Source organism: Rosenbergiella metrosideri (assembly GCF_022602565.1).
Lineage (GTDB): Bacteria > Pseudomonadota > Gammaproteobacteria > Enterobacterales > Enterobacteriaceae > Rosenbergiella > Rosenbergiella metrosideri.
In genome coordinates this window covers 58,944-116,614 of record NZ_JALBCV010000003.1, presented here as the reverse complement: position 1 = coordinate 116,614, position 57,671 = coordinate 58,944, and the positions used below count along the sequence as shown (strand labels likewise).

Below are 57,671 nucleotides of genomic sequence, written 5' to 3'. Positions count from 1 at the left end.
CTTGGCAGACAGCGGCCGTAAATAATAAATCGGTCGACGAGTTCAATGCCGTTTCTGCTGAGTCTTGTAGGACGCTAATCAAGAAACCAATAGCAACCACCTGCATGGCGACTTCATTGGGGATACCAAACATATTGCAGGCTACCGGGATCAGTAGCAATGATCCCCCCGCCACTCCCGAGGCCCCACATGCACAGAGTGACGCGACAAGACTGAGCATGATAGCGGTGGGAAGATCGATACTAATATTTAAGGTATTGACGGCTGCCAAGGTTAACACCGTGATAGTGATTGAGGCCCCAGCCATACTGATATTTGCCCCTAGCGGAATCGAAACTGAATAGGTGTCTTCATCAAGGCCTAATCGTTCTGCAATCGCCATGTTAACGGGAATGTTTGCTGCAGAACTGCGGGTGAAGAAGGCGGTGACGCCACTCTCTTTTAAACACAGGAAGACTAACGGGTAGGGGTTACGTCTTATTTTCCAGAAGACCAGTATTGGATTCACCACTAACGCCATCGTCAGCATACAGCCAATCAGCAGGAATAGTAGATTGAGGTAACTGGAGAGCGCGCTAAAGCCATTGGTCCCTAGTACTGAAGCAACTAAACCAAAAATACCGATAGGTGCTAAGCGGATCACCTTCGCGACTAGCCAAGTGATAGCCCCCGAAAAGTCGTTTAAAAGGTTACGTGTTGCGACAGAGCTATGCCTGAAGGCTAAGCCTAACGCGATTGCCCAGACTAATATACCAATATAGTTAGCATGCATCAGTGCATCGACAGGATTGACGACCATGCTAAGTAAAATACCTTGCGCAATTGCTAAGATACCTTTGGGGGCTTCACTCCCTGAGTGGGCATCGGTCAGTATCAGGGTTTGGGGGAAATGATAGCTGGCCACTACGGCGACCACGGCAGCAAAGAATGTACTCAGTAGATAGAGTGTCACAATCGGACGAATATTAACTTTTTGCCCTTGCTGATGGTTTGCAATAGAGGCCGTGACGAGTAACAGAACCAAAATCGGTGCAACGGCTTTTAGGGCATGGACAAACAATTCGCCAAGAAGCGAAACACTTTGCGCCGCAGGTTTAGAAATGAGCGCCAGTACAATCCCTGCAATCAGCGCAATAATTATTTGAGTGATTAGATTCCCCGAACGTATCCAGTTTACTAACCCAGTGGATTTTGAAGTCATCATTCTTTCTTGTTCATTGTTTTTAAAAAGGGCTTCGCACGATAACGCGTGAGTGAAGCGTGTTTGCTGCGGCAGTATAAGAAAACGAGAATTAAGTTAAAGGCGAATCTTATTAGGGATATTGTTTTAACTTAAATGATAATATCGAGAAATGGATTTTATATAGAAGATATGGCTACCACGGTGTGGTCGGGTGGATATACTGCAAGGTGGTTAACTTCCCTTGCAGTATTTTATCACGTTATAATTTTTTTCGTGTATTCAGCCAGTGGTTCAGTCCCAAAGTTACCATCAAGACGCAAGCGATCACACTTAACGAGATGGCCGTAGGAATGTGCCAGATATCGATTAGCAACATTTTTACCCCGATGAAGGTCAAAATGACGGCAAGTCCATACTGCAATAAGCTGAACTTTTCAGCGACGCCTGATAACAAGAAGTACATCGCTCGTAGACCTAAGATCGCAAATAAATTGGATGTTAGGACGATAAAGGGGTCGGTGGTTACGGCGAAAATAGCGGGAATACTGTCAACCGCAAAGATTACATCGCTTAACTCAACCATAATCAATACGAGTAGCAGTGGCGTGGCATAACGCACGCCTTGGCGGACCACGAAAAATTTATCGCCTTGCAGTTTGTCGGTCACTCGCATACGTTTTTTTAACCACTGTAGCAAGCGGCTCTCTTCCTGATGCCCATCGTCCGAGTTTGATAAAAACATCTTAATACCGGTGATGACCAAAAATGCACCGAAGATATAAAGGATCCAGCTAAATTCGTTAACGAGCCAACTGCCTGCGAAAATCATTAGGGTTCTTAGTACGATGGCCCCGAGCACGCCATAGACGAGAACGCGTTGTTGTAGCGTGGGGGGAACCGCGAAAGCGCTAAATAACATTAACCAAACAAATACGTTATCGACCGCCAAAGCTTTCTCTAACAAATAGCCAGTCAGGAAGTTTAGGGTTTGTTCCGAGGCGACCGCATTGCCTGAGAGATGCTGTAAGTAGAACCAGAGACCTGCGGCAAAGCCGAGCGAGACGCCGACCCAAACCAGTGACCATAGGGCAGCGTGTTTCACACTCATGCTGCCTGAACGTCCAGAGCTTTGTAGCCGTAGATCGATGATAAGCATAATGATAACGATAACGGAGAAGATGCCCCACATCAGTGGAGTGCCGACAGTCTGCATAAGACAATTCCTCATTAATAAAAAAACAAAAAGGGTGGTGTCGGCAGTCAAAGCGGAACTATTGCAAACCTCACCTAGTGGCAAGGTCTCACTTACAATACTTATCGTACTGCCTGACAGCCGGTGTTTTCACACGTAATGACGATCTGCCAGCGTTGAAGTTACTCCCCTTTGCTGACATCAGCATAGGAAATTTGTAGGGGAGAAACAATCATTGTTTGTAATATTTTTAAATACTTTACTTTCTCTAATGTTAAGGAAAGCTGAGGCAATATTAATTGTTGTACAGCGCGACAGCCTTTACACTGCCTATAGAAGCGGGGGAGGGTGCGTGAAAATACAAAACAGTTCGCTAAGTTGGCATGGATTATTTTTAGCAATTCCTGTAGGGATTGTAGGCGCCTGCGTCACACTTCTTTTTCGTACGGTGATTACACTGTTTAACCTTGCCGTTTTTGGGCGCAGCGATGATATCACTCAGGCAATGCAAGTATGGCCGTGGGTTTACTGGCCGTTGATCGTTGGGATAGGCGGGGCTATTGCGGGGGGATTATTGCATTTTGCCGTAAAGCTCGAGAAACAAACGGCGATCAAATCCGATTATCTTGATGTCATCAATGCACGGCTTAATGCCGTCCCAACGGGTTCTTCTGTCCTTCGGGCGTGCTCCTCAGTGATGAGTATCAGTAGTGGGGCATCGATCGGTAAAGAAGGGCCTATGGTACAACTTGCCGCACTCTGTGGTAGCTGGTTAGCCCGTTTCGTACCTAAAAGATTTGCCTTAGCGAATACCGATATGGTGGCGATGGCCGCCGCTGCAGGGTTAGCGTCTGTCTATCATGCTCCGTTGGCGTCGACGATTTTTGTGGCAGAGATCGCCTTTGGGATTTCAGCTTTACAACGAACCATGCCCATTATGTTGTCGGCCGTGACAGCGGTTCTCACGATGTACTTTTTGGGCTTTCGTTCGCCATTATATCCTTTGATGGATTTGCCCTTCTCAATTCAAACCGGGTCGTTACTGATTACCGTTATTCTGGCGCTAATCAGTGGAATGATTGGGTTTGGGTTTATTATCCTGACGCAGAAAACCCGCCAGTGGTTCAACCATATTCCTTCGCTCCCGCTTCGACTGGCGTGTGGGGGCGCCGCCGTAGGCAGTTTAGCGATTATCTCTCCAGCTATACTGGGCAATGGCTATGAGGTTATTGTCAACCTGTTCGCTGGTCACTATCTCATGCCCATGCTGTTCACCTTACTGCTACTGAAAATCATCGCGACAAGCTGTTCAGTGGGCTCTGGGGCGGTTGGCGGAATGTTTACCCCAGCATTAATGATCGGTGCTACGCTAGGGGGGATCTGTGGCCTAGTGAGCCAACAACTGGGTATTACGCAGCTTAGTCCGTGGTTATTTGCGGCGATTGGTATGGCCGCCGTGCTCTCGGCAATTTCGCAGGCCCCCTTGATGGCGATCTTAATGGTGATGGAGATGACACTGAACAGTAGTCTGTTATTTCCATTAATGATTGCTTGTGTCGTGGCGACCATGGTGACTTATCAGTGCCACTCACCGACCACTTATCCGTTAATTGGCACGCATTTATCTCGGGCGAACGCAAAATTTACTTTCGACCAAACCCGTATTAGCGAAGTGATTATTCCTGGAGCCTGTCTTTCCCCTCAAGACTCGGTGCAACAAGCACTTAATGCCAGTGGGTATAAACGCGAGCGCTACGTTTATATCATCGACGCAGAGCAGCGGTTTTTGGGTGTGGTCTCTATTCATAAAATCGTTGAACAGGTATTAGCCGAGGACATCACGTTAAATTCTCCGATCGAACAGGTGATGGAAACGGATTTCCCCTATGTATTTCAAGATCAAACCTTAAAACAGGGGTGGGAAGCTTTCAGCCGAGTGACTCTCGAAAGATTGCCAGTGTTAAATAACCCTCAGCAGCGACAATTCGTTGGAGCCTTAACGAAAACGAGTTTGATCCAGCAGGCAGAAAGTTTCTTATAGGGCCAAATACTGAGCATTGTTGGGTTTAACACAGAAACTGCGTATACTTCGCCACGTTAATGATTATCCGACCAGACAGAGAAAACCTCGATGAATGAACTGCAAGTAAGTGGGCAATCGCTTACCCTTAACCGATTCCCAACCAATGCGGCAGATCCCAACTTACAAGCGTGGGATTCCGCAGATGAATATTTACTCCAGCAGCCATTACCAGACGGCCCTGTCCTCGTCTTTAATGATAATTTTGGGGCGCTAACCTGCGGGCTTCAACCTCGCGAAGTTTGGCAAGTTAGCGATTCGTTTATCAGCCAGCAAGCCACCTTGCACAATCTTGCGATCAATGAATTGTCTGTGAATAACGTCAGGTTTTTAGATAGCCTTGCCGCGTTACCCGAAGGCATGGCTGCAGTAGTGATAAAAATCCCGAAAACTTTAGCGTTACTTGAGCATCAACTGCAAACATTACGTCAAGTCATAACGACCGAGACGGTGATCATTGCAGCAGCTAAAGCAAAAGATATTCATCGTTCCACCCTTGAGCTGTTTGAAAAATGGTTAGGTGAGACACACACTTCCTTGGCTTGGAAAAAATCGCGTCTCGTTTTTGCCAAACTGACCGTTGCACAACCCGCTGCCAATAATGGAATATTGAGTTGGCCGTTAGAGGGGACGCCTTACACATTGCATAACCATGCCAATGTTTTTGCGCGGCAATCCTTGGATATCGGCGCGCGACTGTTCTTACAACACTTACCCTCGCAACTCGAAGGTACTATCGTTGACTTGGGGTGTGGCAATGGAGTCGTTGGATTACTGGCGTTAGAACAAAATCCGGAAGCCAAGGTGCATTTTGTTGACGAATCGTGGATGGCCGTTGCATCAAGTCAGCTTAATGTTGAGAAAAACTTACCAGACGATCGCTCCCGGTGTGAGTTCACCGTCAATAATAGTTTGAGTGGCTTTACCGGTGGCAGTGTGCAAGCCGTATTGTGCAACCCGCCGTTCCATCAGCAAAGCGCGATCACCGATCATATTGCCTGGCAAATGTTTAGAGATGCCAAAAGATGCCTGGGCTATGGCGGTGAGTTACGTGTTATAGGAAACCGTCATCTCGATTATCACCGAAAATTAAAAAAATTATTTGGTAATTGCCAATTAATTGCTTCCGATGCACGCTTTGTTGTTTTACGCTCAGTGAAACTCTAATTTTCCTCATGATAACTGGGTAATTGCTATGATGAATGCGGTTAAATTCATGTCTTGCGTCACGCTAATTAGTGCGCTCTGTGCCTGTACCTCACAGGAAAAACTCGCAGATCAACGTTTGGCCGATCAATCCACCATGGCAGTAAACTGGATGCAGCAATCGGGCGAATACCAAGCGATTGCGCTTCAGACCTTTAGATTCGCGACGTTAGCTTTCCAACAAGCCGCCGCTAGGGGCATACATTCCCCAGCGGTGATTGTCGATCTTGATGAAACGATGATTGACAACAGTGCGTACCAAGCGTGGGCGGCACAACAGCAGGTGCCTTTTACGGATGCCACGTGGTCTCAGTGGACGCATGCCAAGCAAGCCTTAGCCATTCCGGGGGCCGTCGATTTTGCTCGCTATATTGATAGCCATGGCGGGACCATTTTCTATGTCTCCAACCGTGCTGAACAAGATCGCCAAGCAACCGCAGATAACCTTCGTGCACTCGGTTTCCCTGGTATCTCGTCAGAAACCTTATTATTGAATACATCCAGCAGTAATAAACAAGCGCGATTTGATAGCATTAAGAATCAAGGTTACCAGGTAGTGGTCTATGTTGGGGATAACCTCAACGATTTTGGCCAAGCCACTTGGCATAAAAATAATGTTCAGCGTCGTCGTTTTGTTAGAGAGAATCATGATAAATTTGGGACCGAATTCTTCTTACTTCCTAATCCAAGCTATGGCGACTGGGAGTCAGGATTAAGCTCAAATTACGCCAAAATGAGTCCTTCAGCTAAGCTCCAAGTTAGAGAGCAAGCGTTACGTGTTTGGAAAAAAACACCTTAACGCCACTGTATTAGGCACGGTTTGTTGTAACCTATTCACGAAATTTATGGTTAAATGACAGCCAATCGGGTTAGGGAGTACCGCTAGCCCGACCTAATCCGCTTAAAAAGGACATGCATTGCGCATCGGCTCATATGGAAAAGATCGCCCTTCTGGAAAGACTTCGTGGTATTACTGATACCATTGCCCTGTTTTTGCTCACCTTCTTTCTTTGCTATGTCAGCAGTCATCTCCGCTTACCCCTTGTGCTATCGATGTTCTGGATAGTAAATGCCGTGGTGTCGGGTATTTTTGTTCGCTATCCATCGACCCATCGTCCTATCAATTATTTGGCCTGTGCATTGGCAATGTTCCTTAATGATTATCTGTTTTCTGGATGGTTATCCTCGGCAATCTTAATCAATATGGCAAACATTATCTTTATTGCGGTGATGGCGATAGGGCTTAGAGGCCAGTGGAAAAGCCCTACTGATCAGCTCACGCCCAGACAAGTGCTGATCTTGTTTCCAGTCTGTCTCGCGGCATCCTTACTTTCCGGGATGTGGGGGGGGATCGTCAGCATGGAGGGGAAAACCCTTACCGATACTCTATTGAATGTTGCCCTGTGGGTAAGTGAACAGTTCTCGACGGGATTAATGATCCTGCCACTCATCCTCAGTTTTAAAGGTTGCCAAAAATTTGTCTGGCAGCGAACATCGGTGTTAGCAGTATTATCGGTGCCTCTTCTGTTTCTGGGGGCAGCACTGGTTAGCGGGCCAGGTAGTATTGCCTTTCCGCTGCCAGTGTTGATCTGGTGTGCATTGGTCCTACCCGTGTTTGTTTCCGCTCTGGTGACGTTCTTGGTCGGCATTCTCGAAATCATGATGGTTTATGAGAAGTTAATTGGTGAGCACTTTGTCAACAGTCCGTCCGAAATTATGACTCTTGTCTCAATTCGACTGGGCGTTGCCGCTATGGTACTGACACCTTTTATGGTGTCAGTCACAATTGATGCGGTAAAGACATTAAATAAGCGCTTAGAAATCCGAGCCAATACTGATTTTTTAACTCAACTGTTGTCTCGCGCTGGGCTTTTCGACAAGCTCAGTGATATCCCGTTACCGTCTGGACGATCGGTTGGGATGATTCTATTTGATATCGACTATTTTAAAGCGATTAACGATAATTTCGGACATCAGGCGGGAGACTCAGTACTCAGTGAATTGGGCTACATTCTGCGACGTGAGTGCAAAGAGCAATTTTATATCTCCCGTTTTGGCGGAGAAGAGTTTGCGTTGGTTGGACTCGATATTTCCCGCGAGCAGCTCTATCAACAGGCTGAAACGCTACGTTTACGGGTTGCACGACATTATTTTTCATTAAGCGATCGTTCGCTTTCAATTACGATAAGCTTAGGGTTAGAGGTGGCGACTGCTGATCACGATGAAGAGTGGGCGCAGATAATTACGCGGTTGGTCACTAAAGCCGATTCACGGCTCTATCTTTCTAAAGCCAAAGGCCGAAATCTGACTACCCCCGATTGGTCCGAGGGTAGTCCAGCGCTTAGTGATCGAACGCCGCCATGATTTTATTTTGTTGCTGATGGCGCTCGACCGCCAGCTGGAGCAATTTAGTGATCAGATCTTGGTAGCTTAAGCCGCTCGCTTGCCATAATTTCGGATACATGCTGATATTGGTGAAGCCAGGCAGTGTATTGATCTCATTGATAATCACTTCATTGCTTGGAGTAAGGAATACATCAACCCGCGCAAGACCAAAGCATTCGACAGCTTGGTAAGCCTTAAGCGCTATCTCTCTGATGTTATTCTCTATGGCTACATCGATATCGGCAGGGACCTTCACTTGGGCTCCTTGCTCATTAATGTACTTGGTCTCGTAAGAATAAAATTGATCCGAGAGGACGATCTCTCCGCAGCGACTCGCTTGCGGATGCTCGTTACCCAATACCGCACATTCGACTTCACGACCAATAATTGCCGTCTCAACCAAGACTTTGCGATCAAAACGAAAAGCTTCTTCAATGGCTGGACCTAACTGAGCTGAGGTCTCCACTTTACTGACGCCGACTGACGAGCCTTGGTTAGCAGGCTTAACGAATAATGGTAAGCCTAATTGAGACACGACGTCATCAAGATTGATGTTCTCAATATTGCTTGGCGTTAGAGTAACGAACGGCGCGATATTTAAGCCCGCATCACGTAACAGACGCTTGGTGACATCTTTATCCATGCTAATTGCTGAGCCCAGTACGTCTGAGCCGACAAAAGGTAAATTCAGGATACGTAATAGGCCTTGTAGCGTACCATCTTCGCCTAACGTACCGTGAACGATAGGGAAAATGATATCGAGCTGAGAAAGGTCGATCGCCGAAGACGAGCTAATCGCTTGCGGTTGGCCGGGTTGCAAGTGTAGCTTCCCATCAGCTTCTGCCAGTTCAATGCGTTTAGGGTCGGTCGAATTCTCAAGGAAATGTTCAACACGATAGCTGCACCATTGTCCTTGTTTCGTTATCCCCAACAGAACAACTTCAAATTTTGTTTTATCAATCGCTTCTAAAATATTTCGTGCTGATTGTAACGAAACCTGATGTTCTGCTGACTTCCCACCAAAAATGATACCGACCCGCTGTTTCATAAACTCTTTATCCGTAACTTAACTGTATGATGACAACATAACAGGTCGTGATGGGAGTGACAATGCTCGGCAGTAGCGATAAGAAGGGTTAATGTCTAACGCCTAAATTTCGCTCCATTCGCGTAACAAATTGTGGTACAGGTTTAATAAATTCATACGTGTTTCGTTAGCGCTTTCGAGTGCTGCCAGCTGTTGAATATCGCTGTCGAGTTGGCCAAGCATTGCGCGTTTTTTCTCGTCACGCACCATCGATTGGATCCACATAAATGATGCGATGCGATGGCCAGCAACAACCGGTGTCACACAATGCAAACTACTGGAAGGGTAGATCACCATATCGCCCGCAGGCAGTTTAACCTTATGTTGTCCAAAGGTGTCTTGAATGACGAGCTCGCCACCGTCATAACTTTCCGGTTCATTTAGAAAAAGCGTGGCAGAGATATCGGTACGTAACCAGAGGTTTTCTTCACGTCGAACTGCACCGTCGACATGAAAGCCATAGGCCCCGCCTCCTTGGTAGCGATTAAATAGAGGTGAGGAGATATTAACGGGGAGTGTGGTGCTAAAAAATTGTGGATGTTGATTAATTGCCTGCAGAACGAACTGTTGTAGCTCAGTATACAGCGCGGTGTGGGTATTCACTTGCTCATTACTTTTGACCGCCGCCCCTTGTTGGCCGGTTGTCACTCTGCCATCGACCCATTCCGCTTGCGCAAGGTGCTCAGTGAGGGTGGATAGCTGCTCGGCATTTAGTACGCCTTTAATGTGATGCATCATAGTCTGCGAACTCACTAACAACATGCTGTGGCAAAGTGCCACAGCATTGGCTGAAAATTAAAAGTGTACGTTCGCCGTTAGCACCCAGCTGCGCTCTGCGCCAGGGTGGTAGCGATAGCCACTTTTGTTGATAGATTGCACATAGTGCTTATTAAACAGATTATATATATTCAACTGAAGGTCGAGGTTACGATTCACTTGGTAGCCTGTCATCGCATCGGCAACCCAGTAGTTATTGATGGTATTTGGCGTACCTACCGCGCCATCAGTGCCGCGATGCATACTGCCGACATAACGGGCACCCGCTCCGGCTACCCAATCAGGTGTGATTTGGTAGGTTGTCCAAGCAGTGAATGCATGGCGAGGCGTATAACTGAGGTATTTAGAACCATCATTATTCACCGCTTTCCCTTCAGATACTTTCGCATTCTGTAAGGTATAGCCCGCTAATGCATGCCAGTTATCCGTGATATCGCCACTGATCGTCAGCTCGTAGCCTTCAACACGTTTGCGACCGACTTGTGAATAGTCTTTAGTGCTGGCATCTTGCTCAACTTCATTCTTGATATCCGTGCGGAAGAGGGCAGCGGTCAGGAGTAAGCGGCTATTCATTAAGTTCCATTTCGTGCCGACTTCGGCTGTCGCCGCTTTTTGCGGCTGGAAGTCTGTGCTGTTAGCATTTTTAGACGTGGTGGAGCTAGCCGTTAATTGAAAATCATTTCCGCCCGGCGGTTGCTGTGAAACACCATAGTTAACATAGACGTTACCTTGCTCGGTCAGGTGGTACAAGGCTCCCGCTTTCCAGTTAAACAGATTTCCACTCTTACTGGTGTCGACGGTTTTGACCGGCGTACCTTTCGCCACCCCAGCGCTACAGGTAACGGCACCCCTGCCCGAGCCACCGCAAGCGGTTGCTGATTTATAATTGGTTTGGTAGCTATCTAAACGGGCGCCACCGTTAATTTCGAACTTTTCGGTCAGTTGTAGGGTATCGAATGCGTAGAGGCCAAAAGTATCAGTGGTGCCATGGGCATCTGCACCATTGCGAGACAGGCCACCCACCGAGATCGAACTATCTGGATGATAGATATTGACGGCAGGGGGGGAAATTGCATTTAGCCCGCGGATGGTTTGGCTCTCATGAGTGAATTCAACCCCAGTACTTACGTCGTGCTTAACGCTTCCTGTACTGAACTTAGTGGTTAAATTTGTTTGGTTGGTCAGGATTTTATTCACTGAGTCACGGGTATTTGCTAAACGACTCCAGGTCCAGTCATTGACATTACGGGAATTATAGGTTTGGATATTCGACGCGCCGCCCATGACAGCAGTCATAAGATATTTTTGGCTAGTTTGCGACCAGCGAGTGGTATTTCTTATGGTCGTTACATCGGAGAAGTCATGTTCGAAGCGCATTGTTGCGCTGTCTGTGCTGGACTTATCGTAATCCGAGTCGGTACCGTAGAAGTTATGGCGATTAACTCTTCCGGCACTGTTCAGCGCTGAATAGCCTTTTGGCGCGCTGTAGCCCGGTAGCCCTATGGTTGGAATACCGCCATCAGGGGTATTGTTCTGATGAACATGGACATAATCGAGGAATAGGCGGGTGTCAGTCTCTAAACCAAAAGCGATAGACGGTGCAAACCCATATTTTTCGTGGCTGACTTTATCACGGGTCTTATCGTGACCATTGTCGCCCATCACATTGATTCTAAAAGCGGCATTATCGTTGATCATCTGATTGTAATCGACGGTTGCACGGCGAGTCGAGGCGCTACCGTAACTTAACGATCCATCGACGTTGGTCGATAACTCGGGCTTTTTAGTGATCATGTTGATCGAGCCTGACGGGGCGCTGCGGCCATAGTCTGAACCGGAAGGCCCTTTAAGGACTTCAACGCTACTAATATTAAATGTGTCACGGCTAACTGCAGCAATATCGCGAATACCATCTACGTAGATGCTATTTGAGGTATCGACGCCACGCATATAAATCGCATCGCCAGTCGTCGAACTACCATTCTCTCCAGCAAAAAATGCCCCCGCACCGGCGACGTTTTTCATTGCATCGGTAAGAGTGGTTGCGTGTTGTTCTTGAATAACTTTTTCAGGCACCACTGTTACGGTACGTGTGGTGTCCGCGAGAGGACGCGTAAACTTAGGGTCCGACAAGGTTTTCGGGACATATAGCGAAGGGAGCGTCGCCTTGATGATGAGGGTGTCATCACTTTTTGGGTTCTCACTCAATTTGTTAGTGTGTGTAGAGGGATTATTTGCTGTGACAGCGATGGCCGGCGGTGTTAACCCGACACATAATCCTGCAAAGACGCCTAATTTTGATAATTCAATGAATGAAGGCGCGATATTTTTATTTTTTTTCACGAGGTTACCTTGTAAATACCAATGAGAATGGTTATCAGGAGCGTTCGCATTATTAATATTTTTTAGTAAAAGGTAAAGAGTTGTAAGCAATTCCTAAGGTTATTTTCAGATTTTAATAAGGAGTTATTTCAGATTATGAATTTATCTGATGGTATTGCTGGGGGAAGGGGAAGAGATATTTTAAGTAAAAAAAAGGGCGATACATTATGTATCGCCCTTGAACTGAGTCAGCCCGTTAGGCTGGCTTTCTCATCGGTTCTTTGCGAGCGGGTGCATCACCTGCCACATAGTAACTGGCGGTACTGCGTGGGAGAGCAGCTTTGCCACGGATCATATCCGCGATTTTTTCACCAATCATGATGGTAGTGGCGTTCAAGTTGCCGGTAATGATCTCTGGCATGATTGAGGCATCTACTACGCGCAGTCCTTGCATACCGTGTACACGACCTTCATTATCGACCACAGCCATTGGATCGGTACCCATTTTACAGGTGCCGCATGGGTGATAAGCGGTCTCGCCATGGTTACGAACGAACTCATCCAGTTGCTCATCGGTTTGGCAGTCCAGACCAGGGCTGATTTCGCGGCCACGGTATTTATCTAATGCAGGTTGATTGATAATTTCACGCGTGAGTCGAATACAATCACGGAATTCCTGCCAGTCTTGATCGTGAGACATGTAGTTGAACAGGATTGCCGGATGCTCGTAAGGGTCGTTAGATTTGATACGAACATGACCACGACTTGGCGAGCGCATCGACCCTACGTGGCATTGGAAGCCATGTTCGTTGACAGCATTCGTCCCGTTATAGTTAATGGCAACCGGTAAGAAGTGGTACTGAATATTTGGCCACTCAAACTCTTCACGGCTACGAATAAACCCACCCGCTTCGAACTGATTACTCGCACCAATCCCTTTGCCTTGGAATAGCCATTGGGCACCGATCTTAGGTTGATTGTGCATTTGCAGTGCTGGATACAGGGACACTGGCTCTTTACACTCATACTGTAAATACAGCTCTAAGTGGTCCATCAGGTTCTCGCCAACCCCTGGCAGATCGTGTACTACTGGAATATTGAATTTATTCAATAATTCAGCAGAGCCTACGCCAGAGCGTTGTAGGATCTGAGGCGAAGCAATTGCGCCAGCACAGAGTAAAACTTCACGACGCGCATCGGCGTGTTGTGACGTTTTACTGCCGCCCGTTAGGTAATCGACACCGCTCGCGCGCTTACCGTTAAAGACAATTTTATCAGTCGTTGCATGGGTAATAATCGTTAAGTTACTGCGGCTCTTCGCTTGGTCAAGATAGCCTCTAGCTGTGCTTGCCCGGCGTCCATTAGGCGTGACGGTGCGATCCATTGGGCCGAAGCCTTCTTGCTGATAACCGTTAAGGTCATCGGTACGCGGGTAGCCTGCTTGGACACCTGCCTCAATCATGGCTGCGAACAGCGGATTGTTACCGGTTTTTGGGGTGGCAACGCTCACCGGGCCTTCGCCACCGTGATAGTCGTTAGGACCAATATCGCGAGTTTCCGCTTTGCGGTAGTAAGGCAGGCAGTCTAAATAGCTCCAGTTCTCTAGGCCCGGGCGTTTCGCCCAACCGTCGAGGTCCATCGCATTACCACGGATGTAACACATACCATTGATAAGGGATGATCCCCCTAAGCCTTTACCGCGACCGCATTCCATGCGGCGGTTGTTCATGTAAGGCTCTGGCTCGGTTTCATAGGCCCAGTTGTAGCGGCGGCCTTGCAGAGGGTAGGCTAAGGCCGCAGGCATTTGAGTACGGAAATCCAAACGGTAATCGGGGCCTCCTGCTTCAAGCAGGAGAACCGTGGTGTCTTTATCTTCAGTGAGGCGCGTCGCCAGTACGTTACCGGCAGAACCTGCACCAATAATGATATAATCGTATTCCATTATTTATTCCTCAATTCTGTGGATTAAAATACTGACTGGAAGCGTTCCAGTTCAACTTGCACCGATTTGATTTGGGTATAGTGCTCCAAGGTTACTAACCCATTCTCACGGCCCACGCCAGAATGCTTATAACCCCCGACAGGCATTTCTGCCGCAGACTCACCCCAAGTATTAATCCAGCAAATCCCGGCTTCCAGTTGGTGAATAATGCGGTGTGCACGATTCAACTCTTGGGTAACAACCCCTGCTGCGAGGCCGAAATTGGTATCATTTGCGCGACGAACCACTTCTGCTTCGTCGTTGTAGCTCAGGATGGACATTACCGGTCCGAAAATCTCTTCTTTCACGATCTCCATATCATCACGGCAATCGGTAAAGACTGTCGGCTCGACCCAAGCACCGTTATCGAAAGCTTCACCTGTCATACGCTTGCCGCCAGCTAAGAGCGTTGCTCCGCCTTTGATACCTGATTCAATAAAACGCATAACGTTATCGCGGTGAGCAAAGCTCACAAGAGGACCGAAGTTAGTGTCAGCATTGTTAAGATCGCCGGCGCGGATATTTTTCACGCGGGCTAAGATTTTTTGTTCAAACTCAGCTTTATGCTGCGCCGGAATAAACACACGGGTACCGTTGGTACACACTTGGCCTGAACTATAGAAGTTAGCCATCATGGCAATATCGGCAGCGAGGTCGAGGTCGGCATCCTCACAGATAATCAGCGGTGATTTCCCCCCCAGTTCCATGGTGACATCTTTCAGCGTAGAGCCTGCTGCATTCGCCATCACTTTACGACCGCTGACCACACCACCGGTAAAGGAAACTTTATCGATACCTGGGTGTTCAGTTAGGGCTTGTCCGGTTTCAGCACCGAGGCCTGGTAAGACGTTAAACACACCGTTCGGCACACCGGCTTCAGTGTAGATTTCTGCCAGTTTCAGCGCGGTAAGTGGCGTCACTTCACTTGGTTTGAAAATCATCGCATTACCTGCTGCCAGCGCGGGTGCAGATTTCCATAGTGCGATTTGAATAGGGTAGTTCCACGCCCCAATCCCTGCGACGACGCCAAGCGGTTCGCGGCGTGTGTAGACAAAAGAGGTATCACGCAGTGGAATTTGTTGACCTTCAATAGCCGGTATTAATCCTGCATAGTATTCCAACACATCCGCGCCGGTGACGATATCAACCGCGGACGTCTCACTAAAAGGTTTACCTGTGTCAAGGGTTTCCAGCGCGGCCAGTTCGTCGTTACGTTCACGTAGAATATCAACAGCCTTACGTAAAATACGAGAGCGTTCCATTGCCGTCATGGCAGCCCAAATTTTTTGGCCTTTACGTGCAGCGGCTACCGCGTTGTCGACATCGGCTTTGCCCGCAGCGTGGACATTAGCTAACACCTGGCCGTTTGCAGGGTTAACTGTCTCAAACGTGGAACCGCTCTGTGCAGGGACGTAGGCACCATCGATATACAGTAACTGTTCAGCGAATTGGGACATCGTTGTTCTCCGTCTTTAAGAGTGAATACTCGTCAATTGTTGGCGAATAAATTGTCGAGTAATAGTTTTAATCATTTGCGGATCAAAGGGATCTCCGCTGAGCGCCGCACGTAACCAGAGGCCGTCAATGAGTGCGGCTAGCCCATAACCCGCGACGCGCGCGGGCGCTTTACCTAACTCTTTATGAAACTCAGCCGTAAGCGTAGAAAATAACCGGCGGCTGCTAATCTTTTGTAATCGGTGTAATCCAGGTTGGTGTAGGCTGCTGGCCCAAAAATCTAACCAAGCTTTCGCTACCGCAGGATGAACCTGCGTTTCATCGAAGTTCGCGTCAACGATAGCGCTCAGTCGCTCTTCCGCCGAGGCGCCCGCTAATGTTTTCAACCTTACCAAAATGGCTAGTTGAAGTTTAGACGTAATATCGCGCATCGTGGCTTCAAGTAGCCCATTTTTGTCACCAAAGTAGTGACTGATGATGCCCGTTGAGACGCCCGCCCGTTTTGCAATCTGTGAAATGGTGGCGTAATGCAGCCCCACTTCATTAATGGTTGCAAGGGTGGCATCAATCAATTGTCGCTGCCGAATGGGTTGCATACCTACTTTAGGCATCACCGTTACTCCTGAATTATCAAATCCCCTTTATTAAAACTTTTTTTGATTGATTGTTCAATATAAAAAAATAAATTGTTATGCTGGGGGAGATAAAAAAGGAGTGGGCCTTTCAAAAATGCTAATCGATGCAATACTTACTCGGTTAAGTATTGGCCTAATGATTTTACTTACCCTTGGAAAGAGGATTGAGGTAAAGAATGACAACACCACCTGCTACCGGAAATAATAAAATTAATCCGGTTGTTTTTTATACATCAGCCGGACTGATTTTATTATTTGCGTTGACCACTATTCTTTATAGTGATCTCTCCGCGGCTTGGATTTTGAAAACCGTAAACTGGGTATCAGCGACGTTTGGCTGGTATTACATGCTGGCGGCTGTGATCTACATGGTTTTTGTCGTGTATATTGCTGCCTCGCGTTACGGGTCTATAAAACTGGGGCCAGAACAATCGAAACCCGAATTTAGTCTCTCGAGTTGGGCTGCAATGCTCTTCGCAGCAGGGATCGGTATCGACTTAATGTTCTTCTCTGTGGCTGAGCCTGTGACGCAGTATATGCAGCCACCTCAAGGCGCTGGCGAAACCATTGAAGCCGCACGTCAATCGATGGTCTGGACGTTATTCCACTACGGGATTACCGGTTGGTCGATGTATGCCTTAATGGGGATCGCACTGGGGTACTTTAGTTACCGCTATAATTTACCGCTCACCATTCGTTCGGCGTTATACCCGATTTTCGGTAAACGCGTGAATGGGGCAATTGGCCATACCGTCGATATTGCGGCAGTCATCGGGACAATTTTTGGTATTGCCACCACCCTCGGCATAGGGGTAGTGCAGTTAAACTACGGTTTGAGTGTCCTCTTCCATATCCCAGACAGCTTAGCCGCTAAAGCAGCCCTGATCGTGCTATCTGTAGTGATTGCTACCATCTCTGTTACCTCTGGGGTGGATAAAGGGATTCGTTTACTTTCCGAGCTTAATGTCTTGCTCGCGCTGGGACTGATTATTTTTGTCTTATGTGTCGGCGATACCAGCTTCCTGCTTAACGCAATCGTGCTCAACATCGGTGACTATGTTAACCGTTTTATGGGTATGGCACTGGATACGTTCGCCTTTGACCGTCCGACACAATGGATGAATAACTGGACGCTCTTTTTCTGGGCATGGTGGGTTGCTTGGTCACCGTTCGTCGGACTGTTCTTGGCGCGCATTAGCCGCGGGCGGACGATCCGTGAATTCGTGTTGGGTACGTTAATTATTCCGTTTACCTTCACATTATTGTGGTTATCGGTATTTGGTAACGCCTCACTTTATGAAATTATCCATGGTGATCATGCCTTTGCTCAAGAGGTGCTAGCGCACCCAGAACGCGGTTTTTATAGTCTGTTAGCGCACTATCCAGGATTTACTTTCAGTGCGTCGGTCGCGACGATTACCGGTTTACTATTTTATGTAACGTCTGCCGATTCTGGTTCGTTAGTATTAGGTAACTTCACTACCCGTTTGAAGGATATCAACTCTGACTCTCCTAACTGGGTTCGTATCTTCTGGTCAGTAACGATTGGAGTGTTAACTTTAGGGATGTTGATGGCCAACGGTATTTCTGCGCTGCAAAATACGACGGTGATTATGGGATTACCCTTTAGTTTCGTAATCTTCTTCGTGATGGCCGGGTTATTCAAATCCTTACGGGTTGAAGACTTCCGCCGTGCTAGCGCAAATAGAGATACCGCGCCGTATCTGGTAAATGCGAATGATCGCCTCTCATGGAAGAAACGTCTGACACGATTAATGACCTACCCAGGCAGTCGTTATACAGAACAGATGATGGACACGATCTGTTATCCGGCGATGCAAGATGTTGCCAAAGAGCTTGAGGTGAGAGGAGCAAATGTTGAACTGCAACGTTTACCTCCTGAAGAGGAAGGCGGCTTGGGCCATCTGTCACTGATGGTGAATCTCGGTGACGAACAGAACTTCTTGTATGAGATTTGGCCACAGAAATATGCGATACCGGGCTTTACTTACCGCGCGCGAAGTGGTAAATCGACCTACTATCGTCTTGAAACCTTCTTGGTTGAAGGTAGCCAAGGTAATGATTTAATCGGCTACAGTAAGGAGCAGGTGATTATCGACATGCTGGACCAGTATGAGCGACACCTTAACTTTATCCACCTTCATCGCGAAGCACCGGGGAATCATATTAATTTCCCCAATCTATAAAGACGCAATCAGGGCTGGATCCTCGCCAGCCCTTTATTGTCTTCAACCGTGTCGGCACCATCGTAATTACTCTTTGGAATACTGCTATGCACAAAATTGTTAATGCCTTTCTGCCTCTTTATTTTGCTACGCTTCTTTTACTACTGGGTTCCGGCTTATTGACCACTTGGGTCTCATTACGCTTGAGTTGGCAGCAGGTTTCAGGTGCGATGATCGGTGCCATCACGGCGGCTAACTATATCGGACTAGTGATTGGTGGCAAAGTTGGCCATAACCTTATTGCCCGTGTCGGCCATATCCGCGCTTATGTCGCCTGTGCCGGCATCATTACCGCCTCAGTCATCGGCCATGGGATGACGGATTGGGTACCTGTATGGATTGCCTTACGCTTTATCATCGGTTTAGCGATGATGTGCCAGTATATGGTGTTGGAGAGCTGGTTAAATGACCAAGCTGAACCTCAGCAACGCGGCGTCATTTTCGGTCTGTATATGGTCGCCACCTATTTAGGCCTCTCGGCAGGGCAGGTGATATTAACGCTGCACTTTAGCAATCAACTCGTTCCTTTATTAATCGTTGGGCTTTGCTTCTCGCTCTGCTTGGTACCGATAGCTTTGACAACACGCACCAAAGTTCAACCGATGTCACCCGCGCCCTTAGAGCTTGGTTACTTTTTTAAAAATATTCCGCGAATACTGGTAATTACCTTGGTAACGGGGATGATTATCGGGGCTTTCTATGGCATGGCGCCGGTCTATGCCAGCACCTTATCGTTCGATACGTCACAGGTCGGCTTATTTATGGCCTTAACGATCTTTGCCGGACTGGTGACTCAGTTTCCACTGAGTTGGCTGTCTGACCGATATGAACGACAACGGCTCCTACTAGCGACCTCATCGCTCTATGTCTTGGCGTCGTTACCACTGGTTTTTCTGGTACATACCTCTTTTATCGTACTGATGGCGATCGCTTTTTTAGCCAGTATGGTGCAGTTTGCGCTCTACCCTTTAGCGGTAGCTATCGCCAATGACCGAATTACCCCAGAGCGCCGTGTATCGTTGACGGCTTGTCTGCTGATGTCCTACGGGATTGGTGCCAGTATCGGTCCTCTATTTACCGGCGTATTAATGGAGTCTTTTGGCGGGAATATGCTCTATCTGTTTTTTGTGGTGTGCGGCGGGACGATTTTTGCGCTGAGTTGGAAAACCCTCCCTGTTCCTAAGCGCTTACAAGAAGAGGCGGTTGCACACGTACCGCTGACCGATGGCTTGGTGAGCTCGCCATTAACCGCGGCGTTAAATCCGGTGATCGATGAAGCGGATATCATCAATACGATGGTGAATACCGACGATGAAGAACCTATCGAATCAAACGATAATCCGACCACACCGTCATGATAGAGGGAAGTTATTCTTTTTTAGATAATAACTTTGTTTTAATTATTCATTTTTATTGGTTATTAAAAACACGTAGTGTTGTGGTCATCGTTAATTCATTTGTTATGAGGTCGCTATGTCACATCCACATTCTCGTAATCCTGCCAATGGTCAACGGATCAAAGAGTATCCTTTTGTGAGCCAAAGCGAATGTGAGGCGATTGTTCGCCGCACCGCTGAGGCTCAGAAAACTTGGCGTGAAGTCTCGCTAGAGGAACGCCGCAATGTACTATTACAGCTCTCGGCAGCGCTGCGCGAACGTAACGAAGAGCTAGCGGCGATGGCCACGCGTGAGATGGGTAAACCTATCACCCAATCTCGTGCCGAGGTGAACAAATGTGCGCAAGTCTGTGAATGGTATGCCGAGCACGGCCCAGCAGTATTAGCCCCTCAGCCAACACTGGTTGAAAATAAGAAAGCTTGGCAGGAATTCCGACCGCTGGGGACAATCCTTGCTGTCATGCCGTGGAACTTCCCGTACTGGCAAATTCTTCGTGGTGCAGCGGGGATGTTGTTAGCAGGGAACACCTATTTGCTGAAGCATGCCCCGAACGTGATGGGCTGTGCCTATTTAATGAAAGATATCTTCGATAAGCTTGATGCACCAGCAGGTATTTTCGATATCGTGAATATCGATAATGACGGTGTTTCTGCCTTAATTGCCGATTCACGAATTGCTGCTGTCGCTGTGACGGGTAGCGTCCGCGCAGGCTCAGCCATTGCGGCTCAAGCTGGGGCAGCATTGAAGAAAACCGTCCTAGAATTAGGCGGATCTGACCCGTTTATTGTGTTAGCCGATGCAGATCTAGATGAAGGGGTAAAAGCGGCAGTGATTGGTCGTTACCAAAATACAGGGCAAGTCTGTATGGCGGCGAAGCGCTTTATTATTGAAGAGAGCATTGCTCAACAATTTGAGCAAAAATTCACGCAAGCAGTCGCCGACTTATCGATGGGCGATCCCATGCTCGACACGACTTATTTAGGACCTATGGCACGTTACGATCTTCGTGACGAGTTACACCTACAAGTCGAAAAAACCTTAGCCGAGGGTGCCCGTTTGGTCTGTGGTGGCGAGAAAGTCGCGGGAGAGGGGAACTATTACGCACCAACCATTCTCGCGGAGGTGGCTGAAACGATGACCGCTTTCCGTGAGGAGGTATTTGGCCCGGTTGCAACCCTAACTGTAGCGCGTGATGCGCAGCATGCCCTTGAACTGGCCAATAATAGCGACTTTGGCCTAGCGGCGACGGTATGGACGGCTGATAACGCGGTCGCTGATAAAATCACTCGTCAGCTAGAGACCGGTGCCGTCTTCGTCAATGGTTATGGCGCATCGGACCCTCGGGTCACGATTGGTGGGGTGAAGAAGAGTGGTTATGGACGTGAGCTGAACCACTTCGGTCTACATGAGTTCTGTAACATACAGACGGTGTGGGTAGACCGCCGTTAATTGCCAAGCCGGACAGCGAGTTTGAAAGCTGTCCGGCTTTAAACGTTATGGCTCGATAACTCCAGCTTGGCATAAACACTGACGCAGCGCAGTGAAGGCTGTAAACAGCGTCGGCTCGTCGACACAGGCATAGCCCAGTAAAAGTCCTCTCTCCTGTTGTGGCGCAAAATAATATTGCGACAACGCTCGAACCACCACGCCTTGATGTAATGCTCGACTGGCGATAGCCACGTCATCGCAGCCATCAGGTAACGATAACACTAAGTGCAGCCCCGCATCGTGACTATAGCGTGGTAAAAAGGCGTCCCCTAAGTAACGTGAAATCAATCCTAAAAGAAACTGCCTACGTTGATGATAAAGCAGCCGCATTCGACGGATGTGCGCGGCGAAATGCCCTTCACGAATAAATTCAGCAATCGCCCGCTGCTTGATTAAGTGCCCCCCACGATATAGCTCTGCCGCAGCGGTCCGCAACGGATGACTTAAACTCTTTGGTACCACCAGATATCCCATCCGTAATGCGGGATAAAGCGTTTTACTAAAGGTCCCCATGTAAAGAACAGGGGCATTATCTTCGAGCCCTTGCAGCGCAGGGTGGGGGGGATTGGAGAAGCGAAATTCGCTATCGTAATCATCTTCAATAATCCAAAAGCGCTGACGACGTGCCATATCAAGTAATTGCTGACGTCTAGCTAATGACATGAGTCCACCGAGTGGGTATTGGTGCGAAGGTGTGACAAAGACCATTTTCGGAAGGGGGGCATGACGAGGCTCTGGGATCATGCCATCCGCATCGACGGGGAGAGCATGCAGTTGCAGACCATTACACCTAAGGATATTTCGGGTCCCCCAGTAACCTGGATCTTCAACCCAAACCGGATCGTTCACATCTGCGAGAACTCTAGAAATTAAATCGACCGTCTGATGAATCCCCTCAGTAATAATGATCTGCTCCGCATCGGCTTTTACAGCGCGAGTCACTCGTAAATATTCACTTAATGCTTGGCGAAGATGGGGGCAGCCGCCACCGTTACTGTAAATGAGCTGGTCGATCTGTGGTGATTTTTGTAGACGGTTCTCTATCTTGCGCAATAGCTGATGTGGAAAGGCGGTAACGTCGGGGGCACCGGGTACGAAAGCTCCCCACTGATAGGGCGAAGCGTTTGCATAGCCGAGAAGTTCCGAACCGCGAGTAGAAAGGCTGTGGGCGGGTAGCGCCCGCTGATTTTCTAATGAGTAGGGTTGCACCGGTTCAGGGGAGAATTCCGGTAGCATTTTTGCCACCCAAGTACCACTTCCGGTCCGGGTGGTAACATAGCCTTCAGCTAACAGCGATTCGTAAGCATTAAGCACGGTATTTCTCGAGATATTCAGCTCTTTTGCCAGATCTCGACTGGCAGGTAATCGCGTTTCCGGCGGAAAAATACCTTCCGTGATGGCTTGTTGCAATACCTGCAATACGCGCTGGTGCAATCGTCCATCGGGGATTTTTTGTAACCTTGCCAGTAAGTGATCAGCATACAGGGATCGCAATTGGTACCTTCTTTTTAGTCGTAAATGGCTCTCGCTATCGATCTGTATCAAGGATAAATAATGAAGTCTACTAACTTTAATGGTGAGTGACGAAAGAGATGAGCGGAACTAACGAGAGCCTTAATCAACGTAAAGCGCAGGCTTTGCCCCGTGGTAGTGCAGTAATGTGTGAGTGGTACGTCGATCGTGCAGAGAATGCCACAATTTGGAGCACGGATGGTCGTGAGTTCATCGACTTTGCCGGGGGCATCGCGGTATTAAATACCGGTCATCGACATCCTAAAATTACGCAGGCCGTCACGGAACAACTTCAGAAATTTACGCATACTGCGTTTCAGATCGTTCCTTACGAAAGTTATATCACATTAGCCGAACGCATTAATCAACGTGTTCCTGTGCAGGGGCCAGCCAAAACTGCGTTCTTCTCAACGGGTGCAGAAGCCCTAGAAAACGCAGTGAAAATTGCACGGAGTGCAACCGGGCGCCATGGGGTGATCACTTTTACGGGTTCTTTCCACGGCCGAACAATGATGACCATGGCAATGACCGGAAAGGTTGCACCTTATAAGCAAGATTTTGGTCCTATGGTGCCATCTGTGTTCCATGCTCGCTTTCCGGACGGGAAAAAGGTGAGCACAGAGCAAGCGTTGGAAAGTTTGCACGATATCTTTAGCTGTGACATCGCACCACATAACGTTGCAGCACTAGTTATCGAGCCAATCCAAGGCGAGGGTGGCTTTCGCGTGGTGCCACAAGCGTTTATGCAAGCCCTGCGTGATATCGCAGACCAATACGGTATTTTGTTGATCGCCGATGAGGTGCAAAGCGGTTTTGCACGAACTGGCAAGCTTTTTGCAATGGAACACTACACCGCTAAGGCTGACATCATCACCATGGCGAAAAGTTTAGCAGGGGGATATCCCCTCTCAGCGGTGAGTGGTCGTGCGGAGATCATGGATGCCCCTAATCCGGGTGGCTTAGGGGGAACCTATGCAGGTAACCCCTTAGCGATCGCCGCGGCTAACACGGTACTTGAGATTATCGAAGAAGAAAATCTCTGTGCCAAAGCGAACAATTTGGGCAATGAACTGGTCGAGACTCTGACCCAACTATCCCAACACTGTTTGGCGATTGAGGAAGTTAGAGGGCTAGGCTCGATGATTGCGGTTGAACTTAAGGATGCACACACAGCCAAGGCTATCCAGGACACCGCGATGTCACAAGGCTTACTGTTGTTAACCTGTGGTCAGAAAGGCAATGTGATACGTTTTCTCTATCCATTAACTATCCTAACTGATCAATTCCGCAAAGGCGTTAAGATCTTAAGCGAAGCGTTAATGCAGCATGCCACTTAATTCACCGGGCACTCGACAGGGTAGCCTTGAACATTAGTCTGTATGTAACGGGGTAGTCTACCACTATCCCGTTTCGGGGAATAAGTATGAATGAATTATCAGCGAGTAGCGACACCCTCTCTCAAGGACTTAAGTCCCGACATATTCGTATGTTATCCATCGGCGGTGTTATCGGTGCCGGATTATTTGTCGGATCAGGGCATGCAATCGCGGCGGCAGGGCCCGCGGTACTGTTTGCTTACATAGTGGCTGGCGCATTGGTCGTTTTTATTATGCGCATGCTGGCGGAAATGGCGGTGAACACACCAGACTCTGGCTCGTTTTCTACCTATGCCTCACAAGCGTTAGGACGTTGGGCTGGATTCACCATCGGTTGGCTTTATTGGTGGTTTTGGGTATTAGTTATCCCGCTAGAGGCTAATGCAGCGGCTACCATTCTTAATGCGTGGATCCCAGGCGTCGCTATCTGGCAATTTACGTTATTTATTACCCTGATATTAACCGTCACCAACTTATTCAGTGTTAAAAATTACGGCGAATTCGAGTTCTGGTTAGCCTTAATTAAAGTCTGTGCCATTGTTGCCTTCCTTGCTTTGGGCGCAGCGGCAATCTTTGGTCTGTTACCGAATAGCCAAGTCAGCGGAGTCAGTCATCTTTACGATCGGGGGGGATTCATGCCTCATGGTATTGGTGCGGTGCTCTCTGCCATATTGACCACAATGTTCTCTTTTATGGGGACGGAAATTGTGACCATTGCTGCCGCAGAGTCGCGTAATCCGGGTAAAGAGATATCTCGAGCTACCAACTCGGTTATTTGGCGAATTACATTGTTCTACCTATTATCCATTTTCTTTATCGTCGCGTTGGTTCCGTGGAACTCTCCAGACTTAGCAGCGAAGGGATCTTACCAAACCGTTCTTGAGATGATGGGTATCCCGCATGCTCGTTTGATTGTTGATGTGATCGTCTTAACGGCGGTATGTAGCTGCCTTAACTCGGCGCTTTATACTTCCTCTCGGATGTTATTCTCATTAGCGAAACGTAAGGACGCGCCAGCGGCTATCGCGAAAACTAACGCTAAGGGCACGCCTTACATGGCGGTTATCTTTTCAACGGCCGTAGCCTTCCTCGCCGTTATTGCTAACTACTTAGCGCCTGCGGCGGTGTTCGATTTCTTACTGGCAAGTTCTGGTGCGATAGCCTTACTGGTTTATCTTGTCATCGCTTTCTCACAACTAGTCATGCGTAAGCGTTGTGAGCAAAAAGGTAAGGTATTGGATTATAAAATGTGGCTATTCCCAGGCCTGACCTATGCCATCATTGCCGTGATTATCGGTATTCTTGGTAGCATGTTGTTTATCCCGGGCCATCAGTCGGAGGTTATCTCAACCGGTATTTTAACACTGGTGGTAGTGGCTGCAGGCTGTATCGTCCATCGCCGTCAAACACGTAAGATGTCGTCGTCGGTACTCGCGCGTAACAATTAGTTCGAAGCGATAAATGAGAAAGAGCGCGCAGGTCGCGCTCTTTTTTATGGGAGTCATTTGTCGCCTATGCCAGGGAGTGTTCAATTTTTAGTGACCATTTGGCCCTTCCTATCCAGCACGAACTTTCAGCAATAACTGATCGTTAAATTCCTAACTAATGCTATGATAGAGGCCTTAGCCATCACGTCCGTTGTTGTACGGTTTTCAGGTCATCAGGAGTCAGTATGTTTAATTCATTATCTTCCACTGCTAAGGCATTAGTGGTAGGGCTAACCGTTTCATTTTTAACCGTGAGTTGTGCTGATCATCATGAGACGGATGACAGTGAAACCACTGTGAATCAGCCCGCTACCGTACCTGACGTACAACAACCAGCGGTCGAGCAACCTGCCCCCGCAGCACCGAGCGAGCCTGAAGCGAAAAAATTCAACGATCCTCTCGAACTCGCGAGCTTCACGGGTGATTTTAAACAATATCAAGCAGGCGATATTGTTCCTGCAATGTACCGCACCGCGCAGTACACCATCAGTAAATGGCAGTTGCGTAAACTTCCGGCACCGAGTGCGGGAAGTCATTGGACTTACTTCGGTGGCAGTTATGTGCTGATTACCGATGCGGAAGGTAAAATTTTGCGTATGTTCTCAGGCGAAATTATCTACCGTTAAGATTACGAGGGGGATCTATGATGATGCCCCTTATCTAATATCCTCCTCCCGTTCCCCTTATTTCCTCCTTTTCTCGTTTTTTTTAAACGAAAATATAAGCCTTTTTCCGTCGAGTCACCAATGATGTCGCTGATATAACACGAGCTTATAATATAATTATGCTAATGATTTTGATGGCGATAGTGACAAGTTCTGATGTGCTGAGAGTCGCTAGTTTATTGTTACATTTAGCTTTTTGTGATGTGGTAGGCGCTTTTTCGGGATGTAAAAGATGCTATAAAGGGTAAACAAAATTATAAGGCTTTCCCTTCTTATCGCGCGTAGCGGTGGGGTATTTTTTCTTTTACTGGCTAGGATAGAACTATGTTTGGTTGGACATCAACGCAGCGTAATGTTGCGACGGCAAGTTTTCTAAGTTGGATGCTTGATGCATTCGACTTTTTTATTTTAGTATTTGTATTGAGTGATCTCGCAGGGTATTTCAATACCTCAGTCACTGATATTTCAGTCGCTATCATGCTAACGCTAGCGGTTCGTCCTATCGGCGCATTGATTTTTGGCCGCCTCGCAGAGAAATATGGTCGACGCCCTATCCTCATGTTTAACGTCGCACTTTTTTCGGTGTTTGAGTTGTTGTCCGCTTGGTCTCCCACATTCACTATTTTCCTCGCGCTACGCGTAGTGTATGGCGTGGCGATGGGGGGAATCTGGGGTGTCGCTTCGTCATTGGCGATGGAGACAATACCCGATCGCTCACGCGGACTGATGTCGGGGATTTTTCAGGCCGGATATCCTTGTGGCTATTTGCTAGCCTCAATCATTTTCGGCCTGTTTTATGAGCATGTCGGTTGGCGTGGCATGTTCTTAATAGGCGCTCTGCCGGTACTATTGCTGCCCTTTATCTATTTCAAAGTGCCAGAATCACCGGTGTGGCTTGCCTCGAAAGCGCGCAAAGAGAACCATGCTTTACTGCCGATTATTAGAAGTAATCTTCGTGTCTGTGGCTACCTTGTACTGTTAATGGCTTGCTTCAATTTTTTTAGCCACGGAACCCAAGATCTTTATCCAACCTTTTTGAAGGTTCAGCACCAATTTGATGCGCACACAGTGAGTATTATTGCGATTTGCTACAATATTGCCGCGATGTTGGGGGGTGTATTCTTCGGGGTGTTATCAGAAAAGATTGGTCGTAAAAAAGCGATTATGATTGCCGCGTTTCTTGCCTTACCGGTTCTGCCGCTTTGGGCGTTCGCCAGTGGTTCCATTATGATTGGTGTCGGTGCCTTCCTAATGCAATTCATGGTGCAAGGGGCGTGGGGCGTCATTCCAAGCTGGCTGACTGAATTGGTTCCTGCTAATGCGCGCGCGGTACTTCCTGGATTCGTATACCAACTCGGTAACCTGATTGCGTCGGTTAACGCCACGCTACAGTCGAAGATTGCTGCGGTGAATGGCGGTAATTATGGTATAGGCATGGCTATTGTTGCCGGAACGGTCGCGGTGCTGATTTTTATCTTGGCAGCGTTTGGACGAGAAACCCGAGGAATGAAAATTTCTGGCGCAGAAGGGGTAGAGCGCCAGTAATTTTATTGGCAGACGTCAATCCATTTGGCGTCTGTTAACTCAGCCATACGCTGGGGGGAGAGACGGACAGCGCTATGAATCGCCCCTGCTGCCGGTAAGACTTCATCGAATGCTTCTAGGCTACGGTCACAATAAATCTGTAACGGATTTTCGAGACCAAAAGGACACACACCGCCAACCGGGTGGCCAGTCGCCATGATCACTTCGTCAACGGTCAACATTCTGGCCTTTGCGCCAAAGGTGTCTTTCAACTTTTTATTGTCTAACCGTGTATCACCGCGCATCACGATCAATACGATATTATTTTTTATTTTGAGTGATAAGGTCTTAGCGATTTGCCCAGGTGCAACGCCATGTGCTCGGGCGGCCATCTCGACAGTTGCGGTGCTTTGATTCATCTCGATCACTTCAATATCGGGGGCATGCTCCGCAAAAAACGCTCGAACGGATTGCAGGCTCATCGGTTATCTCCCTTATCATGCAGATGCCTAATTTCACTATTAGGTGGCAAAGTATAAACCAAATTCGCTAAATGTATCGCAGAAATAAAGAGTCTAGTGGCTGAGGCAATATTGGATAGCGGGATCGCGCCTTTGGCTGGAAGGAAAGTAAAGTCTCTTCGCTTTCGCGAAGAGATTGGCAAGGTTACGTGCGCTTAGTTCTTCCCCAAACACTACGGTATACGCGGAACTTTCCGGTTTGTGCCAGAATTTCGTAATGCCCGAAAGTCTCTTCCAAAACTTGTGGGTACGGTAAAAAGGCATTAGCGACAATTCTCAGTTCACCGCCACTGTTCAAATGGTTTGCCGCGCCGCGAATGAGCGCATAGGCCGCGTCTAAGCTGGTTTGTAGCCCTTCATGGAACGGAGGGTTAGAGAGGATCATATCGAATCGACCTTGAACGTCAGAAAAGACATTACTGGCGAAGACTTCCCCTTCAATACCGTTACACGCCAATGTTGCTTGGCTGGCTGCAACGGCCGCCGCATTGACATCAGTCAACCATAAACGCACTTTAGGCGAGTGCTGTTTCAAACTTGCTGCCAGTACGCCTGCCCCACAGCCTAGATCCAGCACCTTACCTTTGGTATGAGGCGTCAATGTTGAGAGTAACAGTGCACTACCGTTATCCAATCCATCACGACTAAAGACCCCTGGGAGGGTTTTAATGGTCAGCTGATCGAGTTGATACGCATCGTAGTAACTGTCGATATCGAAGGTGGCTTGCTGGTCAAGACGCCCGTGGTATAAGCCGCAACGTCGAGCGCTATCGATTTTCTCAAGAGCGCTAAACTGTTCGATAACATTTTCGGCGCTACGAACCCCACTGCGGTTTTCACCGACCACGAAAAGATCGCTACCAACGGGTAACAGAGCGAGCAGGTTTGTAAGCTGGAAAGCGGCTTCTGGCTTGTTTTTAGGCCAGTAATAAATGAGGGTATCGCAGCCTGCTAAGTGTTCAGCGGTCGCATAAAGTCCAAATTGCGCGCGTTCACCCAATTGCTGGCTTAATGCTTGCCAGTGGTGGAATTGCTGTGTAAAAACACGGGTAGAGGCCGTGGTTAATTGTGCTGGCAACATATCCTGCAGATCACCCGCAAAAATAATATGGCGATGTTCGAACTCTTCCTCGTGGCGCAACAGTACTTCGCTGGCCGGCATATAAGCAGACATGGTAACTCCTCTTTCATAAGTGGGGCGATTATAGAGGTTTATTGGCGCAGGTTCGATGGTTTTGCTAGCATAGCAACGTAAGCATTTGTTGAGTGGATAAAAATGACAGAGAGACGAGACGGGTTATTAGCGCAAATGGGGATCGACCAGTACCGTTTACGGCGCCCCGAAGTCTTACATGGCGAGGTCGCGCTGGCTATCAAACCGACGACTCAATTAGTGATCGTCGGGTTACAGCGTGACGAGATCCACCATCCTTTTATTCACGATGTGCTGCGGAGTATCGCGATTGAAACGGCTTACGTACTCTATCTGACGGTAGAGCAATTGCCTTTACTCCCTCAATCCTTATCGTGTTTACTTTGGTTTGTGGGCCATGAACCGCAACATCGTTATGCTGCTCAGCAACTCCACTCTCCGTCTTTTACTACCTTAGTCAATACGGCTGAGGCTAAACGTACCTTATGGCAGCAATTTTGTGACTATGACGATAATCTCTGAGCTTCTCCCCGAGGATTGGCAGTCAGCTTTCGCGATTGAAACCCAATGCCATTCACATCCTTGGAGTGCAGCGACCTTCCAAGCTAACCAAGGTGAACGGTTTCTAAATTTACGCGCTGACGACGAGGGCGAACTCGCCGGTTTCGCCATTTGCCAAGTCGTCCTCGACGAGGCCTCATTATTCAATATTGCGGTTTCTCCCACTTTTCAACGTCGTGGTATCGCGCGCCAGCTTATTACCGCGCTAAGCGAGCAATTGTTGGAACGCGGTGTGATGATGCTGTGGCTTGAAGTTCGCGCCTCAAACCTCGCGGCGATAGCGCTATATGAATCGCTGGACTTCAATGAAGTGTCACGGCGGCCTAATTATTATCCGAGCGCGACCGGGCGTGAGGATGCGCTGATCATGGCGTTAACCCTATAATCCTATTTCTGAGGCACTATGCTGATAAAACAATTCGACTGCATCTTATTTGATGCTGATGAGACACTGTTTGAATTCGATGCCTACAAAGGGCTAAACAAGATGTTTGCGCAGCACGGTGTTACGTTTAGCCGTGAAGACTACCAAAATTATCAGGCGTTAAATAAGCCGCTATGGACGGCGTACCAGCAACATGAAATTGATGCGGAGCAACTTAAAACACGACGCTTCGACCCTTGGGCGAAGGTCCTTAATCTTCCGGCGAGCACGCTGAATCAACAATTTTTATCCTCGATGGCTGAGATTTGTCAGCCCCTTCCTGGTGCGAAAGCGCTGTTAGAGGCGATTGCTCCACATGTTCGTATTGGCATCATCACTAATGGTTTTACCGACTTATTGCATGCACGTTTAGCCAGCACTGGCTTTGGAGACTATTTTCAGGTTCTGACTATTTCCGAGCAATTCGGGCTGGCAAAACCCGCACCTGAAATTTTCCAGCACACCTTGGAACAACTGGAAGGGTGCCAGCCTGAACGCACGCTGATGCTCGGCGACACGCCAGAGTCGGATATCGCCGGGGGCATCAATGCAGGAATGAAAACCTGTTGGTTGGATCATGGTGATAAACCCCTTCCCGAAACCATCAAGCCCGACTGGCAAGTTTCTACCCTAAGTGAGTTACAGGCATTATTAGTCTAGTGTGCACTTACTGCTTATATCTCTCCTCATCACGCTTTGGCGGGATGGGGCGATGTGCAGTCAGTAAATAGGGGGATTGTTGCCAATGCGTCCGTTGGTCGCGTAGCAGTGTCCTCGCCAAAATAATACCGATGGCGAGGGACAGCAATAGCATTAAGCGAAGTAAGTTGGTGGTATTATCCACATGCCGTGCTTCGCTAGCTAAGGTGTGGGTATCCAACGTCAGCCTTAAGTAGCCTTGCGGCCCCTCGCGGGTTTGTAGGGGGACCACAATTTGTCGAGTGGAATAGCTACCTGCGTGCTCGCCGGCTAGACCTAACCGATCCCTAACGCTCATCTGTTGACCACTGTGCGCCAGCCGCGATCCATCCACATCATAAAGTGACACGTCGATTACCCGCGGTTGTTGCGCTAAATGGTGCAGTATTCCGGTGACAGCTGGCAGATCAATCTCACTCTGCGTGAAGTAGGGCAGTAAACTGAAGGCCACTTGATTCGCTAAGCCCTGAGAGAGCTCTGCAGCTTGCGATGTTTCGACCTCTTGTCGGCTCGAACTGAACCATGATGCCCCCTGCATTAATAGCACCATTAAGGCTAGACAGGCTAAAACAATCACCGTTCTATGAAGTTGAATGTTAATTTTTGGCTTCTGCATGTGAATAGCTTCTCATTTTTTTTCATAAATCATCGGCTCAGATGAGGGTTTATGTTGCCATGGCTGGGCCGATCGGGGTAGCCTTTTGCCGGGTTTTAATGTTTGTTCAGGAGCACCAATGCCAAACCGATTAAGTTGGTCTGATTTACCTACGGATGTTACAGCATGGCCAGGATTGCCGCTTTCGTTAAATGGGGATGAAGTTATGCCCCTCGATTACCGTGCAGGCCGTAGTGGCTGGTTACTCTTTGGTCGCTCTCTGGATAAACAGTGCCTGACCGATTTCCAGCAGCAACTCGACGGCGCGTTGGTATTAGTCAGTGCCTGGTGCGTGGGCGAGTATACAGTGCTCAGGCTAGCGGGTTCACTTACTACCGAAGCCCGCAAGTTAGCTTACCAGTTCGAGCTTGATGTTGCGGCCCTTGGCCAACTGCCTGAATTACAGCAGCCTGGTCTGCTGGTGATGGATATGGATTCTACGGCAATCGAGGTTGAGTGTATCGATGAAATTGCGGTATTGGCCGGTTGCGGCGAACAAGTGGCTCAAGTCACGGAAAAAGCGATGCGCGGGGAGCTGGATTTCCAACAAAGCTTAAGGGAGCGTGTGGCGCAGTTAGCCGGAGCCGATGAGGCGATTTTACAACAGGTCTTGGACCGCTTACCGCTCATGCCAGGTCTAGAATTGATGGTAGACACCTTACAGTCACGGGGATGGCAGGTTGCTATCGCTTCCGGTGGCTTTACTTTCTTTGCTGATTACTTACAACAAAAATTAAAATTGAGCGCCGTTGCGGCGAATCAGCTAGAGATTGTTAACGGTAAACTGACGGGGCAGGTGTTAGGCGATATTGTCGATGCGAAATATAAAGCCACTTTCCTCGAAAAATTAACCGCTCGCTATGAGCTCCCTCGGTCACAGACGGTGGCGATTGGTGATGGTGCCAACGATTTAGTGATGATCCAAGCGGCGGGATTAGGGATCGCTTACCATGCGAAGCCGAAAGTTAATGAGAAGAGTGAAGTTGCGATTCGTTTTGCTGACCTGACGGGAGTCTTGTGTATTCTGACTGGAAGCCTAAATCATGAATCGCGTTAATTAAGGAGTTATCTTGGCTAAAGCAGCGAAACGCGCCTTTGTCTGTAACGAGTGTGGCGCAGACTATCCTCGTTGGCAGGGGCAGTGTAGTGCCTGCCATGCATGGAATACTATTACTGAAGTTCGGCTCGCCGCATCACCTACTGTTGCGAGAAATGAGCGCTTATCTGGCTATGCAGGCAGTACGGGTGGCAGTAAGGTCCAAAAGCTCTCCGAGATCAGCCTCGAAGCATTACCGCGTTTTTCAACGGGCTTTAAAGAGTTCGATCGAGTACTGGGCGGCGGTGTCGTCCCCGGCAGCGCCATTCTGATCGGCGGAAGCCCAGGCGCCGGTAAATCGACACTCTTACTGCAGACGCTCTGTAAGTTGTCTGAACAGATGAAAACGCTGTATGTAACAGGTGAAGAGTCGTTACAACAAGTGGCGATGCGTGCACATCGGCTGGGTTTACCGACGACGCATCTGAACATGCTGTCAGAAACGAGTATCGAAGAGATCTGCCAAATTGCTGAAACCGAAACACCGCAATTAATGGTGATTGACTCCATTCAAGTGATGCATATGGCGGATGTCCAATCATCGCCGGGAAGTGTTGCGCAAGTTCGTGAAACAGCAGCCTATCTAACGCGTTTTGCGAAAACCCGTAATGTGGCGATTGTTATGGTAGGCCATGTAACGAAAGACGGTTCCTTGGCCGGTCCAAAAGTGTTGGAACACTGTATCGACTGTTCTGTGTTACTGGATGGCGACACCGACTCGCGTTTTCGGACCTTACGCAGCCATAAAAACCGCTTTGGAGCGGTGAACGAGCTGGGTGTGTTCGCGATGACCGAGCAGGGAATGCGGGAAGTGAGTAATCCCTCAGCTATTTTTCTCTCGCGAGGAGACGAGGTCACGCCGGGAAGCTCTGTCATGGTGGTATGGGAAGGTACGCGCCCTCTGCTGGTGGAAATTCAAGCCCTCGTCGACCATTCCTTAATGGGCAACCCTCGTCGTGTGGCAGTAGGACTCGAACAAAACCGACTGGCGATCTTGCTAGCTGTCCTGCACCGCCATGGTGGCTTACAGATGGCGGATCAAGATGTATTCGTGAACGTGGTCGGAGGGGTAAAAGTCACGGAGACCAGTGCTGATTTAGCACTTCTCTTAGCAATGGTATCTAGCTTACGTGATCGCGCGCTGCCACAAGACTTGGTTATCTTCGGCGAAGTGGGACTGGCGGGAGAGATACGCCCAGTACCCAGTGGTCAGGAGCGTATCTCAGAAGCCAGTAAACATGGCTTTACGCGGGCTATTGTCCCAGCGGCGAATGCACCGAAAAACCCACCAAGCGGCATGAAGGTTTATCCAGTCAAAAAATTAGCGGATGCGTTAGCGGTATTTGATGAATTAACCTAACGTTTAATTGAGTCAGGGTAGCAAGCTCTTAGGAACTGGCGTGATGCAAAATTATGATTATTTGAAACTCGCGATACAGCAACAAGGTGTCACACTGCAGCAGGTCGCTGAAGCCTGTGACATGACTAAGGGCTACCTCAGTCAATTATTGAATCAGAAAATAAAAAGTCCCAGTGCCTCGAAGCTCGAGGCACTGCATCATTTTCTGGCATTAGACTACCCCTATCGACAAAAAGTCGTTGGGGTGATTTTCGGTAAGTTTTATCCCTTACACACCGGCCATATCTACCTGATTCAGCGTGCCTGTAGCCAGGTTGATGAGCTACATATCATCATGGGCCATGATGAGCCGCGTGACCGACAACTGTTCGAAGAGAGTGCCATGTCGGAACAACCGACGACGGCTGACCGGCTCCGTTGGCTATTACAAACCTTTAAGTATCAAAAGAATATTCGTATTCACTCCTTTAATGAGGAAGGCGTCGAACCCTATCCTCACGGCTGGGATATCTGGAGCCAAGAGATTAGCGCTTTTATGGCAGAAAAGCAGATCAATGCCCAGCGGGTCTACACTAGTGAGCAAGACGACGCCGAAATGTTTGAACGCTATCTCAATATTAAAACTATTGTGGTCGATGCAAAGCGTTCGTTTTTGAATATTAGTGGCCATCAGATCCGACAAGATCCATTCTGTTACTGGGACTACATTCCTACTGAAGTTAAGCCGTTCTTCGTGCGTAAAGTCGCACTACTGGGGGGAGAGTCGAGTGGCAAATCGACACTGGTCAACAAGCTGGCTAATATTTTTAATACCACCAGTGCTTGGGAATATGGACGCGACTATGTTTTCTCACAGTTAGGTGGAGATGAGATAGCGTTACAATACTCCGATTACGACAAAATTGCTCTCGGTCAGGCGCAATATATTGATTTTGCAGTAAAATATGCAAATAAAGTCGCCTTTATCGATACCGATTTTGTGACAACTCAAGCCTTCTGTTTGAAATACGAAGGTAAGGCTCATCCCTTTGTACAGGCTTTGATCGCGGAATACCGTTTCGATCTTGTTATCCTGCTAGAAAACAACGTCCCCTGGGTTGCTGATGGGCTGCGTAGCCTAGGTAGTTCCGTCGATCGAAAAGAGTTTCAATTATTACTTATCGACCTGTTAGAGCAGAATGGGATCCCTTTTGTACAAGTTACAGAGGACGATTACGACAGTCGTTTTCTGCGTTGTATTGAGCTTGTCGAGCAAGTGTTACTTAAATCCACGGTATCGATTCAAGTGTGATAGGACTCAGCTGGTATGATTGAAGTAAAGCGCGTGCACCTTACGTTTAGACAGGATTTAACCGTACAGGGCTAAAATGGGACTTTAATTTCAAGGAGGAGATTTGATGAATTTTCAACGGATTAATCTGCTGATACTTACGGCAGCCTTAATCAGCGGATGCTCGGCAAAAATCACACCGCTGTCGGAAGATACTTATTTAGTTAAGTGCGACAAAATGTTCGGTGAAATGGGAGACTGCGTGACGCTAGCAAAAAAACAGTGTCCAATGGGATATGATGTTATCAACGCTAAGGATGAAACGTCATTGATGACCAGTTTGAATAAAAATACTGTAGTCCCCTCAATCGGGGGAGTAAAACGATCAATGTTGATTAAATGCCAGCGTTGAAAATAAAGAGAGCCGACCTGCGGCTCTCTTGCTTTGAACATTATTTACTCATTTTCTTATATTTCATTCGCTTCGGTTCAAGCGCTTCATGGCCTAATGTACGTTTACGGTAATCTTCGTACTCACTGAAGTTTCCTTCAAAGAACGTCACATTCCCTTCATCTTGATAATCAAGAATATGGGTTGCGATTCGGTCTAGGAACCAACGGTCATGCGAGATCACCATGGCGCAGCCAGGGAACTCTAACAGGGCATTCTCTAAGGCGCGCAGCGTCTCAATATCCAGGTCATTGGTCGGTTCATCAAGTAGTAATAAGTTACCGCCAACTTGCAGTAATTTCGCTAAATGTAAACGACCGCGTTCACCACCAGACAGTTCACCGACGCGTTTGCCTTGATCGGTCCCTTTAAAGTTAAAGCGACCGACGTATGCGCGGCTTGGCATCTCGAAGTTGCCGATACGCATGATATCTTGACCACCGGACACTTCTTCCCAAACAGTTTTACTGTTATCCATCGCATCGCGGAATTGATCGACCGAAGCCAGTTTCACCGTTTCACCTAAGGTGATTTCACCGGAATCTGGTTGTTCTTGACCTGAGAGCATACGGAATAGCGTTGATTTACCTGCACCGTTGGCACCGATAATCCCGACAATGGCCCCTTTCGGAATGGAGAAAGAGAGATTATCGATCAGTACGCGATCACCATAGGACTTGGTAAGATTATTCACTTCTACCACTTTATCGCCTAAACGTGCTCCAGGCGGGATAAAGAGTTCGCTGGTTTCATTACGTTTTTGATACTCGACGCTGTTCAGCTCGTCAAAGCGGGCAAGACGTGCTTTACCTTTTGATTGACGGCCTTTAGTGCCTTGGCGTACCCATTCTAGCTCTTTTTCGATCGATTTACGGCGTGCCGCTTCAGCAGACGCTTCCTGTGCTAAGCGTTGATCTTTCTGCTCCAACCAAGAAGAGTAGTTTCCTTCCCATGGGATACCTTCGCCACGGTCCAGCTCTAAGATCCAGCCTGCAACATTATCGAGGAAGTAACGGTCGTGGGTGATTGCGACGACAGTACCCTCAAAGTCGTGCAGGAAGCGTTCAAGCCAAGCAACGGATTCTGCATCAAGGTGGTTCGTTGGCTCATCGAGCAGCAACATATCTGGTTTTTCAAGCAATAGACGACATAGCGCAACACGACGACGTTCCCCCCCCGAAAGGTTGGCCACTTTCGCGTCCCATTCTGGTAAGCGTAACGCATCGGCGGCACGTTCTAGTTGAGTATTGAGGTTGTGACCATCATGCGCTTGAATAATCTCTTCCAAGCGGCCTTGTTCTGCAGCCAGTTTATCGAAATCGGCCTCAGGCTCGGCGTAAAGAGCGTAGACTTCGTCCAGACGCTTTAATGCACCGACAACCTCGGAGAGTGCCTCTTCAATGGATTCCCGTACGGTATGCTCAGGATTCAATTGAGGCTCTTGCGGCAGATAACCGATTTTAATACCGGGTTGTGGTCTTGCTTCACCTTCAATGTCTTTATCGATACCAGCCATGATGCGTAGCAGGGTTGATTTACCCGCGCCATTAAGACCGAGAACGCCAATTTTTGCCCCTGGGAAGAAGCTAAGAGAAATATTTTTTAAAATATGTCGTTTGGGAGGAACAACTTTCCCCACACGGTGCATACTGTATACGAATTGCGCCACGAGATAAGCCTCTTAGTGATCGTTAAACCTATTATTTGCTGAGAAGTGTATCTGTTTTCACGTCATATTCACAGTAACAGCTCAGAGGAAAGGTCTATAATCGGAGGGACTAACAGGAAAGCTAAACGAAGTATTGGAAACATGTTAGCGTAATGAACTCTTCACTATAGCGTCGATAAGGGGTAACACGTGGCAGATTGGAAGCATTGGGTAGCAGGAGTATGTCTTACCACCGTGAGTTGCGCGGCGTTTGCCGACTCATTACAAGAGCAGCGCCAGCGCTATAGCCAAATACGTCAAGCTTGGGATGCTAAGCAAATGGATGTGGTGGCACAATTGATGCCAACGCTACAAGATTATCCACTTTACCCTTATCTAGAATATCGCCAGCTTTCCCAAGATCTCAGCCAAGATACGGCGCTGGGCATCAACAATTTTGTTAATCGTTACCCTACCTTGCCGGCGGCCAAGAGTCTGAAAAATCAATTTGTCAGTGAGCTTGCTCGACGTGATGATTGGCAAGGTTTACTCAGTTTTAGCCCGCAAGAGCCGCAAACTGCACAAGCTAAGTGTAATTGGTACTACGCCAACTATGCTACGGGTCATCAACATCTTGCTTGGCAAGGGGCGCGTTCTATCTGGATGACAGGTCGTTCATTGCCTACAGGATGTGATCGACTCTTCACCGCATGGCAAAATAGTGGTGACTTTAGTGCCGACCAGATTCTTACGCGTCTGTTGCTCTCTTTTAAAGCTGGGAATGATCGTCTCACTAACCAACTTATTGCTCAGTTACCTTCAGACTACGATACGCTGAGTACCGCGTTGAAGGCGCTCCAGAGCTCTTCGCAGGGAGTTTTAACTTTTGCTCAAAGCGTTTCACCGACCGATTTTAGCCGCAAAATGACTCTTCTTGCGTTCAACCGCTTGGCGCGTGATAACACCGACCAAGCACAATCGATGATTCCGCAGTTGGTCTCTGCACAAAAAATGGACGAGACTGACACCCAAGCGTTGAAAGAGGCAGTCGCCTGGCAATTGATGTCGACCGATACAACGTCACAGCAACAAAGCTGGCGTGATGAAGTGGTGATGGACAGTGAGTCCGAAACATTACTCGAAAGACGTATCCGACTCGCCCTCAGTCAAAATGATCGCCGTGGTTTGAACACGTGGATTGCCCGTTTGCCGGTCGAAGCGAAACAGAAAGATGAATGGCAATATTGGCAGGCAGATTTACTACTCGAAAGAGGGCGGAAATCCGAAGCCGATGAGATACTGCATCAGCTAATGCGCCAACGCGGCTTTTATGCCATGGTCGCGGCACAGCGTTTAGGGGAAGATTATTCATTACAAGTGGATAAAGCGCCTGAAGCCGATAGCTCAGTGACTGAGGGGCCTGAAATAGCGAGGATTCGCGAGCTGATGTATTGGAATCTTGATAACCTAGCGCGTAGCGAGTGGGCAAGTTTAATCCGTAGCAAAAGTGTGAGCCAACAGCAGATGCTGGCGAGCTATGCGAATTCTCAAGATTGGTGGGATCTTAGCGTACAAGCAACGATTACAGCGAAAATGTGGAACAGTCTTAAAGAGCGCTTCCCGATAGCTTGGCAGACTTATTTCAAACGGTATGCTTCCGGTAAAGCGATTCCAACCACCTTCGCGATGGCAATCTCCAGACAGGAGAGTGCGTGGAACCCTAAAATTCAATCGCCAGTGGGTGCCACAGGTTTAATGCAGATTATGCCGGGAACGGCTACCCATACGGTAAAAATGTATGAGATCTCCGACTACAGTAACAGTAGTCAACTGCTTGATCCTGAGATGAATATTCAGATTGGTATGCAATATTTAGATTATGTTTACCGGCAATTTGATAACAATCGGATCTTAGCGGCAGGCGCCTATAACGCGGGACCAGGTAGGATAAATCGTTGGTTATCGGCCAGCCAAGGGCGATTGGATCCTGTCGCCTTTATCGAAACGATCCCTTTCTCAGAAACCAGAAATTACGTAAAAAACGTTCTGTCATACGACGCTTATTACCGTTATTTATTGGGTTCACCCGATAAAATCTTCGCAGACAGTGAGTGGAATCGACGTTACTGAGTATGCTATGCTTCCGTACTCGTTAATGAGTACGGAAGCCATGCTGATGACTATTCACCAAGAGACCCCGCTTGCAGAGCTAGACTGGACTCGCTTTATCGAATTACTGGCGAAAGCCTTCTCTTCAGGGCAGGGTGAAGCGCTTCTTAATCTGATGCTTACGTCTGATGAGCGGCAAGCTTACGCAACACGCCTTTGTATCATTGAAGAGTTGCTTCGAAGCCAGTTAAGCCAACGGCAGCTTAAAGAGCAGTTAGGCGTTGGGATTGCGACAATCACCCGTGGATCTAACGGATTAAAATCGGCTTCTCCTGAATTACGCCACTGGCTTACTGAGCAGCTTCTACATAAAAAGGGTGGACCAGAGGACTCAACGCCAAAATAATCGCTTGTTGATAGACTGACGAGCGCGTTAACAGGCCTGAAGTGATGGCTCCAATCGCGCCTCCTTTATGTTTAATATTATCAATACCGGTCAACGTTGACATGAGCGGGCCGAGTTCGGCACCTTCCTGTAACGCAGTGACGAGGGAGTCGGGCAACATAAAGCTTGCGGAACGCGATTCGCTGCGTTGAGTGGGGCTTTCAGCAATGATCCAAGCAAAAGCCTGATTTTTTTCGATACCTGCTTCAATCGATACCCATAACATTGCGTTAGGATATGCTTGCTTCGCGGCAGATAACCGATTGTCTGCGCCTTGCCAGGTTTCTCGATCGGTCAAAGGTTGCGCTGAAACGCCGCTGGCGACATCGATGCCTTCAACGTCAATAAGTTTATCGTGGAAAACGGCTTTACAAGCTTCAGTGACGGCTAAGATTTTAGCTGGGTTGCGGGTTGCTACGACAACATGATACATAATGGTAGCTCAAAGGTAATAGATTTGTTTTCGATCATATAATGGAAAGGGTTATGCAACAAGTTTTGCTGGTTCGTCATGGAGAAACGTTGTGGAACACCGAACAACGTATTCAAGGACAAAGTGATAGCGCGCTCACTGAGCAGGGGATACAACAAGCTAAACAAACGGGATTACGGCTTCAACATGCTGGCATAACCCATATTATCGCAAGTGATTTGGGGCGAACACAGCATACAGCAGCTATCATTGCTGAGTATTGTGGTTGTCCGGTAGTGACCGATTCGCGGTTACGCGAAATCAATATGGGGATGCTGGAAGGAAGAGTGCTCATGAGTCTTGATCAGGATGAAGAACAGTGGCGAAAATCGTTGCTTAATGGCGACCCCAGTGGGCGAATCCCACAAGGGGAGAGTATGGAAGAGCTCGCTCAACGTATGCGTGACGCGCTTGATGCGACGCGTTCGCTGCCAGTGGGAAGTAAGCCTCTGTTAATTAGTCACGGTATTGCTCTAGGATGCTTGCTCGGAACATTGTTGGGGTTACCCGCATGGGCGGAAAGACGCCTACGGCTGCGTAACTGTTCAGTGTCTCGAGTTGACTATCAGTCGAGTTCCTGGCTTGCAGAGGGGTGGATTGTCGAGAGTACTGGAGACATTGCTCATCTTAGCGCCCCAGCATTAGACGAACTCAAAGCGTAGCGCATCTCCCGGTATAGACCGGGAGAATATTCGTCACGCATTTTTTCGAATCGGAATCAGGTAATCACAGCGGATATCTGCGGTGGTAAAGCCCTGTGGTGTGTAAAAGCGTTCAATGTCCTGTCCTGAACGACGCGTTAAGTTCAAGGTTGGCATACAAGTGCTATACAGCACTAGAATAAAATCTTGTAACCCTTCTTTTAGCCCATCGTAACTGAATTGCACATAATCGCCACCTTCCAACGTAATCTCTTCAACTGATTCGAGGCTTTTGGCGAAATGGCCATCAGCAATAGCAGTGGTGTAAAGAATTTCTTGCTCATCCTCTTTTTCTGTACTGCTACGCACTTGATGTAGCCCATACACCATTTCGGGAACAGTGTCTTTGGCATTTCGTAGAAAGAGCTGCCAGAAATGTTTACGCATTTCTGCCCGAAAGTTTGAGATCTGCTCAAGCGTACAGGTATAACTTTGCGTATAACCGTAAAGTGTTGTTTCTGGTAGAGTCACCATAGTGGGTTGCGGCATCGAAAAGGCACCCATACGAATGGGAGGGCGCAATCCGAACGATGACCAATCTAATGCCCTACGATAGCTTGCAGGGGTCTGATTAAATTGCTTTTTAAATGCACGCGTAAAAGTCTGTTGTGAATCAAAACGATACTGTAGGGCAATATCTAAAATAGGCCTACCTGTTAATCTTAATGCCACCGCGGCTTTAGAAAGGCGTCGTGAACGAATATAAGCACCGATTGCGTGACCCGTGATATTTTTGAACATCCGCTGTAAATGCCATTTTGAATAGCCAGCTTTGTGGGCAACATTATCGAGTGATAAAGGTTGGTCTAAATGACTTTCTAACCACACCAATAAATCTCTGATAATTCCAGCTTGATCCATATTAAATCCCCTTATCCATTGGCAGGTTAAGCCTTTTAGGCGGACTATTATACGCTAGATTTCAATTTTCTGAATCTATTGCCTAAGATTAATGGTCCTATTAATATCAATATTTACATATAAAATTTTTAACTTATAAAAAAATAACCTTAGGGTATTATCACTTTAAGTTACTTAATTTAACGGGATTCGAGGTATTTTAGGTTCATGAAAATTCATCATTCAGCTTCTTTTTTCAAACGTATTAGCGCGTTTACACTTTTATTAGCCGCTGCAATACCGCACCTCGCTCACAGTGAGGAAATTGGTTCGGTGGATACAAAGTTTAAAATAATTGGAGCCAACCATAAAATAGTGATTGAGGCCTTTGATGATCCTGAAATCAGTAACGTTACTTGTTACTTAAGCCGAGCTAAGACTGGGGGAATTAAAGGAAGCCTAGGGTTGGCGGAGGACACGGCGGATGCTGCCATTTCCTGTCATCAAGTCGGGCCAATTGACGTTCCAGAAAATATCAAAGCCGGTAAGACCGATGGGGAAACGGTATTTAAACAAAGAACCTCGTTAATTTTTAAGAAATTACAGGTCAACCGTTTTTATGATCAGAAAAGGAATGCTTTAGTCTACCTCGCTTATTCAGACAAGGTAGTCGAAGGTTCACCGAAAAACGCGCTAAGTGCTGTGCCGATTATGCCTTGGCACTAACCGAAAAAAAGCCCAGAAATTCTGGGCTTAATTAATCTAGGGGTTACTCTTCAATATCACCGCAGAAACGATAGCCTTCACCGTGAATGGTCGCGATAATTTCTGGCGTACCCGGCATCGATTCGAAATGCTTACGAATACGACGAATCGTAACGTCGACGGTGCGGTCGTGAGGTTTCAGATCACGGCCTGTCATTTTCTTAAGCAATTCCGCCCGCGGCTGAATTTTTCCCGGATTTTCACAGAAATGAAGCATGGCTCTGAATTCACTGCGTGGCAATTTATATTGCTCGCCTTGAGGGCTAACCAGTGAACGACTATTGATATCTAACACCCAGCCGTTGAAGCGATAGTTTTCAACGTGCTTTTGTTCTTCTTGGCTTGGCGCAAGATTCATTGTCCGGGATAACAGGTTCCGTGCACGGATAGTCAGTTCACGAGGGTTGAACGGTTTGGTGATGTAATCATCGGCACCGATCTCTAGCCCAAGAATTTTATCGACTTCGTTATCACGTCCGGTCAGGAACATGAGTGCAACGCTTTGTTGTTCGCGGAGTTCACGAGCGAGAAGTAGACCGTTCTTACCTGGTAGATTGATATCCATAATCACCAAGTTAACAGTGTGCTCAGTCAAGGCGCGGTGCATTTCAGCACCATCGGTTGCTTCGTAAACGGTATAACCCTCCGCCTCAAAGATACTCTTGAGGGTATTACGGGTGACTAACTCATCTTCGACGATAAGAATTTGTGGGATCTGCATGTTTTGCTACCTAAAATTTGCCAACGAAATTGATACAAGGCCACAGCGCTGATGTTATGTAGAGTAAGTTAAATCAATTAATGCTGGGCGATGACGTACTGGTTTCGATATTTTGATTTTTAGCACGGACGATTACATTAATAAGCTAATAACTTTGATCTTTGAGTTTTATGTTTAGTCAGCCAATAGGGTATTAACCTATCCTAACGCCTTTAACACTCAGCTAACAGCGTCAATAACATTCAGGAAGCAAATAAATGTGCTTCGTTGACTTATATCAAACCTAAGTGTAGCACGTTAACAGTTGTATGAAAAATGACTATTTCGTTTTCCTTTACCATTATAATCAGTCACTTCTGATAAATGTTATTAAAAAAAACCTCACATTTCTTGATGTTGCTTACATGGTACCGATTCCTGTTGCGTTAGCACCATAGGGGATATTTGTGAAAAAAAAATTAACATTCTCCTGTCTTGTCGTGGCAATGCATCGCGACTAGCCAAGGTAAATCGGGCAGTCTATGATAGCGGCTCGCTTAGAACCGAAGGTGTATGCATGTTTTTTCCGATTATTTTAGTGGCGCCTGCCCGTGCAGAGAACGTAGGAGCAGCCGCTCGTGCCATGAAAACCATGGGGTTCACGCAATTAAGAATAGTGAATAGCCAAGTTCACCGCGAGCCTGCGGCTCACTGGACGGCGCATGGGGCGACAGAGATTTTGGATAACGCTGAAACGTTTGCAACGTTACAAGACGCTTTAGCTGATATTGATTTTTCTATCGCGACCACGGCCCGTAGCCGCGCTAAATTCCGTTATTACGCTACGCCGACAGAGGTTTTGGAACAGTTACGCGAGAAGCGTGAATGGATGAGCCGTTTTGCGCTGGTGTTCGGCTGCGAAGAGAGTGGTCTGAGTAATGCCGACCTCGATTGTGTTGATTTGCTGACAGGCATCCCTATGGCCGTCGATTATCCTTCTCTGAATTTGGGGCAAGCGGTAATGGTATTTTGTTATCAACTTTCCGTGTTGAATCTGGAACCTCAGGTTAGCTCATCGAGCGAGCCCTCACAGCAGTTATTGGCGTTGCGCCAACGAATTTCGCAATTATTGGATAGCCTTGAGGTGAGTGATGACCAAAAATTGGTGGAGTGGATCGAGCAACGCTTAGGATTTGCTCAAAAGCGAGATACCGCGATGTTGCATCGATTAGTCCAAGATATCGAAAAAAAGCTCGCAAAATAAAATTCTGTCTATGGTCTATATCGCAGGGACTGATCTTGTTATTTGCCCCTGTTGCCATGCATCAGCTAAATCCTATGCAATTTTGAAGCATCTCTGCTTAAACGCTGGGTATCCTTTCAGGAATAAATACGTTGACTTGGCGTGCAGTTTGCTTTACTTCTGTTAGCGACAGATTTTAAGACAGACAGACAAATAGAGAAAAAATGCGTACAACCAGCCTGAACATCACCATTATTACAATTACCACTATTACAACAGGTAATGGTGCGGGCTGACGCATAACAGGAAAGATAGAAAAGCCCGCACCCTATTCAGGTGCGGGCTTTTTTTTTGAACTATATTCAGGAGCTAGAGCCCCATGCGTGTACTGAAATTTGGTGGAACCTCAGTTGCCAATGCCGAACGTTTTCTTCGTGTAGCTGAGATCATCGAGAGTAATGGACAACAGGAACAAGTTGCGACTATTCTGTCTGCCCCGGCAAAAATTACAAATCACTTAGTTGCCCTCATTGAAAAAACGATTGTTGGTCAAGAGACTCGTGAAAACCTCGCGGATGCACGCCGTATTTTTGACGAATTATTAAATGGGCTGGCTGCCGCAGAACCTTCTTTTGATTTAGCGGCCATGCAGTTTGTTGTGCAACAAGAGTTCGCGCAACTTGAACAAGTTTTGTTAGGGATTAGTCTTTTACAACAGTGTCCAGACAGTATTAATGCTGGGATCATTTGTCGTGGAGAGAAACTCTCGATCGCTATTATGCAGGCCCTTTTGGTCGCGCGCGGTCATTCAGTGAGCGTTATCAACCCGGTTGAAAACCTTCTCGCCCAAGGACATTATTTAGAATCTACCGTCGATATTGCCGAGTCCACGCGCCGTATTGCCGCACGTGAAATCCCGCAGACTCATTATATCCTGATGGCTGGGTTTACCGCAGGCAATGAAGCGGGTGAGCTTGTTGTGCTGGGGCGCAATGGCTCTGATTACTCGGCGGCAGTGCTTGCAGCCTGTTTACGTGCCGATTGTTGTGAAATTTGGACAGATGTGGACGGTGTTTATACCTGTGATCCTCGCCAAGTTCCCGATGCGCGTTTATTAAAATCGATGTCTTATCAAGAGGCGATGGAGCTTAGCTATTTCGGTGCTAAAGTTCTCCACCCACGCACCATTTCACCTATCGCCCAATTCCAAATTCCTTGCGTGATCAAGAACACGGCTAACCCTCAAGCGCCTGGCACCCGTATTTCTGCCCAAGGGGGGGAAGATAAAACCCCAGTTAAGGGAATTACTAACCTTAATAATATGGCGATGTTCAGTGTCTCTGGTCCGGGTATGAAAGGCATGGTGGGTATGGCGGCACGAGTATTTGCCGTGATGTCGCGTAAGTTTATCTCTGTAGTCCTTATTACTCAATCTTCTTCCGAATACAGTATTAGTTTTTGCGTACCTCAAGCAGAAATGTTGCATGCACGTCGTGCTTTAGAAGATGAATTTGTACTGGAGCTCAAAGAAGGGCTACTCGATCCTATCGATGTCACCGAAAAATTAGCCATTATCTCTGTTGTCGGTGATGGCATGCGTACCCTGCGCGGGATCTCTGCTAAATTCTTCTCCGCGCTTGCGCGGGCCAACATCAATATTGTCGCCATAGCGCAAGGCTCTTCGGAACGTTCTATCTCAGCCGTCGTCAGTAATGATAGTGCTACCACCGGTGTGCGGGCGGTTCACCAGATGCTATTTGCGACAGACCAAGTACTCGAAGTCTTCGTAATTGGTGTAGGGGGGGTAGGGACAGCGTTATTGGAACAATTAGAACGCCAACAAAGCTGGTTGAAGAAGAAGCATATCGATCTTCGGGTTTGCGGTATCGCTAATTCCAGTAAAATGTTAACCAAAGTGAATGGTATTGATTTGACCACTTGGCAGGCAGATCTTCCAGAGGCTGAGCAGCACTTTTCGCTAGAGTATCTGACTGAACTGGCGAAAGAGTATTACTTACTTAACCCAGTCATTATTGACTGTACATCGAGCCAGACGATGGCTGACCTTTACGCGGATTTCTTGAAGCAAGGTTTCCATGTCGTCACCCCGAATAAGAAAGCCAACACTTCCAGCTGGAAGTACTATCAAGAATTACGTCTGGCTGCAGAGAAATCGCGCCGTAAATTCCTTTACGATACTAACGTTGGTGCGGGATTACCGGTTATTGAGAACTTGCAAAACCTGTTAAATGCGGGCGATGAACTTGTCGCATTTAATGGCATTCTCTCTGGTTCGCTCTCCTTTATTTTTGGGAAGCTCGACGAAGGGATGAGCCTTTCAGAAGCAACAGGGCTGGCCCGCGAGTTAGGTTATACCGAACCGGACCCACGCGATGATCTATCAGGAATGGATGTCGCACGTAAACTACTCATCTTGGCCCGTGAGGCCGGATTATCCTTAGAGCTCTCCGATATCGACATTGAGCCTGTACTTCCGCAGCGTTTCCTCGACCTGCCTGATGCAGACAGCTTTATGCAGCAGTTACCTGAGCTCGATGACCTCTTTATGACACGCTACACCCAAGCGCAGGCTAATGGAAAAGTGTTACGTTTTATCGGGTCAATTGATGAGTTAGGCAAATGCCGAGTCGCCTTAAGCGAAGTCGATGCCAACGATCCGTTACATAAAGTGAAGAATGGCGAAAATGCCTTAGCCTTTTATACGCGTTACTATCAGCCAATCCCATTAGTTCTTCGTGGCTATGGTGCAGGAAACGATGTTACAGCGGCTGGTGTCTTTGCTGATCTATTAAGAACCCTGTCATGGAAGTTGGGAGTATGAGCATGGTAAAAATCTACGCACCAGCCTCAATTGGTAACGTCAGTGTCGGCTTTGATGTTCTCGGCGCGGCAGTCTCACCGATTGATGGTTCGTTACTCGGCGATTGCGTGACGGTTGAACAGGCAGACACCTATTCCTTGACGACATTAGGACGCTTTGTAAATAAGCTCCCTAGCGATCCTGAGCAAAATATCGTTTACCAGTGCTGGAAACTTTTCTGTGAAACGGTGGGTAAAACGATTCCGGTAGCGATGACTTTAGAGAAAAATATGCCTGTCGGTTCTGGTCTAGGTTCCAGTGCCTGCTCAGTGGTTGCCGCGCTGGTCGCTATGAATGAGTTTGCCGGGAATCCCCTCTCTGAGCATCAGTTATTATTATTGATGGGTGAGCTAGAGGGGCGTATCTCCGGTAGCGTACATTATGACAATGTTGCCCCTTGCTATTTAGGTGGCCTACAACTGATGTTGGAAGAGCAGGGGATTATTTCACAATCTGTACCCGCCTTCGACGAATGGTACTGGGTCATGGCCTATCCTGGTATCAAGGTATCTACCGCAGAGGCTCGTGCCATTCTGCCATCGCATTACACGAAAGCCGATATCGTTCGTCATGGTCGTTTACTGGGGGGCTTCATTCATGCTTGTCACTCTCGACAAGCAAAGCTGGCGATTGCCATGATGCAAGATATCGTCGCAGAACCTTACAGAACTCAACTACTCCCTGGATTCGCGCAGGCACGTGAACGCTCATTCACCGCCGGAGCATTGGCTTGTGGTATTTCAGGTTCGGGACCAACACTTTTCGCTATCTGTGATACCTTAACGGCAGCAGAGCAAGTCAAAGAACAACTCGTTAACCATTATCTGCAAAATGATGAAGGTTTTGTCCATATTTGCCGACTGGATACTGCCGGCGCACGTAAACTGGGATAAATGATGAAACTCTACAATCTAAAAGATCACAATGAGCAGGTTAGTTTCACTCAGGCAGTCAAGCAGGGATTAGGATCGCAACAAGGGCTCTTTTTTCCGCATGAACTGCCTGAAATTGACCCCACCGTTATCGAAGAGTGGCTAACACTCGACTTTGTGACGCGTAGTAGTAAGATTTTATCGGCACTCATCGGAGAAGAAATTTCCGAAGAAGAACTGTTGCAACGTGTAGGTGCCGCATTTGCTTTTCCTGCGCCCGTTAAAGCTGTTTCTGACAACGTCGCCAGCCTAGAATTATTCCATGGCCCAACCTTAGCGTTTAAAGACTTCGGTGGCCGTTTTATGGCACAGGTTTTGGCGTTATCGAAAAAGCCTGAGGAAAAAATTACTATCCTTACGGCAACCTCAGGTGATACCGGCGCGGCAGTGGCCCATGCTTTTTACGGTATGGAAAATATTAATGTCGTGATCCTTTACCCAGAGGGTAAAATCAGTCCCCTACAAGAGAAACTGTTCTGTACACTTGGTGGGAATATTACCACCTTGGCAGTGGCAGATGATTTCGATGCTTGTCAAAGCTTAGTGAAACAAGCGTTCGACGATGTCGAATTGAAAAATGCGATTGGTCTTAACTCGGCTAACTCTATCAATATAAGCCGTCTGCTTGCGCAAGTGTGTTATTACTTCGAAGCCGTTGCTCAGTTACCGCAAGAGAAACGTAACCAACTCGTTATTTCCGTGCCAAGTGGTAACTTCGGTGACTTAACAGCGGGCTTAATCGCTAAAGCCATGGGCTTACCGATTAAACGTTTCATTGCGGCGACGAATGCCAATGATACCGTGCCGCGCTTCTTAGCATCGGGACAGTGGACACCGTACAAAACGGTTGCCACTTTGTCGAACGCAATGGATGTTAGCCAACCGAATAACTGGCCACGGGTTGAAGAACTGTTCCGCCGTAAAAATTGGCAGCTTAACTCTCTCGGCTACGGCGCACTGAACGACGAACAAACGCGCGCAGCAGTTCGCTCACTTGCCAGCCAAGGCTATGTGTCTGAGCCACATGCCGCTATCGCTTGGCAAGTACTGACCGAACAGCTTCAGGAAGGGGAGTACGGCTTATTCCTCGGTACGGCACATCCTGCGAAATTCAAAGAGAGTGTCGAAGAAATCTTAGGAGAAACCTTACCTCTTCCACAGCCTCTCGCAGAGCGTGCCGATTTACCTTTATTATCCAAGACTATTGGCTCTGATTTCCCTGAATTACGTCGCATCTTATTAGAGAGCGTCAGTAAATCATAACAGGTCAAGGCGGACGAGAGTCCGCCTTTTTACTAGACTTCGTGGCGGCAAAATACCCATTCATTTTCCGTGCTACGCTGGGCGTCGTAAAAATAGCCTTCCTTATCAAATTCAGTTAATTTCTCTGGCTGAGTGATCTTGTTTTCGATGATAAATCGGCACATCATCCCACGCGCTTTCTTAGCGTAGAAACTGATCACCTTAAATTTTCCGTTCTTCTCGTCAAGGAAAACAGGCTTAATCAGTTTCGCTTTCAACTTTGTCGGGTCAACCGCTTTGAAATACTCATCAGAGGCTAAGTTGATCACCCACTTCTCGCGTTGTGCTTCGATATGTTGATTGAGTTGCTGGGTAATGGTCTCTCCCCAAAATGCGTAGAGGTCTTTCCCCGCTGGATTTGCAAGTTTTATCCCCATTTCTAACCGGTAAGGTTGCATCAAATCCAAGGGACGTAATACACCGTACAGTCCTGACAGCATTCTTAAATGTTGCTGTGCAAAATCGATAGCGTCAGGCGAGAGTTGATCCGCCTGCAGGCCAGTATAAACATCGCCTTTAAAGGCGAATAATGCTTGGCGTGCATTATCGGTGGAAAAGGGGGTCGACCATTGATTAAAGCGGTCGGCGTTTAAATGTGAAAGTTTATCGCTAATCTTCATCAGAGAAGCAATCTCGGCGGGTGAAAGTTTTTTCGTGATATTAATTAATTGCTGAGAAGCGTTGAGCAGCTCCGGCTGGGTATAATCTGAAACCGGAACCGGCGATTCGTAGTCCAGCGTTTTAGCCGGAGAAATAAGCATTAGCATAATGAGATCCTCAGTCTGTATCGGTGTCAGGTGACAATATTCTGCAAGTGTAACAAATAAGTTGCACAAATCGACAAATGGCTCTGATACGAACAAGCTATGGTAAGTATTATCAGTACTATTTTATTTTAGAAAACGAGCATTCTTGTTTATTCCTGCGGATAACGAGACTTACTTTCTCCCTGCGCTTGCGTGTCTGAGCGCGCGTGATATCATCGAAACAGGCTTTTAACACTTACTGTCAAACAGAAGAGAAGCAAAATATGACCGACAAACTCACATCACTGCGTAAATTGACAACCGTTGTAGCCGATACTGGCGATATTGAAGCGATGAAGCTTTACAAGCCACAAGATGCAACCACCAATCCTTCATTGATTCTGAACGCAGCGAAAATTCCTGAGTACCGCCGCCTGATTGACGAAGCGATCGAGTGGGCTCGTAAACAAAGTAATGATCGCGATGAGCAAATTGCTCTGACTTCAGACCGTCTGAATGTGAACATCGGTCTTGAAATCCTGAAGTTAGTTCCTGGCCGTATCTCAACTGAAGTTGATGCACGTCTTTCTTACGATACCGAAGCCAGCTTGGCGAAAGCTCGTAGCCTGATCAAGTTATACAACGATGCAGGCATCAGTAACGATCGCGTACTGATTAAGCTGGCGTCAACTTGGCAGGGTATCCGTGCTGCTGAGCAGTTAGAAAAAGAAGGCATCAACTGTAACCTGACCCTGTTATTCTCCTTCGCACAAGCACGTGCCTGCGCTGAAGCGGGGGCCTACCTCATCTCTCCATTCGTTGGCCGTATCCTAGACTGGTACAAAGCGAATACTGATAAGAAAGAGTATGCACCGCAAGAAGATCCAGGTGTGGTCTCCGTTACTGAAATCTATAACTATTACAAACAGCACGGTTATGAAACCGTTGTAATGGGTGCTAGCTTCCGTAATGTAGGCGAAATTATTGAATTAGCCGGTTGTGATCGCCTGACCATTTCACCTGCGCTACTCAAAGAGCTGCACGAGTCTGAAGGCGAGTTAGAACGTAAACTGAGTTACAGCGGTGAAACTAAAGCACGTCCTGAAAAAATGACTGAAGCTGAGTTCTATTGGGAACATAACCAAGACCCAATGGCCGTTGCAAAACTTGCTGAAGGCATCCGTAACTTTGCGGTAGACCAAGGCAAATTAGAAAAAATGATCGAAGAACTGCTGTAATCTTCCTCTCCGCGGCCCATCGGCCGCGGTTTTCTTCCTATTAAAGAATTGTTATGACCCCACTACGTATTGGTATTGTCTCCGTCTCCGATCGCGCCTCGCAAGGTATTTATCCCGATAAAGGTTTACCCGCCTTAGCCGAATGGTTGGAACAGGCGATCACAACCCCTTATCATCTTGAGCAGCGGCTTATTGCTGACGAACAAGCCCTTATCGAACAGACATTATGTGAGTTGGTTGATCAGCAAGGGTGTCACTTAGTGTTGACGACAGGAGGCACCGGCCCCGCATTACGGGATGTCACACCGGATGCGACCTTAGCGGTTGCCGACAGGGTAATGCCTGGGTTTGGCGAGCAGATGCGCCAAATCAGCTTACATTATGTCCCGACGGCAATACTTTCTCGACAAGTCGGCGTAATCCGTGGGCAAGCGCTAATCCTCAACCTTCCCGGTCAACCTAAATCCATAAAAGAAACTCTTGAAGGCGTGAGGGATGAACAGGGAAATATTCGCGTTACGGGAATCTTCGCGAGTGTCGCGTATTGTCTACAACTTTTAGATAACCCATGGTTGGACACCGATAAAACGGTAGTCGATTCGTTTCGCCCGAAAAGTGCTCGACGTCCCCCGGAGGCTTGAGGGACTGATTTTACAATCGTTAATTCTATTAATGAAGTCATCCAGATATAGTCGAGGCTTACCCCAGTCATGGAGAGGCTTCGTTCATGCAGCAACCCACCATTTCCCCGCGACCCCTAACGCGAAACGATATTAAAACACTTACTTTAGCTGCCGTAGGCGGGGCATTAGAGTTCTACGATTTTGTTGTCTTTGCGTTTTTCGCACTGGTTATCGGGGAGCGTTTTTTCCCTGCCGACCTTCCTGACTGGTTACGCCAGCTGCAAACCTACGCACTGTTCGCTGCAGGCTATCTCGCCCGACCATTAGGCGGTGTTATCCTCGCCCATTACGGCGATAAATTAGGCCGTAAGAAAACCTTCACGCTAAGTATTTTAATGATGGCACTGCCCACGACAGTGATGGGGCTACAGCCCGATTACGCATCAATAGGGGTTGCCGCGCCGATCATAATGTTACTGTTGCGGATCCTGCAAGGAGCCGCCATCGGCGGGGAGGTTCCTGGTGCATGGGTATTTGTATCTGAGCATGTTCCTCATTCACGGGTGGGTGTAGCCTGTGGTCTGCTTACTAGTGGACTCACTCTCGGTATTATCCTTGGCTCACTGATTACGCAGGGGCTCACTTATTTGCTACCAGTAGGGGTATTGGCCGACATAGGATGGCGAATCGCTTTTCTAATAGGAGGGGGATTCGGTTTGATGGGCATGTTTCTTCGGCGTTGGTTGCACGAAACGCCGGTTTTTTTGGCGATGCAACAGCAGCGTAGCCAAACATTTTTACCGATCAAAACCCTTTTACTCTCTTATCGTCCGGCTCTCATTTTCTCGACCCTTCTGACTTGGCTATTAGCTGCGGCCATTATTGTATTAATCCTGATGGCACCTGTATTGTTTCAAAAATGGTTTGGTATTTCAGCGGCTGACAGCCTACAGGCGAATACCCTCGCAACCTGTATGCTGATGCTCGGCTGCATCGGAGGGGGGATGGCAGCCGATAAATGGGGGATGAGGCGCAGTTTATTAGTCGGCTGTGTGCTGCTCGCGGCAGCGGTATTGTGGCTCTTTTACTGCCTGAACGTCGCCCCCTCTCAATTCTTTTTCGCTTATGGCATGGTCGGGCTGATGCTTGGCGTGTTGGGCATCATACCCTCGCTGATGGTGACGGTTTTCCCCCCTCAAGTCAGATTCACCGGGTTAGCGACTGCCTATAATCTTGGTTATGCCGTATTTGGCGGGCTGATGCCGTTATTCATTACCTTACTGATGCCCTACAACCGACAACTCCCAGCACTGTATCTACTCGCCCTTTGTGGCGCTGTTATCGTTGGTTGTCTTATTTTTAGAGGTGGACAGCAGGATTTTTCGAAAAAAAAGTAAATTTTTTTTAGTGTATCCCTTGATGCTTGGTAAACCGCCCCCATCTGGTAACTATCGAACGTTATCAACGAAAAAAACTGAGATCGACGTCTTGAAAATCACTCAATAGACCGCATCTATAGTTTATAACCGAACAAAACAGAATTTACGTGGGAGATGTTTATAATGGGTAAGATTATTGGTATTGACCTTGGTACAACCAACTCATGTGTTGCCATCATGGACGGCGCGAAAGCGCGCGTATTAGAGAACGCAGAGGGTGATCGTACCACTCCATCAATTATTGCTTATGCGCAAGACGGTGAAACCTTAGTGGGTCAACCTGCTAAGCGCCAAGCAGTCACCAACCCGCAAAATACTTTATTTGCAATTAAGCGCTTAATCGGACGTCGTTTCCAAGACGAAGAAGTACAGCGTGACCTGAAAATCATGCCTTACCAAATCGTGTCTGCCGATAACGGCGATGCATGGTTAGACGTGAAGGGCCAAAAAATGGCACCACCACAAATCTCTGCTGAAGTTCTGAAGAAGATGAAGAAAACAGCTGAAGACTATTTGGGTGAGCCAGTGACTGAAGCGGTTATCACCGTACCGGCATACTTCAACGATGCGCAACGTCAAGCAACCAAAGATGCCGGCCGTATCGCAGGATTAGAAGTTAAGCGTATCATCAACGAACCGACTGCCGCAGCGCTGGCGTATGGCTTAGATAAAGGTGAAGGTAACCGTACTATCGCGGTTTACGACTTAGGTGGTGGTACTTTTGATATCTCAATCATCGAGATCGACGAAGTTGAAGGTGAAAAAACTTTCGAAGTATTAGCGACCAATGGTGATACTCACTTAGGTGGTGAAGATTTCGATAGCCGTATGATCAACTATTTAGTTGCTGAGTTTAAGAAAGAGCAAGGCATCGATCTGCACAACGATCCGTTAGCGATGCAACGTCTGAAAGAAGCGGCTGAGAAAGCAAAAATCGAGCTTTCCTCTGCACAACAAACTGACGTTAACCTGCCATACATCACCGCTGATGCGACAGGTCCTAAGCACTTAAACTTAAAAGTAACTCGTGCGAAATTAGAATCTTTAGTTGAAGATTTGGTTGCTCGCTCTATTGAGCCGTTAAAAATTGCACTGCAAGATGCTGGTCTGTCTGTTTCAGATATCAATGATGTCATCTTGGTTGGTGGTCAAACACGTATGCCACTGGTTCAAAGCAAGGTTAAAGATTTCTTTGGTAAAGAACCACGTAAAGACGTGAACCCAGACGAAGCCGTTGCCGTCGGTGCAGCAGTACAAGGTGGTGTCTTAGCGGGTGACGTTAAAGACGTATTATTGCTGGATGTTACGCCATTATCTCTGGGTATCGAGACAATGGGCGGCGTGATGACCTCACTGATCAGCAAAAATACCACGATCCCAACTAAGCACAGCCAAGTGTTCTCTACTGCAGAAGATAACCAATCTGCGGTAACCATTCATGTGCTGCAAGGTGAGCGTAAGCGTTCAAGTGATAACAAGTCACTTGGCCAGTTCAACCTAGATGGTATCCAAGCAGCACCGCGTGGTATGCCACAAATCGAAGTAACCTTTGACATCGATGCGGATGGTATCCTGCACGTTTCTGCTAAAGATAAGAATAGCGGAAAAGAGCAAAAAATTACCATTAAAGCCTCTTCTGGTCTGAACGATGAAGAAGTCGAAAAAATGGTCCGTGATGCAGAAGCGAACGCTGAATCTGACCGTAAGTTCGAGGAGCTAGTACAGACTCGCAACCAAGGTGACCAGATCGTTCACAGCACTCGTAAGCAATTGGAAGAAGCAGGTGACAAACTGTCTGCAGACGACAAAGCGCCTATCGACACTGCACTGACTGAGCTGGAAACAGCACTGCGCGGTGAAGATAAAGCTGAGATCGAAGCGAAGATCCAAGCCTTAGGTGAAGTATCAGGCAAACTGATGGAACTGGCTCAGCAACAACAGCAAGCTCAATCAGGCCAAGCCGAAGGTGCTGCTCAGCAAGACAACGATGCCGTTGATGCTGAGTTCGAAGAAGTCAAAGACAAAAAATAATTGCCCATGACCGGGCTCAATACGGTAAATCTGTATTGCTAACCAGCACGGGCGTAGGAGTTTCTCCACGCCCGTGCTCTCATGTTAAGGGCAAGATCGATGGCAAAGAGTGATTATTACGAGATTTTAGGCGTATCCAAATCAGCGGATGAGCGTGAAATCAAAAAAGCGTACAAACGCTTAGCAATGAAGTTTCACCCGGATAGAAACCCGGGGAATGCAGAAGCTGAAGAAAAGTTTAAAGAAGTTAAAGAAGCTTATGAAATCCTCACCGATGATCAGAAGCGTGCTGCTTATGACCAATACGGCCATGCTGCGTTCGAGCAAGGCGGAATGGGTGGTGGTGGTTTCGGTGGCGGCTTTGGTGGCGGCGGTGCTGATTTCGGCGATATCTTCGGTGATGTTTTCGGTGACATTTTCGGTGGTGGTCGTCGTCAACGCGCAGCGCGTGGCTCCGATTTACGCTACACCATGGAGCTAACGCTTGAGGAAGCTGTCCGTGGCGTCACCAAAGAGATCCGGATCCCTACGTTGCAAGAGTGTGAGAAGTGCGACGGTAGCGGTGCGAAGGCAGGCTCTAAGCCTCAAACCTGTTCGACCTGTCAGGGTGCGGGCCAAGTACAAATGCGTCAAGGTTTCTTCGCCGTGCAACAGCCTTGCCCAACCTGTCAAGGGCGTGGAACCGTCATTAAAGACCCATGTAATGCTTGCCATGGACATGGTCGTGTAGAGAAATCTAAAACGCTGTCGGTAAAAATTCCCGCGGGGGTCGACACAGGTGACCGTATTCGCTTAAGTGGCGAAGGCGAAGCCGGAGAACAAGGTGCACCGTCTGGTGATCTGTACGTTCAAGTTTCAGTTAAAAAGCACGCTATCTTCGAACGTGAAGAGAGTAATCTTTTCTGTGAAGTGCCGGTCAATTTTGCCATGGCAGCCCTGGGTGGGGAAATTGAAGTCCCAACACTGGATGGTCGAGTCAAACTAAAAATCCCTGCAGAAACCCAAACCGGTAAGCTATTCCGTATGCGCGGTAAAGGCGTTAAATCGGTTCGTGGCGGCGCTGTAGGGGATTTACTCTGTCGTGTAGTGGTAGAAACCCCAGTGAAGCTCAATGAGAAGCAGAAACAGCTACTGCAAGAGCTAGGTGAGTCATTAGGTGGACCAGCAGGTGATGCCAATAGCCCACGCTCTAAGAGCTTCTTTGATGGTGTGAAAAAGTTTTTTGATGATCTCACGCGTTAGTCATTCTTGCTGATTCACGTGCTTTATCTACCCCATAGATTGGTTTCCGATCTATGGGGTATTTTTTACGGTTAAAAAGGATGGCAGATGACCCTAGAGTGAGATCGGCGTAAAACGAAAAGGGA

General features: G+C 47.8%; 48 protein-coding genes and 1 other annotated feature (1 of these 49 only partly in view). Of the genes, 31 read left to right on the top strand and 17 right to left on the bottom strand.

Annotated features, from left to right (window positions below; genetic code table 11):
• Both sstT and MKR94_RS05020 read right to left on the bottom strand, forming a co-directional pair.
• Positions 1-1,201: the 5' portion of a serine/threonine transporter SstT gene (gene sstT, locus MKR94_RS05025; protein WP_241646013.1), read on the bottom strand. It extends 29 nt beyond the left edge of the window; only the first 1,201 of its 1,230 coding nucleotides appear in the window; it begins with the start codon at positions 1,199-1,201; its stop codon lies off the left edge, out of view.
• 241 nt (positions 1,202-1,442) lie between these two features.
• On the bottom strand, positions 1,443-2,396 hold the full coding sequence (locus MKR94_RS05020; protein ID WP_241645823.1) for a TerC family protein: 954 nt from the start codon (positions 2,394-2,396) through the stop codon (positions 1,443-1,445).
• A gap of 331 nt (positions 2,397-2,727) precedes the next feature.
• Here MKR94_RS05020 and MKR94_RS05015 point away from each other — a divergent pair, with 331 nt between their 5' ends.
• From MKR94_RS05015 to MKR94_RS05000, 4 genes are all read left to right on the top strand, one after another.
• On the top strand, positions 2,728-4,416 hold the full coding sequence (locus MKR94_RS05015) for a chloride channel protein (RefSeq protein WP_241645820.1): 1,689 nt from the start codon (positions 2,728-2,730) through the stop codon (positions 4,414-4,416).
• Between the two features lie 90 nt (positions 4,417-4,506).
• The gene (gene rlmG, locus MKR94_RS05010) at positions 4,507-5,622 is read left to right on the top strand and encodes a 23S rRNA (guanine(1835)-N(2))-methyltransferase RlmG (RefSeq protein WP_241645816.1); all 1,116 of its coding nucleotides are present in this window, start codon (positions 4,507-4,509) and stop codon (positions 5,620-5,622) included.
• Between the two features lie 28 nt (positions 5,623-5,650).
• On the top strand, positions 5,651-6,460 hold the full coding sequence (locus MKR94_RS05005; protein ID WP_422047501.1) for a 5'-nucleotidase, lipoprotein e(P4) family: 810 nt from the start codon (positions 5,651-5,653) through the stop codon (positions 6,458-6,460).
• A 134-nt stretch (positions 6,461-6,594) separates the two neighbouring features.
• Positions 6,595-8,025 (top strand): GGDEF domain-containing protein, encoded by a 1,431-nt coding sequence (locus tag MKR94_RS05000; protein ID WP_241645813.1) that lies wholly within the window; start codon positions 6,595-6,597, stop codon positions 8,023-8,025.
• On the opposite strand, the gene ddlA is transcribed toward MKR94_RS05000, so the two are convergent.
• The 6 genes from ddlA to betI all read right to left on the bottom strand — a co-directional run bounded on the left by ddlA (position 8,003) and on the right by betI (position 16,279).
• A complete protein-coding gene (ddlA, locus tag MKR94_RS04995) occupies positions 8,003-9,094 on the bottom strand; it encodes a D-alanine--D-alanine ligase (RefSeq protein WP_241645811.1) in 1,092 nt (363 codons plus the stop codon). The two genes, MKR94_RS05000 and ddlA, sit on opposite strands and share 23 nt — an antisense overlap.
• 102 nt (positions 9,095-9,196) lie before the next feature.
• Complete coding sequence (locus tag MKR94_RS04990) at positions 9,197-9,871, bottom strand: Fe2+-dependent dioxygenase (RefSeq protein WP_241645809.1); 675 nt, start codon at positions 9,869-9,871, stop codon at positions 9,197-9,199.
• A gap of 57 nt (positions 9,872-9,928) precedes the next feature.
• Positions 9,929-12,253 carry a catecholate siderophore receptor Fiu gene (locus tag MKR94_RS04985; protein ID WP_422047500.1) on the bottom strand — a complete coding sequence of 775 codons (2,325 nt, stop codon included), beginning with the start codon at positions 12,251-12,253 and terminating at the stop codon, positions 9,929-9,931.
• Positions 12,254-12,488: 235 nt separating this feature from the next.
• Positions 12,489-14,174: a choline dehydrogenase gene (betA, locus tag MKR94_RS04980; protein WP_241645807.1), complete on the bottom strand. Its 1,686-nt coding sequence runs from the start codon at positions 14,172-14,174 to the stop codon at positions 12,489-12,491.
• A gap of 23 nt (positions 14,175-14,197) precedes the next feature.
• Positions 14,198-15,670, bottom strand: coding sequence for a betaine-aldehyde dehydrogenase (gene betB / locus MKR94_RS04975; protein WP_241645804.1), 1,473 nt, complete (start codon positions 15,668-15,670; stop codon positions 14,198-14,200).
• Positions 15,671-15,685: 15 nt separating this feature from the next.
• The gene (gene betI, locus MKR94_RS04970; protein WP_241646008.1) at positions 15,686-16,279 is read right to left on the bottom strand and encodes a transcriptional regulator BetI; all 594 of its coding nucleotides are present in this window, start codon (positions 16,277-16,279) and stop codon (positions 15,686-15,688) included.
• Positions 16,280-16,479: 200 nt separating this feature from the next.
• Here betI and MKR94_RS04965 point away from each other — a divergent pair, with 200 nt between their 5' ends.
• From MKR94_RS04965 to MKR94_RS04955, 3 genes are all read left to right on the top strand, one after another.
• A complete protein-coding gene (locus MKR94_RS04965) occupies positions 16,480-18,510 on the top strand; it encodes a choline transporter (protein WP_241645802.1) in 2,031 nt (676 codons plus the stop codon).
• Positions 18,511-18,596: 86 nt separating this feature from the next.
• The gene (locus tag MKR94_RS04960) at positions 18,597-19,907 is read left to right on the top strand and encodes an MFS transporter (protein ID WP_241645799.1); all 1,311 of its coding nucleotides are present in this window, start codon (positions 18,597-18,599) and stop codon (positions 19,905-19,907) included.
• A gap of 115 nt (positions 19,908-20,022) precedes the next feature.
• On the top strand, positions 20,023-21,396 hold the full coding sequence (locus tag MKR94_RS04955) for an aldehyde dehydrogenase family protein (RefSeq protein WP_241645796.1): 1,374 nt from the start codon (positions 20,023-20,025) through the stop codon (positions 21,394-21,396).
• Between the two features lie 45 nt (positions 21,397-21,441).
• Here the strand turns inward: MKR94_RS04955 and pdxR are convergent, their stop codons facing one another.
• A complete protein-coding gene (gene pdxR / locus MKR94_RS04950; RefSeq protein WP_241645793.1) occupies positions 21,442-22,929 on the bottom strand; it encodes a MocR-like pyridoxine biosynthesis transcription factor PdxR in 1,488 nt (495 codons plus the stop codon).
• Positions 22,930-23,027: 98 nt separating this feature from the next.
• On the opposite strand from pdxR, the gene gabT reads away from it, so the two are divergent.
• The 4 genes from gabT to MKR94_RS04930 all read left to right on the top strand — a co-directional run bounded on the left by gabT (position 23,028) and on the right by MKR94_RS04930 (position 28,020).
• Positions 23,028-24,284 carry a 4-aminobutyrate--2-oxoglutarate transaminase gene (gabT, locus tag MKR94_RS04945; protein ID WP_241645790.1) on the top strand — a complete coding sequence of 419 codons (1,257 nt, stop codon included), beginning with the start codon at positions 23,028-23,030 and terminating at the stop codon, positions 24,282-24,284.
• A gap of 86 nt (positions 24,285-24,370) precedes the next feature.
• Complete coding sequence (gabP, locus tag MKR94_RS04940; protein WP_241645787.1) at positions 24,371-25,771, top strand: GABA permease; 1,401 nt, start codon at positions 24,371-24,373, stop codon at positions 25,769-25,771.
• Positions 25,772-26,106: 335 nt separating this feature from the next.
• A complete protein-coding gene (locus MKR94_RS17145) occupies positions 26,107-26,436 on the top strand; it encodes an RcnB family protein (RefSeq protein ID WP_422047505.1) in 330 nt (109 codons plus the stop codon).
• A gap of 363 nt (positions 26,437-26,799) precedes the next feature.
• Positions 26,800-28,020: an MFS transporter gene (locus tag MKR94_RS04930; protein ID WP_241645784.1), complete on the top strand. Its 1,221-nt coding sequence runs from the start codon at positions 26,800-26,802 to the stop codon at positions 28,018-28,020.
• Positions 28,021-28,022: 2 nt separating this feature from the next.
• Here MKR94_RS04930 and MKR94_RS04925 read toward each other — a convergent pair whose 3' ends face one another.
• Both MKR94_RS04925 and rsmC read right to left on the bottom strand, forming a co-directional pair.
• Complete coding sequence (locus MKR94_RS04925; protein ID WP_241610458.1) at positions 28,023-28,481, bottom strand: YbaK/EbsC family protein; 459 nt, start codon at positions 28,479-28,481, stop codon at positions 28,023-28,025.
• 184 nt (positions 28,482-28,665) lie between these two features.
• Positions 28,666-29,694: a 16S rRNA (guanine(1207)-N(2))-methyltransferase RsmC gene (gene rsmC, locus MKR94_RS04920; RefSeq protein ID WP_241645781.1), complete on the bottom strand. Its 1,029-nt coding sequence runs from the start codon at positions 29,692-29,694 to the stop codon at positions 28,666-28,668.
• A 102-nt stretch (positions 29,695-29,796) separates the two neighbouring features.
• On the opposite strand from rsmC, the gene MKR94_RS04915 reads away from it, so the two are divergent.
• The 3 genes from MKR94_RS04915 to yjjG are packed head-to-tail and all read left to right on the top strand — an operon-like array spanning position 29,797 to position 31,318.
• Entirely contained in the window at positions 29,797-30,195 is a 399-nt protein-coding gene (locus MKR94_RS04915; RefSeq protein ID WP_241645779.1) for a DNA polymerase III subunit psi, read from the top strand.
• Positions 30,179-30,619 carry a ribosomal protein S18-alanine N-acetyltransferase gene (rimI, locus tag MKR94_RS04910; protein WP_048911452.1) on the top strand — a complete coding sequence of 147 codons (441 nt, stop codon included), beginning with the start codon at positions 30,179-30,181 and terminating at the stop codon, positions 30,617-30,619. The genes MKR94_RS04915 and rimI overlap by 17 nt, the downstream gene beginning before the upstream one ends.
• Before the next feature lie 18 nt (positions 30,620-30,637).
• The gene (gene yjjG / locus MKR94_RS04905; protein ID WP_241645777.1) at positions 30,638-31,318 is read left to right on the top strand and encodes a pyrimidine 5'-nucleotidase; all 681 of its coding nucleotides are present in this window, start codon (positions 30,638-30,640) and stop codon (positions 31,316-31,318) included.
• A gap of 7 nt (positions 31,319-31,325) precedes the next feature.
• On the opposite strand, the gene MKR94_RS04900 is transcribed toward yjjG, so the two are convergent.
• Entirely contained in the window at positions 31,326-31,973 is a 648-nt protein-coding gene (locus MKR94_RS04900) for a YtjB family periplasmic protein (protein ID WP_241645775.1), read from the bottom strand.
• A 118-nt stretch (positions 31,974-32,091) separates the two neighbouring features.
• Here MKR94_RS04900 and serB point away from each other — a divergent pair, with 118 nt between their 5' ends.
• The 4 genes from serB to MKR94_RS04880 all read left to right on the top strand — a co-directional run bounded on the left by serB (position 32,092) and on the right by MKR94_RS04880 (position 36,150).
• Positions 32,092-33,069, top strand: a complete 978-nt coding sequence (gene serB / locus MKR94_RS04895) for a phosphoserine phosphatase (RefSeq protein WP_241645773.1) — start codon at positions 32,092-32,094, stop codon at positions 33,067-33,069.
• 13 nt (positions 33,070-33,082) lie between these two features.
• Complete coding sequence (gene radA / locus MKR94_RS04890; RefSeq protein WP_241645771.1) at positions 33,083-34,468, top strand: DNA repair protein RadA; 1,386 nt, start codon at positions 33,083-33,085, stop codon at positions 34,466-34,468.
• 43 nt (positions 34,469-34,511) lie between these two features.
• A complete protein-coding gene (gene nadR / locus MKR94_RS04885; RefSeq protein WP_241645769.1) occupies positions 34,512-35,759 on the top strand; it encodes a multifunctional transcriptional regulator/nicotinamide-nucleotide adenylyltransferase/ribosylnicotinamide kinase NadR in 1,248 nt (415 codons plus the stop codon).
• A 106-nt stretch (positions 35,760-35,865) separates the two neighbouring features.
• Positions 35,866-36,150 (top strand): hypothetical protein, encoded by a 285-nt coding sequence (locus MKR94_RS04880; protein ID WP_241645768.1) that lies wholly within the window; start codon positions 35,866-35,868, stop codon positions 36,148-36,150.
• 40 nt (positions 36,151-36,190) lie between these two features.
• On the opposite strand, the gene ettA is transcribed toward MKR94_RS04880, so the two are convergent.
• Entirely contained in the window at positions 36,191-37,858 is a 1,668-nt protein-coding gene (gene ettA, locus MKR94_RS04875; RefSeq protein ID WP_099823582.1) for an energy-dependent translational throttle protein EttA, read from the bottom strand.
• 189 nt (positions 37,859-38,047) lie between these two features.
• Here ettA and sltY point away from each other — a divergent pair, with 189 nt between their 5' ends.
• Both sltY and trpR read left to right on the top strand, forming a co-directional pair.
• Positions 38,048-39,967, top strand: a complete 1,920-nt coding sequence (sltY, locus tag MKR94_RS04870) for a murein transglycosylase (protein ID WP_241645766.1) — start codon at positions 38,048-38,050, stop codon at positions 39,965-39,967.
• A 40-nt stretch (positions 39,968-40,007) separates the two neighbouring features.
• The gene (gene trpR, locus MKR94_RS04865) at positions 40,008-40,352 is read left to right on the top strand and encodes a trp operon repressor (RefSeq protein WP_241646006.1); all 345 of its coding nucleotides are present in this window, start codon (positions 40,008-40,010) and stop codon (positions 40,350-40,352) included.
• Here trpR and yjjX read toward each other — a convergent pair.
• Positions 40,297-40,824, bottom strand: coding sequence for an inosine/xanthosine triphosphatase (gene yjjX, locus MKR94_RS04860; RefSeq protein ID WP_241645765.1), 528 nt, complete (start codon positions 40,822-40,824; stop codon positions 40,297-40,299). The two genes, trpR and yjjX, sit on opposite strands and share 56 nt — an antisense overlap.
• Positions 40,825-40,877: 53 nt before the next feature.
• Here yjjX and gpmB point away from each other — a divergent pair, with 53 nt between their 5' ends.
• Positions 40,878-41,525: a 2,3-diphosphoglycerate-dependent phosphoglycerate mutase GpmB gene (gene gpmB, locus MKR94_RS04855; RefSeq protein WP_241645763.1), complete on the top strand. Its 648-nt coding sequence runs from the start codon at positions 40,878-40,880 to the stop codon at positions 41,523-41,525.
• A 33-nt stretch (positions 41,526-41,558) separates the two neighbouring features.
• On the opposite strand, the gene robA is transcribed toward gpmB, so the two are convergent.
• Positions 41,559-42,425: an MDR efflux pump AcrAB transcriptional activator RobA gene (robA, locus tag MKR94_RS04850; protein WP_241645760.1), complete on the bottom strand. Its 867-nt coding sequence runs from the start codon at positions 42,423-42,425 to the stop codon at positions 41,559-41,561.
• A gap of 207 nt (positions 42,426-42,632) precedes the next feature.
• Here robA and creA point away from each other — a divergent pair, with 207 nt between their 5' ends.
• Positions 42,633-43,130 (top strand): protein CreA, encoded by a 498-nt coding sequence (creA, locus tag MKR94_RS04845; RefSeq protein WP_241645757.1) that lies wholly within the window; start codon positions 42,633-42,635, stop codon positions 43,128-43,130.
• Positions 43,131-43,173: 43 nt separating this feature from the next.
• Here creA and arcA read toward each other — a convergent pair whose 3' ends face one another.
• Positions 43,174-43,890 (bottom strand): two-component system response regulator ArcA, encoded by a 717-nt coding sequence (arcA, locus tag MKR94_RS04840; protein ID WP_241645753.1) that lies wholly within the window; start codon positions 43,888-43,890, stop codon positions 43,174-43,176.
• Between the two features lie 556 nt (positions 43,891-44,446).
• On the opposite strand from arcA, the gene MKR94_RS04835 reads away from it, so the two are divergent.
• The 4 genes from MKR94_RS04835 to thrC all read left to right on the top strand — a co-directional run bounded on the left by MKR94_RS04835 (position 44,447) and on the right by thrC (position 50,188).
• Positions 44,447-45,133 carry a tRNA/rRNA methyltransferase gene (locus MKR94_RS04835; RefSeq protein ID WP_241645750.1) on the top strand — a complete coding sequence of 229 codons (687 nt, stop codon included), beginning with the start codon at positions 44,447-44,449 and terminating at the stop codon, positions 45,131-45,133.
• A gap of 210 nt (positions 45,134-45,343) precedes the next feature.
• Positions 45,344-45,465: a sequence feature (Thr leader region), on the top strand.
• 26 nt (positions 45,466-45,491) lie between these two features.
• Positions 45,492-47,954: a bifunctional aspartate kinase/homoserine dehydrogenase I gene (gene thrA / locus MKR94_RS04830; RefSeq protein ID WP_241645748.1), complete on the top strand. Its 2,463-nt coding sequence runs from the start codon at positions 45,492-45,494 to the stop codon at positions 47,952-47,954.
• Between the two features lie 2 nt (positions 47,955-47,956).
• Positions 47,957-48,886, top strand: a complete 930-nt coding sequence (thrB, locus tag MKR94_RS04825; RefSeq protein WP_241645745.1) for a homoserine kinase — start codon at positions 47,957-47,959, stop codon at positions 48,884-48,886.
• Positions 48,887-48,889: 3 nt separating this feature from the next.
• Entirely contained in the window at positions 48,890-50,188 is a 1,299-nt protein-coding gene (thrC, locus tag MKR94_RS04820) for a threonine synthase (RefSeq protein ID WP_241645743.1), read from the top strand.
• 32 nt (positions 50,189-50,220) lie between these two features.
• Here the strand turns inward: thrC and yaaA are convergent, their stop codons facing one another.
• Complete coding sequence (gene yaaA / locus MKR94_RS04815; protein ID WP_241645740.1) at positions 50,221-50,994, bottom strand: peroxide stress protein YaaA; 774 nt, start codon at positions 50,992-50,994, stop codon at positions 50,221-50,223.
• 263 nt (positions 50,995-51,257) lie between these two features.
• Here yaaA and tal point away from each other — a divergent pair, with 263 nt between their 5' ends.
• The 5 genes from tal (at position 51,258) to dnaJ (ending at position 57,546) form a co-directional block, all read left to right on the top strand.
• Positions 51,258-52,211, top strand: coding sequence for a transaldolase (gene tal, locus MKR94_RS04810; protein ID WP_241645737.1), 954 nt, complete (start codon positions 51,258-51,260; stop codon positions 52,209-52,211).
• Between the two features lie 53 nt (positions 52,212-52,264).
• Positions 52,265-52,852, top strand: coding sequence for a molybdopterin adenylyltransferase (gene mog / locus MKR94_RS04805; protein ID WP_241645735.1), 588 nt, complete (start codon positions 52,265-52,267; stop codon positions 52,850-52,852).
• A gap of 86 nt (positions 52,853-52,938) precedes the next feature.
• Positions 52,939-54,231 carry an MFS transporter gene (locus MKR94_RS04800; protein ID WP_241645732.1) on the top strand — a complete coding sequence of 431 codons (1,293 nt, stop codon included), beginning with the start codon at positions 52,939-52,941 and terminating at the stop codon, positions 54,229-54,231.
• Between the two features lie 165 nt (positions 54,232-54,396).
• Entirely contained in the window at positions 54,397-56,304 is a 1,908-nt protein-coding gene (dnaK, locus tag MKR94_RS04795; protein ID WP_241645729.1) for a molecular chaperone DnaK, read from the top strand.
• 99 nt (positions 56,305-56,403) lie between these two features.
• The gene (gene dnaJ, locus MKR94_RS04790) at positions 56,404-57,546 is read left to right on the top strand and encodes a molecular chaperone DnaJ (protein WP_048911475.1); all 1,143 of its coding nucleotides are present in this window, start codon (positions 56,404-56,406) and stop codon (positions 57,544-57,546) included.
• Positions 57,547-57,671 lie beyond the last annotated feature (125 nt).

Bases quoted from the DNA above. Each gene is read 5' to 3' on its own strand.
- MKR94_RS05020 (WP_241645823.1), bottom strand. From the start codon at position 2,396: ATGCAGACTGTCGGCACTCCACTGATGTGGGGCATCTTCTCCGTTATC.
- rlmG (WP_241645816.1), top strand. From the start codon at position 4,507: ATGAATGAACTGCAAGTAAGTGGGCAATCGCTTACCCTTAACCGATTC.
- MKR94_RS05005 (WP_422047501.1), top strand. From the start codon at position 5,651: ATGATGAATGCGGTTAAATTCATGTCTTGCGTCACGCTAATTAGTGCG.
- MKR94_RS05000 (WP_241645813.1), top strand. From the start codon at position 6,595: ATGGAAAAGATCGCCCTTCTGGAAAGACTTCGTGGTATTACTGATACC.
- ddlA (WP_241645811.1), bottom strand. From the start codon at position 9,094: ATGAAACAGCGGGTCGGTATCATTTTTGGTGGGAAGTCAGCAGAACAT.
- MKR94_RS04990 (WP_241645809.1), bottom strand. From the start codon at position 9,871: ATGATGCATCACATTAAAGGCGTACTAAATGCCGAGCAGCTATCCACC.
- betA (WP_241645807.1), bottom strand. From the start codon at position 14,174: ATGGAATACGATTATATCATTATTGGTGCAGGTTCTGCCGGTAACGTA.
- betB (WP_241645804.1), bottom strand. From the start codon at position 15,670: ATGTCCCAATTCGCTGAACAGTTACTGTATATCGATGGTGCCTACGTC.
- betI (WP_241646008.1), bottom strand. From the start codon at position 16,279: ATGCCTAAAGTAGGTATGCAACCCATTCGGCAGCGACAATTGATTGAT.
- MKR94_RS04965 (WP_241645802.1), top strand. From the start codon at position 16,480: ATGACAACACCACCTGCTACCGGAAATAATAAAATTAATCCGGTTGTT.
- MKR94_RS04960 (WP_241645799.1), top strand. From the start codon at position 18,597: ATGCACAAAATTGTTAATGCCTTTCTGCCTCTTTATTTTGCTACGCTT.
- MKR94_RS04955 (WP_241645796.1), top strand. From the start codon at position 20,023: ATGTCACATCCACATTCTCGTAATCCTGCCAATGGTCAACGGATCAAA.
- gabT (WP_241645790.1), top strand. From the start codon at position 23,028: ATGAGCGGAACTAACGAGAGCCTTAATCAACGTAAAGCGCAGGCTTTG.
- gabP (WP_241645787.1), top strand. From the start codon at position 24,371: ATGAATGAATTATCAGCGAGTAGCGACACCCTCTCTCAAGGACTTAAG.
- MKR94_RS04930 (WP_241645784.1), top strand. From the start codon at position 26,800: ATGTTTGGTTGGACATCAACGCAGCGTAATGTTGCGACGGCAAGTTTT.
- MKR94_RS04925 (WP_241610458.1), bottom strand. From the start codon at position 28,481: ATGAGCCTGCAATCCGTTCGAGCGTTTTTTGCGGAGCATGCCCCCGAT.
- rsmC (WP_241645781.1), bottom strand. From the start codon at position 29,694: ATGTCTGCTTATATGCCGGCCAGCGAAGTACTGTTGCGCCACGAGGAA.
- MKR94_RS04915 (WP_241645779.1), top strand. From the start codon at position 29,797: ATGACAGAGAGACGAGACGGGTTATTAGCGCAAATGGGGATCGACCAG.
- rimI (WP_048911452.1), top strand. From the start codon at position 30,179: ATGACGATAATCTCTGAGCTTCTCCCCGAGGATTGGCAGTCAGCTTTC.
- yjjG (WP_241645777.1), top strand. From the start codon at position 30,638: ATGCTGATAAAACAATTCGACTGCATCTTATTTGATGCTGATGAGACA.
- MKR94_RS04900 (WP_241645775.1), bottom strand. From the start codon at position 31,973: ATGCAGAAGCCAAAAATTAACATTCAACTTCATAGAACGGTGATTGTT.
- serB (WP_241645773.1), top strand. From the start codon at position 32,092: ATGCCAAACCGATTAAGTTGGTCTGATTTACCTACGGATGTTACAGCA.
- nadR (WP_241645769.1), top strand. From the start codon at position 34,512: ATGCAAAATTATGATTATTTGAAACTCGCGATACAGCAACAAGGTGTC.
- MKR94_RS04880 (WP_241645768.1), top strand. From the start codon at position 35,866: ATGAATTTTCAACGGATTAATCTGCTGATACTTACGGCAGCCTTAATC.
- trpR (WP_241646006.1), top strand. From the start codon at position 40,008: ATGCTGATGACTATTCACCAAGAGACCCCGCTTGCAGAGCTAGACTGG.
- yjjX (WP_241645765.1), bottom strand. From the start codon at position 40,824: ATGTATCATGTTGTCGTAGCAACCCGCAACCCAGCTAAAATCTTAGCC.
- gpmB (WP_241645763.1), top strand. From the start codon at position 40,878: ATGCAACAAGTTTTGCTGGTTCGTCATGGAGAAACGTTGTGGAACACC.
- robA (WP_241645760.1), bottom strand. From the start codon at position 42,425: ATGGATCAAGCTGGAATTATCAGAGATTTATTGGTGTGGTTAGAAAGT.
- creA (WP_241645757.1), top strand. From the start codon at position 42,633: ATGAAAATTCATCATTCAGCTTCTTTTTTCAAACGTATTAGCGCGTTT.
- arcA (WP_241645753.1), bottom strand. From the start codon at position 43,890: ATGCAGATCCCACAAATTCTTATCGTCGAAGATGAGTTAGTCACCCGT.
- MKR94_RS04835 (WP_241645750.1), top strand. From the start codon at position 44,447: ATGTTTTTTCCGATTATTTTAGTGGCGCCTGCCCGTGCAGAGAACGTA.
- thrA (WP_241645748.1), top strand. From the start codon at position 45,492: ATGCGTGTACTGAAATTTGGTGGAACCTCAGTTGCCAATGCCGAACGT.
- thrB (WP_241645745.1), top strand. From the start codon at position 47,957: ATGGTAAAAATCTACGCACCAGCCTCAATTGGTAACGTCAGTGTCGGC.
- thrC (WP_241645743.1), top strand. From the start codon at position 48,890: ATGAAACTCTACAATCTAAAAGATCACAATGAGCAGGTTAGTTTCACT.
- yaaA (WP_241645740.1), bottom strand. From the start codon at position 50,994: ATGCTAATGCTTATTTCTCCGGCTAAAACGCTGGACTACGAATCGCCG.
- tal (WP_241645737.1), top strand. From the start codon at position 51,258: ATGACCGACAAACTCACATCACTGCGTAAATTGACAACCGTTGTAGCC.
- mog (WP_241645735.1), top strand. From the start codon at position 52,265: ATGACCCCACTACGTATTGGTATTGTCTCCGTCTCCGATCGCGCCTCG.
- MKR94_RS04800 (WP_241645732.1), top strand. From the start codon at position 52,939: ATGCAGCAACCCACCATTTCCCCGCGACCCCTAACGCGAAACGATATT.
- dnaK (WP_241645729.1), top strand. From the start codon at position 54,397: ATGGGTAAGATTATTGGTATTGACCTTGGTACAACCAACTCATGTGTT.
- dnaJ (WP_048911475.1), top strand. From the start codon at position 56,404: ATGGCAAAGAGTGATTATTACGAGATTTTAGGCGTATCCAAATCAGCG.